40 protein-coding genes and 2 pseudogenes (1 of these 42 cut by a window edge) are annotated in these 46,351 nt (G+C 37.8%); 21 read left to right on the forward strand and 21 right to left on the reverse strand.

Annotated elements, in window-relative coordinates:
* The 4 genes in view from era to panB are tightly spaced (at most 25 nt apart) and all read left to right on the forward strand, a layout consistent with a single transcriptional unit that may run on beyond the window.
* On the forward strand, positions 1-274 hold the final stretch of the coding sequence (gene era / locus ACFIMA_RS01855) for a GTPase Era (protein WP_012754937.1). 632 nt of this gene lie to the left of the window's left edge; the window shows 274 of its 906 coding nt (coding positions 633-906); its start codon lies beyond the left edge, outside the window; it ends in the stop codon at positions 272-274.
* A gap of 25 nt (positions 275-299) precedes the next feature.
* Complete coding sequence (gene recO, locus ACFIMA_RS01860; protein ID WP_375612947.1) at positions 300-1,046, forward strand: DNA repair protein RecO; 747 nt, start codon at positions 300-302, stop codon at positions 1,044-1,046.
* A gap of 23 nt (positions 1,047-1,069) precedes the next feature.
* Positions 1,070-1,930 (forward strand): pantoate--beta-alanine ligase, encoded by an 861-nt coding sequence (gene panC / locus ACFIMA_RS01865; RefSeq protein WP_375612946.1) that lies wholly within the window; start codon positions 1,070-1,072, stop codon positions 1,928-1,930.
* A complete protein-coding gene (gene panB, locus ACFIMA_RS01870) occupies positions 1,927-2,742 on the forward strand; it encodes a 3-methyl-2-oxobutanoate hydroxymethyltransferase (RefSeq protein ID WP_375612945.1) in 816 nt (271 codons plus the stop codon). Before panC ends, panB begins: the two co-directional genes overlap by 4 nt.
* A gap of 98 nt (positions 2,743-2,840) precedes the next feature.
* Here the strand turns inward: panB and ACFIMA_RS01875 are convergent.
* From ACFIMA_RS01875 to ACFIMA_RS01885, 3 genes and pseudogenes are all read right to left on the reverse strand, one after another.
* A pseudogene (locus tag ACFIMA_RS01875) lies at positions 2,841-2,982 on the reverse strand (integrase); the annotation flags it as partial.
* A gap of 351 nt (positions 2,983-3,333) precedes the next feature.
* Positions 3,334-3,951, reverse strand: coding sequence for a YfbR-like 5'-deoxynucleotidase (locus tag ACFIMA_RS01880; protein ID WP_375693040.1), 618 nt, complete (start codon positions 3,949-3,951; stop codon positions 3,334-3,336).
* A complete protein-coding gene (locus tag ACFIMA_RS01885; RefSeq protein ID WP_375693041.1) occupies positions 3,944-4,816 on the reverse strand; it encodes a YgfZ/GcvT domain-containing protein in 873 nt (290 codons plus the stop codon). The genes ACFIMA_RS01880 and ACFIMA_RS01885 overlap by 8 nt, the downstream gene beginning before the upstream one ends.
* 64 nt (positions 4,817-4,880) lie before the next feature.
* Here ACFIMA_RS01885 and ACFIMA_RS01890 point away from each other — a divergent pair, with 64 nt between their 5' ends.
* Complete coding sequence (locus ACFIMA_RS01890) at positions 4,881-6,209, forward strand: dihydroorotase (protein WP_375693042.1); 1,329 nt, start codon at positions 4,881-4,883, stop codon at positions 6,207-6,209.
* A 417-nt stretch (positions 6,210-6,626) separates the two neighbouring features.
* Here ACFIMA_RS01890 and ACFIMA_RS01895 read toward each other — a convergent pair whose 3' ends face one another.
* Entirely contained in the window at positions 6,627-6,995 is a 369-nt protein-coding gene (locus tag ACFIMA_RS01895) for a TIGR02301 family protein (RefSeq protein WP_375612942.1), read from the reverse strand.
* Between the two features lie 499 nt (positions 6,996-7,494).
* Between ACFIMA_RS01895 and cysS the strand changes: the two genes are divergently transcribed.
* The 5 genes from cysS (at position 7,495) to pssA (ending at position 13,388) form a co-directional block, all read left to right on the forward strand.
* Positions 7,495-9,003: a cysteine--tRNA ligase gene (gene cysS, locus ACFIMA_RS01900; protein WP_375693043.1), complete on the forward strand. Its 1,509-nt coding sequence runs from the start codon at positions 7,495-7,497 to the stop codon at positions 9,001-9,003.
* Between the two features lie 50 nt (positions 9,004-9,053).
* Positions 9,054-9,725, forward strand: coding sequence for a DUF421 domain-containing protein (locus ACFIMA_RS01905; protein WP_375631812.1), 672 nt, complete (start codon positions 9,054-9,056; stop codon positions 9,723-9,725).
* 115 nt (positions 9,726-9,840) lie between these two features.
* Entirely contained in the window at positions 9,841-11,724 is a 1,884-nt protein-coding gene (locus ACFIMA_RS01910) for an ABCB family ABC transporter ATP-binding protein/permease (RefSeq protein WP_375612940.1), read from the forward strand.
* A gap of 117 nt (positions 11,725-11,841) precedes the next feature.
* On the forward strand, positions 11,842-12,540 hold the full coding sequence (locus tag ACFIMA_RS01915) for a phosphatidylserine decarboxylase (RefSeq protein ID WP_375612939.1): 699 nt from the start codon (positions 11,842-11,844) through the stop codon (positions 12,538-12,540).
* A gap of 8 nt (positions 12,541-12,548) precedes the next feature.
* On the forward strand, positions 12,549-13,388 hold the full coding sequence (gene pssA / locus ACFIMA_RS01920) for a CDP-diacylglycerol--serine O-phosphatidyltransferase (RefSeq protein WP_375661827.1): 840 nt from the start codon (positions 12,549-12,551) through the stop codon (positions 13,386-13,388).
* Positions 13,389-13,458: 70 nt separating this feature from the next.
* Here the strand turns inward: pssA and ACFIMA_RS01925 are convergent, their stop codons facing one another.
* From ACFIMA_RS01925 to rpsF, 10 genes and pseudogenes are all read right to left on the reverse strand, one after another.
* The gene (locus ACFIMA_RS01925) at positions 13,459-14,208 is read right to left on the reverse strand and encodes an SDR family NAD(P)-dependent oxidoreductase (protein WP_375620812.1); all 750 of its coding nucleotides are present in this window, start codon (positions 14,206-14,208) and stop codon (positions 13,459-13,461) included.
* Positions 14,209-14,210: 2 nt separating this feature from the next.
* A complete protein-coding gene (gene purF, locus ACFIMA_RS01930; RefSeq protein ID WP_375631714.1) occupies positions 14,211-15,704 on the reverse strand; it encodes an amidophosphoribosyltransferase in 1,494 nt (497 codons plus the stop codon).
* Positions 15,705-15,786: 82 nt separating this feature from the next.
* Positions 15,787-16,362 (reverse strand): CvpA family protein, encoded by a 576-nt coding sequence (locus ACFIMA_RS01935; protein ID WP_375629260.1) that lies wholly within the window; start codon positions 16,360-16,362, stop codon positions 15,787-15,789.
* 142 nt (positions 16,363-16,504) lie between these two features.
* Positions 16,505-17,881: a DNA repair protein RadA gene (radA, locus tag ACFIMA_RS01940; RefSeq protein WP_375612937.1), complete on the reverse strand. Its 1,377-nt coding sequence runs from the start codon at positions 17,879-17,881 to the stop codon at positions 16,505-16,507.
* Positions 17,882-17,887: 6 nt separating this feature from the next.
* A pseudogene (locus tag ACFIMA_RS01945) lies at positions 17,888-18,823 on the reverse strand (DnaB-like helicase C-terminal domain-containing protein); the annotation flags it as partial.
* 611 nt (positions 18,824-19,434) lie between these two features.
* Entirely contained in the window at positions 19,435-20,925 is a 1,491-nt protein-coding gene (locus tag ACFIMA_RS01950) for a replicative DNA helicase (protein ID WP_375610161.1), read from the reverse strand.
* 595 nt (positions 20,926-21,520) lie between these two features.
* Positions 21,521-22,117, reverse strand: coding sequence for a 50S ribosomal protein L9 (rplI, locus tag ACFIMA_RS01955; RefSeq protein WP_273791080.1), 597 nt, complete (start codon positions 22,115-22,117; stop codon positions 21,521-21,523).
* 25 nt (positions 22,118-22,142) lie between these two features.
* Positions 22,143-23,123 (reverse strand): hypothetical protein, encoded by a 981-nt coding sequence (locus ACFIMA_RS01960; RefSeq protein ID WP_375629257.1) that lies wholly within the window; start codon positions 23,121-23,123, stop codon positions 22,143-22,145.
* A gap of 149 nt (positions 23,124-23,272) precedes the next feature.
* Positions 23,273-23,521 (reverse strand): 30S ribosomal protein S18, encoded by a 249-nt coding sequence (rpsR, locus tag ACFIMA_RS01965; RefSeq protein WP_012754957.1) that lies wholly within the window; start codon positions 23,519-23,521, stop codon positions 23,273-23,275.
* Positions 23,521-23,928 carry a 30S ribosomal protein S6 gene (gene rpsF, locus ACFIMA_RS01970; RefSeq protein ID WP_375612935.1) on the reverse strand — a complete coding sequence of 136 codons (408 nt, stop codon included), beginning with the start codon at positions 23,926-23,928 and terminating at the stop codon, positions 23,521-23,523. Before rpsF ends, rpsR begins: the two co-directional genes overlap by 1 nt.
* A gap of 335 nt (positions 23,929-24,263) precedes the next feature.
* Between rpsF and ACFIMA_RS01975 the strand changes: the two genes are divergently transcribed.
* The 7 genes from ACFIMA_RS01975 to gmk all read left to right on the forward strand — a co-directional run bounded on the left by ACFIMA_RS01975 (position 24,264) and on the right by gmk (position 30,673).
* On the forward strand, positions 24,264-24,851 hold the full coding sequence (locus tag ACFIMA_RS01975) for an undecaprenyl-diphosphatase (RefSeq protein WP_375612934.1): 588 nt from the start codon (positions 24,264-24,266) through the stop codon (positions 24,849-24,851).
* Positions 24,852-24,928: 77 nt separating this feature from the next.
* Positions 24,929-25,873: an ACP S-malonyltransferase gene (fabD, locus tag ACFIMA_RS01980; protein WP_375612933.1), complete on the forward strand. Its 945-nt coding sequence runs from the start codon at positions 24,929-24,931 to the stop codon at positions 25,871-25,873.
* Positions 25,874-25,891: 18 nt separating this feature from the next.
* Positions 25,892-26,629 carry a 3-oxoacyl-[acyl-carrier-protein] reductase gene (gene fabG, locus ACFIMA_RS01985; protein ID WP_273791075.1) on the forward strand — a complete coding sequence of 246 codons (738 nt, stop codon included), beginning with the start codon at positions 25,892-25,894 and terminating at the stop codon, positions 26,627-26,629.
* A gap of 260 nt (positions 26,630-26,889) precedes the next feature.
* Positions 26,890-27,126 carry an acyl carrier protein gene (locus ACFIMA_RS01990; protein ID WP_004860281.1) on the forward strand — a complete coding sequence of 79 codons (237 nt, stop codon included), beginning with the start codon at positions 26,890-26,892 and terminating at the stop codon, positions 27,124-27,126.
* A 101-nt stretch (positions 27,127-27,227) separates the two neighbouring features.
* Positions 27,228-28,490: a beta-ketoacyl-ACP synthase II gene (gene fabF, locus ACFIMA_RS01995; protein ID WP_375652282.1), complete on the forward strand. Its 1,263-nt coding sequence runs from the start codon at positions 27,228-27,230 to the stop codon at positions 28,488-28,490.
* Between the two features lie 96 nt (positions 28,491-28,586).
* Positions 28,587-29,696 (forward strand): endolytic transglycosylase MltG, encoded by a 1,110-nt coding sequence (gene mltG, locus ACFIMA_RS02000; protein WP_375652281.1) that lies wholly within the window; start codon positions 28,587-28,589, stop codon positions 29,694-29,696.
* 299 nt (positions 29,697-29,995) lie between these two features.
* Complete coding sequence (gene gmk, locus ACFIMA_RS02005) at positions 29,996-30,673, forward strand: guanylate kinase (RefSeq protein ID WP_375652280.1); 678 nt, start codon at positions 29,996-29,998, stop codon at positions 30,671-30,673.
* Positions 30,674-30,702: 29 nt separating this feature from the next.
* Here the strand turns inward: gmk and rsmA are convergent, their stop codons facing one another.
* From rsmA to lptF, 6 genes are all read right to left on the reverse strand, one after another.
* Entirely contained in the window at positions 30,703-31,533 is an 831-nt protein-coding gene (rsmA, locus tag ACFIMA_RS02010) for a 16S rRNA (adenine(1518)-N(6)/adenine(1519)-N(6))-dimethyltransferase RsmA (protein WP_375611238.1), read from the reverse strand.
* A complete protein-coding gene (pdxA, locus tag ACFIMA_RS02015; protein ID WP_375681181.1) occupies positions 31,524-32,537 on the reverse strand; it encodes a 4-hydroxythreonine-4-phosphate dehydrogenase PdxA in 1,014 nt (337 codons plus the stop codon). The genes rsmA and pdxA overlap by 10 nt, the downstream gene beginning before the upstream one ends.
* Positions 32,537-33,493, reverse strand: a complete 957-nt coding sequence (locus ACFIMA_RS02020; RefSeq protein ID WP_375620739.1) for a SurA N-terminal domain-containing protein — start codon at positions 33,491-33,493, stop codon at positions 32,537-32,539. The genes pdxA and ACFIMA_RS02020 overlap by 1 nt, the downstream gene beginning before the upstream one ends.
* Positions 33,494-33,602: 109 nt before the next feature.
* Entirely contained in the window at positions 33,603-35,963 is a 2,361-nt protein-coding gene (locus ACFIMA_RS02025) for an LPS-assembly protein LptD (protein WP_375692191.1), read from the reverse strand.
* Entirely contained in the window at positions 35,964-37,055 is a 1,092-nt protein-coding gene (lptG, locus tag ACFIMA_RS02030) for an LPS export ABC transporter permease LptG (RefSeq protein ID WP_375631734.1), read from the reverse strand. It abuts the gene before it with no gap.
* Positions 37,052-38,242: an LPS export ABC transporter permease LptF gene (gene lptF, locus ACFIMA_RS02035; protein WP_375631736.1), complete on the reverse strand. Its 1,191-nt coding sequence runs from the start codon at positions 38,240-38,242 to the stop codon at positions 37,052-37,054. The genes lptG and lptF overlap by 4 nt, the downstream gene beginning before the upstream one ends.
* 407 nt (positions 38,243-38,649) lie before the next feature.
* Between lptF and ACFIMA_RS02040 the strand changes: the two genes are divergently transcribed.
* Genes ACFIMA_RS02040 through ACFIMA_RS02050 form a run of 3 tightly spaced genes read left to right on the forward strand, consistent with a single transcriptional unit; the run spans position 38,650 to position 39,528 of the window.
* On the forward strand, positions 38,650-39,096 hold the full coding sequence (locus ACFIMA_RS02040; protein ID WP_375652278.1) for a DNA polymerase III subunit chi: 447 nt from the start codon (positions 38,650-38,652) through the stop codon (positions 39,094-39,096).
* On the forward strand, positions 39,096-39,275 hold the full coding sequence (locus tag ACFIMA_RS02045; RefSeq protein WP_375629223.1) for a hypothetical protein: 180 nt from the start codon (positions 39,096-39,098) through the stop codon (positions 39,273-39,275). The genes ACFIMA_RS02040 and ACFIMA_RS02045 overlap by 1 nt, the downstream gene beginning before the upstream one ends.
* Positions 39,265-39,528 (forward strand): hypothetical protein, encoded by a 264-nt coding sequence (locus ACFIMA_RS02050; protein ID WP_375629333.1) that lies wholly within the window; start codon positions 39,265-39,267, stop codon positions 39,526-39,528. The genes ACFIMA_RS02045 and ACFIMA_RS02050 overlap by 11 nt, the downstream gene beginning before the upstream one ends.
* Here ACFIMA_RS02050 and ACFIMA_RS02055 read toward each other — a convergent pair.
* Positions 39,525-40,814: an MFS transporter gene (locus ACFIMA_RS02055; protein ID WP_375611247.1), complete on the reverse strand. Its 1,290-nt coding sequence runs from the start codon at positions 40,812-40,814 to the stop codon at positions 39,525-39,527. The genes ACFIMA_RS02050 and ACFIMA_RS02055 overlap by 4 nt on opposite strands.
* A 570-nt stretch (positions 40,815-41,384) precedes the next feature.
* On the opposite strand from ACFIMA_RS02055, the gene ACFIMA_RS02060 reads away from it, so the two are divergent.
* Positions 41,385-46,351 (forward strand): pertactin-like passenger domain-containing protein (locus tag ACFIMA_RS02060; protein WP_375693044.1); only part of this gene is annotated, 4,967 nt, incomplete at its 3' end.

Below are 46,351 nucleotides of genomic sequence, written 5' to 3' on the forward strand. Positions count from 1 at the left end.
TTATTCCTCAACGGTTGAAACAGAAAACTGGGAAGAGCGTTCAGATGGTTCCGTTAAAATTAATCAAGTTATTTATGTCGAGCGTGAGAGTCAGAAAAAAATTGTCTTAGGAGCAAAAGGCGATACAATTAAAGCGATTGGTCAAGCAGCACGTAAAGAACTCATGGAAATTATGGATCAAAAGGTGCATCTTTTTCTCTTTGTGAAAGTGCGCGATAATTGGGATACCGATCCAGAACGTTATCGTGAAATGGGATTGGATTTTTTAAAATGAGATTTTTAAAAATAATTAAAGTAAAATGAAGTGGAAAGAACAAGCCGTTATACTTGGTACACGCCAATATGGTGAAACAAGTGTTATTCTTGAGATTATGACACGTGAACATGGTCGTTATATGGGAGTGGTAAAAGGGGGGCGCTCGCGTCGCATGGCAGCTCTTCTTCAACCTGGAAATTTTGTGGAGGCTGAATGGTGGGCTCGTTTAGACGAACATTTGGGACTTTTTCGGCTTGAAGCTCTTGATTTACATGCGGCACGATTAATCTGTCTACCAGAAGCACTTTATACTTTGCAATTGATAGCTTTTCATTTGCGGCTTCTTCCCGAACGTGATCCGCACCCCATTTTATATGATATTTTACACCTTTTTATGCAGAATTTTGATGAACCATTTGTAAATGCAGAATTGCTTGTACGTTTTGAAATGCGGCTTCTTGAAGAACTTGGTTTTGGTCTTGATTTATCTTGTTGTGCTGCAACAGGTCGTCAGGAAAGGCTTCATTACGTATCACCAAAATCTGGACGGGCTGTCTGTGAAGAAGCAGGGGAACCTTGGAAAAAAAAGCTTCTCATTCTACCACAGTTTCTTGTACAAAGAACGACTCGTCCTGCTGATTTTAGTGACATAATAAATGGTTTTATACTGACGGGTTTTTTTCTTATGCGTCATGTCTGGGAGCCACGAGATATAAAGCAGCCGTCAGTGCGCATGAATTTGATACAATTGTTTGAGCGTCAATTTGGTGTACAGGCATTAATTGGTTGATCTGATGATAATTGAATGGGAAAATGAGAATTTTAAAGACAATTGCTGAAGTCCGCCAATATACTTCAGAGGAACGACGTTTAGGTTTTTCGATTGGTTTTGTTCCAACAATGGGGGCATTGCATGATGGACATCTTGCATTAGTACAGTATGCAAGAGCAATGTGTGATCGCGTAGTGGTTTCTATTTTTGTCAATCCAAAGCAATTTGGACCTCATGAAGATTTTTCTCAATATCCAAGAGATTTGAAGGGCGATTGTGCTTTGTTAAAAGAAGCAGGTGTTGAATGTGTTTTTGCTCCTTCTGTCGATGAAATGTGGCCACTGGGGAATGATACAATTGTACAAGTGAAAAAATTATCACGTATTTTGATGGGAAAATTACGTCCGGGGCATTTTTGTGGTGTAACAAGCGTTGTTGCTAAACTTTTTAACATTGTCCAACCAGATAAGGCTTTTTTTGGGGAAAAAGATTTTCAACAAATTTTAATTATTCGGCGTATGGTTGAAGATTTGGCTTTTCCTATTGAAATCGTTGGAGTTCCTATTCTACGGGAGTCAGATGGTGTAGCGTGTTCTTCACGCAATCAGCTTTTAACATTAGAAGATCGTAAAGCTGCCAAAATTATTCCTGAAAGTGGAAAAGCTGCTGAAAAGCTTTATCATGAAGGTGAACGGTCGGTTGATAAATTATGCAAAACTGTTCGTGATATTTTACAACAAGAAACGCGTGCAATCATTGAAGCGATAGATTTACGGGATATGGAAACTTTATGCGTGGTTAAAGGAACATTGAATAAACCAGCAGTTTTACTTCTTACTGTCCGCTTTGGTGAGATAAGGCTGATTGATCAATATATATTGCAAGAGAAGGGTGGAAAATGAGTGTACATAAAACCGTAAAGCGTATAACATCTTCCGAAATACGTGCACGAAAGGGACAACAGCCAATTGTTTCTTTAACAGCTTATCAAGCTTATACTGCGCGGATTGCTGATCCATATTGCGATATCCTTTTGGTTGGTGATAGCGTTGGGATGGTTGTGTATGGGTTTGAGACAACGCTTCCTGTTAATTTAGATATGATGATTTCACACGGGAAAGCCGTGGTGCGTGGATCTCAAAAAGCTCTTGTTGTTATTGATATGCCTTTTGGTTCTTATGAGGAAAGTCCAGAGCAAGCTTTTTTAAATGCATCGCGCATTCTTGCACAAACGGGGTGTGGTGCAGTTAAGCTTGAAGGGGGCGTTTATATAGCCGAAACAGTAGATTTTTTGTGTAAACGTGGCATTCCAGTGATGGGGCACATTGGTCTTACACCCCAAGCAATGAATCGTTTTGGTGGTTTTAAAACACAAGGACGCAAGGAGAATGATTGGCAAAGAATTGAAGCAGATGGAGCAGCGATTGAAGAGGCAGGTGCTTTTGCTGTTGTTTTAGAAGCAATGGTTGAACCTTTAGCGGTGAAACTGACAGATAAGCTTTCTATCCCTACGATCGGTATAGGGGCGTCCAATCAATGTGATGGGCAAGTATTGGTTATGGAAGATATGTTGGGCTATGGTTCTCATGTGCCAAAATTTGTACGCCGTTATGGAGACCTTGAACAAGCGATGGAAACTGCAATAAAGAATTATGCAGAGGATGTCACATCTCGTGCTTTCCCAGCGGATAATGAAGTTTATAAACTAAAATAAACTTCAGTTTAAGATGAAAGGTTTGACAAGAGAACATTTGTTATTTTGATAATGAATGTGCATTTTTAATATATTTTGTATGCAATTTGAACTGTGATTTTTTCCATTTCTTTAATGAAGTCACGCCTCTCATGCAAAACAGAACGCCATTGGGTCGCTAATTCACGTGCTTTTTTAAAGAAAGCTTTCTTAAGGTACTCAACCTATTTCGCGACGGCGTTCGTGAATAGTATAGTGGTAAGTCCCTTATGAAGTGTATAAAATTTATAGAGTACTCCCGTCTTTACGCTTCATAAGAGAGCAAGCCGGCATCATCACACACTTTGCCAATTTTCAATGCTGCGACAGCGCTTAGCACTTGAGATGGTTCATAAGAAGCATTTTAACTCTTTCTTTAAAAAATTTTACCCACACGCCAGACCCGCTTGTGGTGTGCAAGAGAATGATTTTGATTGATTCAATATAAACAGATTTGAAATGAGTGAAGCTTACGATATTAGGAGCTCTCATTCAAAATGAAAAAACAATGAATTATTATTATAAGTCAGTGTGATGATTCTGTAATGACAAGGAATCAACAATGCGAAGGGGCTATAATCTTTGGACATCCAAGTCATTAAAGCGCGTTAAAAATGCGTTTTCAATGTGTTGGGTAGAATAGGGGGATAAATTAAGATCATCGGGTAGAATATTATTGGGAGAGCCAAAATAGCGAAAGGCTTCTTCTGTATTAAATCCAGCAAGCGTAATCGCTTCATAATAGGCAGCAATACGGTCGGCTTGTTTAATTTTTTTTAAAAGTTTTTGAGAAAGATCAACGGGAAGAGAAAAGCGCATGTGGATAGCATCTTGGATGCGCTTTTCAACGCGTTCATATTGTTTTCCTATGACAGCTTTAAAAGGGGAAATCATATCGCCGATGACATATTCTGGAGCATCATGAAGAAGGGCATAAAGACATTCGTTGCTTCCCGATTGTGGAAAAAGTTTTTGAAATATTTGTTCAACCAAAAGTGAATGTTGTGCAACAGAATAGGCATGCTCTCCTCGTGTTTGACCGTTCCAACGTGCTACGCGAGCAAGTCCATGGGCAATATCTTCAATTTCAACATCAAAAGGAGAAGGGTTGAGAAGATCAAGTCGCCTTCCAGAGAGCATTCTTTGCCAAGCGCGGGCTTCTCCATTTTTTAATAATTCAGCTTTAGCCATGAGTGTTTTCTATAGTATTTTCAGGAAAGGTAAAATTCATATTTTCAGCAATGCTTATAGTGACAGGAATGTTTTTTACAGTAAAGGGGATGTTATGATCCATAGCATCTTTGACATGGTCAATACGCATTAAAGCAAGAGCCTCATTTTCTACACATGTTCCCAAGTAGCCAAGCGCTTTTGTTCCTGCTTCAATGCTAGATTGAGGGGTTAATTTACACTGGCCTTTTACAATAAAAATACGGCGACGTGCTGCACGGCGGTGGTGCATTCGTGAAACAATTTCTTGTCCAATATAACATCCTTTATTGAATGCAAGTCCATTGATTTGATCGTAATTAATATCATGAGGAAAGACTTTGCCAATTTCATAGTCTTGATCACTTTCCGCAATTGCATAACGGATACGCAATTGATTCCATGTGTCATGATATTCTGAAGTTAAAAAAGGTTTTTTGCCATAGATTCGTATTATTTCTTCTTTTTGTGGGAAGCGTTTATCAACAAAACTTGAATCAAAATTTAAAGCATCTGATTCATTATTCAAAGAAACTGTAACAAGCTCTTGGAATGGTTGTGTAATTTCTACTTTTTTGCGCAGCTTATAGAGCAACAGACGCTTATGGAGCGTATCAGCTAAAGGCATCCTGATATCAATCAGGTAACCATCTTCTTTTTTTCCGATAAGAAAATCAGCAAGAACCTTTCCTTGTGGGGATAAAAGGGCTCCAGGGAAAAGTTCCTGTGGACTGATTTTTTTTACATCTGTCGTGATCAGGGATTGTAGAAAATCTGTTGCTTCTTCGCCTGTAATTTGAATAAGTCCGCGGTTTTTTAAGCAAATGGCATTTTGTTTTTCAATCATGGTTCTTGCCTTTCTGCTCAAAGTTACATAATCGATAAGTGAGCAATATGTAAGGAGCGTGGTTATGTTTAAAACATTTGATACAATTTTTAAAGGTGCAACACTTGTGAATCATGATGGAAGAAGCAAGCGTGATATTGGTATTACAAATGGTCGTATTGCTGAAATAGGCGACCTTACATGTGCATCGGCTAGTGAGGTCATTGATTGTACGGGGCTTCATATTTTACCAGGAATTATTGATAGCCAAGTGCATTTTCGTGAGCCAGGAAATGAATATAAGGAGGATTTGGAAAGTGGCTCGTATTCTGCTGTGTTAGGGGGTGTTACGGCAGTTTTTGAAATGCCTAATACCAATCCATTGACAACATCAGAAGAAACATTAAGCGATAAGGTTCAACGCGCATTTCATCGAATGCATTGTGATTTTGCATTTTGGGTTGGAGGAACGCGTGAAAATGCTCATGAACTATCTGAATTAGAAAGACTTCCTGGTGCGGCTGGAATTAAAGTCTTTATGGGGTCCTCTACCGGTGATCTTTTGGTTGATGATGATGAAAGTGTACGCCTTATTTTGAAGAATACACGCCGTCGTGCGGCTTTTCATTCTGAAGATGAGGCGAGGCTCAAAGAGCGTAAAATATTGCGTATTGAAGGGGATGCATCGTCACATCCGATTTGGCGTGATGAAGTTGCGGCATTAAAATGTACGCAGCGTTTGGTAAAAATTGCTCATGAGACGAAGGCTCGGATTCATGTGTTACATCTTTCGACAGAAGAAGAAATTGATTTTCTAAAAAAACATAAGGATGTTGCAACAATTGAAGTGACACAACATCATTTGACGCTCACGGCTGATGATTATAAGAAGTTTGGTACATTAATTCAGATGAATCCGCCTATTCGTGAGCCGCGCCACCGTGACGCTCTTTGGTACGGTGTTCAACAAGGAATTATTGATGTCTTAGGTTCAGATCATGCGCCTCATACTCTTGAAGAAAAACTTCAACCTTATCCCTCTTCACCTTCAGGTATGACAGGCGTGCAAACAACAGCAGCAATTATGTTGACATATGTGAATGCAGGAAAAATATCTCTTGAACGTTTTGTTGATCTCACTTCACATGGCCCTAGTCGTATTTTTGGTATAAGTTGTAAAGGGCGCATTGCTGTTGGGTTTGATGCTGATTTAACCATTGTTGATCTTAAGCGAGAAGAAATTATTACGAATAGCTTAATTGGTTCGCGTACCGGTTGGACACCTTATGATGGTCAAAAAGTTAAAGGTTGGCCTGTTGGGACTATTATCCGTGGTATGCGCGTTATGTGGGAAGGTGAAATTGTTACACCTTCACAAGGAGAGCCTGTTAAATTTATGGAAACTTTGGTGTAAACAAATTAAAATTATAAGTATGCCGTAAAATACCATCTTTTAGAGTGGTGATATAGGGTATGTCAGCCTCTTTGGTACATAAGTGTTTTTTTAATGCGAGGTGAATATTCTTAGGCTTGTTTGTAGAAACTATGCAGCAAATTACATGTGTTAGAAGCCAAGAGAAACCTTGTTCAACAAGAACCTAGATTATTTACAGAGCAAATTTAGTTAAAAATCTTTGTCCGTTAAAGTGTGGGGAGGAAGCCAAAGAACAGTTTTGTATGGGGAAAAAGGCGCATATGAATAAAAGCGTATCAAGACATTATTCTTTAAACGTCTCTCTATTTTCAGAGCTGGTTTATTGCTCCCCGCATTTGTGAAAGGAGTATCATTGATATCGCTAAGATTGAGAGAGCTACTTTTTGTATAGATTAATTATTTATAATGCATGAGGAGGTTTTCAGATAAAATTCTTCCTTCCTCAATGTATCTTTGGTTGGCTTCAATGGCTGCTTGTGTACAATGATGATAATTTTCTGAGAAAGCACGATACGCTTCATTAAACGCTTCATAAAAATAAGCACGTCTTTGTGGAATGGGGCGTTCTGCTTCAATCAGTGCATTCATATAGTCATACCATTGGTTTGTTGGAGGCTCGCAAAGATTTTGGAGAGAATGCAATGATCCCAAAATTTCTGCTAGTCGGAGTAATTTTTTTTCATAAGGTGGAGATTGTTGTGCAAAGGTTGGCATTGAAATGACAAGAAATATTAAAATAATGATGTTCATCAATCTATACCGCATTATTTTTATTGCTTTCTTTGAATAAAAATCTGTAAAGATAAAATAATTTTGTCATGAGAACGGTGTAAAAAAATAAAGTTAATTGCTACATTATTCTCAATTATTGATTATAAAATATAGGGCGTAAGAGGCAGTAAGGAACCCATTGTGGAATATTGAAAATACTGACGAAGCTTTGTGTGGTTAAAAATTTAAGATTTTCTGCCTGCAAGCTATCTATTTTTCACATAGATTTATATTGTATTGCCTATAGATTTTTTTCTAAGCTCATTTTCTTTAAGGAGAGAACGCATCTCTAATGATAGAACGCTTTTGTCCAATCAAATAAAATAGATTGTTTTTATGATAAACGATGAATACAGCCGTAAATACAATGGGAAAATGGTAAGAAGAATTTACTATAAGATACAAGTTTTTAGCTTAAACCGCGTAATACAATGATTTGAGATAAGATACATCTAAAAGGATCGGTGCATAATATCGTCCATGGAGTCAATAAATGAAAGAGTTGCGATTTTATAATACGCTAACACGTAAAAAAGAAAAATTTACACCAATAGATGCGACAAGAGTACGCCTTTATGTTTGTGGACCGACAATTTATGATTATGCGCATATAGGAAATGCACGTCCTGTTATTGTTTTTGATATTTTATTTCGCTTATTGCGTCATGTTTATGGCAATGAGCATGTTCTATATGCACGTAATATTACAGATGTCGATGATAAAATTAATGCACGAGCAGCTAGCGAATATCCAAACGTATCATTGAATGAGGCTATTCGTCACTTAACAGAACGTACATATTCTCAGTTTCAACAAGATACCATAGCACTTGGTTGTCTGTTGCCAACCAGTCAGCCACGCGCCACTGAGCATTTAGAGGAGATGCGCTCTTTAATTGAAAGGTTGCTTGAAAAGGGGCACGCTTATGAAGCCGAAAATCATATATTATTTTCTGTAAGTAGCATAAAAAATCCTCCCCATTATGGGGCATTTGCAAATCGTTCTTTAGATGAAATGAGGGCGGGGGCGCGTATCGATGTTGCTGCTTATAAAAGGGAAGAGATGGATTTTGTTTTGTGGAAGCCTTCTGTGGAAGGAGAACCAGGTTGGGAATCACCGGGCGGAATTCCTGTTTTAGGTCGTCCAGGTTGGCATATTGAATGTTCTGCAATGTCAATGGCAAAGTTATTAGCGCCCTATGGCGGTGGTTTAACCTGTGATGATCCGACCGCCAATGTTTTTGATATCCATGGTGGTGGAATTGATTTAATTTTTCCTCATCATGAAAATGAGATTGCACAAAGTTGTTCAGCTTTTGGGACGGAGCGAATGGCTAATTTTTGGATGCATAATGGTTTTTTACAAGTTGAAGGCAAAAAGATGTCGAAAAGCTTTGGCAATTTCATAACTATTCGTTCTGTTTTAGAGAATAATTTTGGGGAGTTTAATGGTATTTTAGCCGATGAAATGAAGCAAAATTGGGCTGGTTTGTCTGCGCGTTTTTCGATGTTGCAAACACATTATCGTGAACCATTAAATTGGACAGCTCAGCGTTTAATACAATCGAGCAGCGAACTGTATCGTTGGTATGAATGGCTTCGCAGCAAAAAGAGTGAGATGAAAAACAATGAAGCAATTGATGATACTTTGATAGATGCACTTAGTGATGATCTTAATACTCCAAAAGCACTGACTCTTTTGCGAAAATTTTATAAAGAAGGAAATGCTTTGGCTCTTCTGAATGGGATGAATTTATTAGGACTGTTAAGACAAGAATGGATTAAAGAAATAGATTGCCCATTATTTATGAGAAAAACTTTCCTTGATACAAAATTTATTGATCAGCGCATTGCCGAAAGACTAAGACTTATCCATAATAAAGAGTGGGAAGCTGCGGATACAATTCGTGATGAGCTTGCAGCCGAGGGGGTTCTTTTAAAAGACAGTAAGGATCCGCAGAGTGGTGAGCGCATAACTGTGTGGGAAATAAAGCGACACTAAAGCGACACTAATGTCTCTATTCCAGCAGCTCCATAAAAAAGGAGAATATGATGGAATTTTTATATCATTATGGGTATGTTGCACTAAAACTAGTTGTAGGACTTATCGCTTTCCTCTTGATTTTAAGAACCACAGGTCGTGGTAGTCTTAGTCAAATGACGCCAGTTGATTTGGTAAGTAATTTTGTCATGGGAAGTATTATTGGAGGCGTTATTTATAGTCCGGATGTTAGCAGTATTCAATTGTTGATTGTCTTATTTATTTGGCAGACTTTAGTCACATCTCTTAATTTTCTGATGCGCTATTCAGTTTTTTTTCGTCGTCTCATTGCAGGACGACATATTGCATTGGTTTTAGATGGAGTATTTCAAGTGGATAAGATTAAAAAATTAGGTATCAGTGTGAATGATCTGATTACAATGTTGCGCATTAAAGGCTGTAGTTTACATGAAGCTGCTTTCGTTCGTTTAGAAACCAATGGCGATTGTTCCGTTATTAAAAAGGAAGAAGGAAAGAAGTCTATCATTTTAATACAAAATGGTGAAATTCTTGATAAGGGGCTGAAAGAGATTGGTAAAACAAGAAAGTGGCTTCATGCAGAACTGAAAAAAAAGCGTGTAAAGTCTGAGAATTTATTTGCGGCAGAGTGGTATGAAAATACAGATCCAAATAATAAATTGTATAGTGGATTATTTCTTGTTCCTTTTTCAAAAACAGTCTAACTTCAAAAAACAGGTAGGTATAGCTTATTGGAAGCCGTAATGAAGAGATGAATCTATAAATAACCACAGAGGGTATTTTGCCTGTTTGTGCGGATGATAGAGAAGTAAGGACTTTATGAAACGCAATGAAATGACAAAAACTGTATCATCAGATACAGGGAAGACTCTGCACACACTTTACAATTTATGGCCCTATATGTGGCCGGTAGGTCGGCGTGATCTAAAAATGCGTGTGCTATGGGCAATATTTTATCTTGTTTTGGCTAAGCTCGTTCTCATATCTGTACCGTATTTATTTAAATATTCTACGAATGTGCTTGATTCAAGCTTTCAGCTACCTGAATGGTTCCCATCCAGTTGGATTATTCCCATCATGCTCGTTTTGGCATACAATGTCGCGCGTATTATGCAGGCTGGATTAAATCAATTACGCGATTCCCTGTTTGCCACTGTTGGTCAATATGCTGTTCGTCAATTAGCTTATAAAACCTTTGTACATATGCATGAGTTATCTTTGCGATTTCATTTGGAACGCCGAACAGGTGGGCTTTCTCGTGTGATTGAGCGTGGAACAAAAGGAATTGAAGCGATCGTAAGATTTTCAATTCTTAGTACAGTACCGACAGTTTTAGAATTTATATTAACGGCACTGGTATTTTACATAAGTTATGGGTGGCATTATCTTCTCATCGTTGTTGCAACGGTTGGATTATATATCTTGTTTACCATTAAGGCGAGTGATTGGCGTATTCGTATTCGGCAAAAAATGAATACAGCGGATACTGAGGCGAATACTCGCGCTGTTGATTCTCTTTTGAATTTTGAAACGGTCAAATATTTTGGTAATGAAACTCTAGAAGCCGATCGTTTTGATGCTTCTATGGTAGGTTATGAAAAAGCCGCAACAAAGATTTGGACATCTTTAAGCTGGCTTAATTTTGGTCAGACTCTTATCTTTGGTATTGGAATGACGATCATGATGCTGATGTCAGCTTATGAAGTTTTTTATAAGACACAAACTTTAGGAGATTTTGTTTTTATTAATGCGCTTTTAATGCAACTTTCCATTCCACTAAATTTTATTGGTTCAATGTATCGTGATATTCGACAAGGTTTAACGGATATTGAAGCAATGTTTGATCTTTTAGATGTTCAGAAAGAGATCGTTGATAAATCGGATGCTAAACCGTTAGAGATAAGCGATGGGACCATTTGTTTTCATCAGGTAAAGTTTTCCTATGATTCGAGACGTCAGATTCTCAGAGATATTGATTTTGAAGTTCCTGGAGGAAAAACAGTCGCTATTGTCGGTCCATCAGGTGCCGGTAAATCTACTATTTCTCGGTTGCTTTTTCGGTTTTATGATGTTGATGCAGGCTCTATCACAATTGATGGGCAGGATATTCGTGACGTAACACAAAAGAGTTTGCGTGAAGCGATTGGCATGGTCCCACAAGATACGGTGTTATTTAATGATACAATTGCCTATAATATTTGCTATGGGCGTCCAAGTGCTACAGATGAAGAGATGCGCAAAGCTGCTGAAATGGCACAAATATCAAAATTTATTGAAATTTTACCGGAAGGTTTTCAGTCTATGGTAGGAGAGCGAGGTCTCAAATTATCAGGTGGTGAAAAACAACGCGTGGCTATTGCTCGGACACTTTTAAAAGCTCCTCCACTTCTTATTCTAGATGAAGCAACGGCGGCTCTTGATACGGCGACGGAACAGGAAATTCAACAAGCATTGGATATTGTAAGCCGTGGACGTACAACATTGATTATTGCGCACCGTCTTTCTACTGTTATCAATGCGGATGAAATTTTAGTTCTTAAAAGTGGTCGTATTATTGAAAATGGGACGCATACAGAGCTTTTACGCAAGAAAGGTCTCTATGCTTCAATGTGGAATAAGCAGCTTGAAGCATCGCAAGCAGAAGAAAAATTACGTAAAATGCGTGAAGAAGATGAGACGAGTGTTGTTAATCGTAAAAAATAAATAGAGCAAAATGTAATCTATATCTTTATATGGAGTGATTGATTAAATACATAAAAAGACACAAGAGGAACAAAAAGCTTTGTTGCTTGTTTAAGTTTACGATGAATAGGAAATTATATGAGTATTCTGCAATCTTTCCATAATAGCTTTGTAACGGTTCATAAAGAAGGTTATCCTTTTATTGTAGCGTTTTTTGTTATTTCGCTCATTCTTGGTTGGATATGGAGTCCGTTGTTTTGGTTTGGTCTCGTTCTCACGGTGTGGTGTGTATACTTTTTCCGTGATCCAGATCGTGTGATCCCTTTGAATTCAAATTGGGTTATGTCGCCTGCAGATGGGCGTATTTCATTTGTGGAATCATGTGTTCCACCTGAAGAATTAGGATTAGGGAAAGATGAAATGATCCGTATTTCCATTTTTATGGATGTTTTTTCATGCCATATTAATCGTATTCCTATCAGTGGTACAGTAGAGTCTATCGTTTATCATCCAGGTCGATTTACCAATGCTGACTTTGATAAAGCTAGTCAGTTTAATGAGCGTAATGGGGTGGTAATTGATAGCAAACATGGTAAAATTGGTGTCGTACAAATAGCGGGAATGGTTGCGCGCCGGATTGTTTGCTGGTCAAAAGAAAACGATGCCGTTATGACTGGTGAGCGATTTGGATTGATTCGTTTTGGTTCTCGCCTTGATGTTTATATACCAACTGAAATGAAATTGCGTGTTGCAGTTGGACAGACAGCAATTGCTGGAGAAACAGTTTTGGGTTCTTTTGATGATAAGAGTGCCACAACGGACTTCAGATACGATTAGGACTCACAATGAAAAATTTTTCGCCATTTTCTTCATTCAATCCTGAGGGGCAGCATGATGAAGGTGCAAATCGGCGACGTTCACCTACATCAATGCGGTATGTCATTCCCAATATCATTACTATTTTAGCAATTTGTGCAGGGATGAGCAGTATTCGTTTGGCTTTTGAACATCGCTATGAAGCTGCTATTTTAATGGTGCTTTTGGCCGCAGTTTTAGATGGTGCTGATGGTCGCATTGCCCGTTTAATAGATGGTAGTTCATCTTTTGGGGCACAGATGGATTCTCTTGCTGATGTTATAAATTTTGGTGTTACCCCTGCACTCATTGTTTATTCTTTTATCTTGAATCAAGCGAATCATATTGGGTGGGTTGCTGCCCTTGTTTATTGTGTTGCTTGTTGTTTGCGATTAGCACGTTTTAATGTGATGTTAGATAACCCCAATATACCTAAGTGGCAGAGAAGTTATTTTGTTGGTGTTCCAGCACCAGCAGGAGCATTATTACTTTTATTGCCTACCTATTTAGGCACTCTTGGTTTGGTCCCCAATTGGGGGTGGGCATTATTTTTTAGTCTTTATACTGTAATTATTGCTTTTCTTTTGATTAGTCGTTTACCGGTATGGAATGCAAAAACAATTGATCAAAATTTAAGGCGCGATATCGTTATACCTTGCATGTTGGTCATTGTTATTTATGTCGGTTTTCTTGCGACTTACACATGGGAAACTTTATTGATTACAGCTGTTAGCTATATGATTTTTCTCCCTTGTAGTTTTATCGCTTATAATAAACGTGCTACTTTAGAAGAGAAAAAGGCTGATGCTAAAGCTATCCAAGAATTATAAAGTGCTTCATTCTTCTGTCGAAAAGCACAGGAAAAAGAGAGAGTCAAACGATTTACTTCTCATATGATGATCAATCAGGTACATGATAATCTACAAACCGATTTTTATGGACATTAAAGAGTTTTCCAGTTTCCTTTAAATCAGGTGATAACAAATGGACTATCTTTTTTGCAACCTCTTGTGGTGAAGGAAGAGTTTGTGGATCTTCACCGGGCATAGCTTCAGCGCGCATGGCAGTGCGTGTGGCACCCGGGTTGACACAATTAATCTTAATAGGGGTTTGTTTGAGTTCTTCTGCCCAACAGCGGGCAATCACCTCTAAAGCCGCTTTAGAGGCTGCATAAGCTCCCCAGAAAGGGCGCGCAGCATGCGCAACGCTTGAGGATAACAGGATGGCTCGTCCAGCATCAGATTCACGTAATAAAGGCTCAACGGCTTTCATTAAGCGCCATTGGCTGAAAAGATTTATTTGAAAAACATCTTCAAATACCGTGTTTTCTATATGCGCTATTGGTGAGAGTGTTCCAAGAATTCCTGCGTTTGCAACGATAATATCAAGTTTTTTCCAGCGTTTGGCAATTGAGATAGCAAGGGTATCGATGTTTTCCATATGATGCAAGTCAAGGGGAACAAGGGTTGCATGAGCTCCTTTTTCTCGGATTTGATTATCTAATTCAGTAAGTCCACTGACTGTTCGTGCAAGAGCAATAATATGAGCGCCGCGTGCAGCAAGCTCGAGTGCCAAATAATAGCCAATCCCTCTTGATGCGCCAGTAACAAGTGCAACACGCCCATGGAGACTAAAGTCACGTTTTGTCATCATTAATCTCTTGTTTTAAGAACAGATGATTGATGAATTTTGGAGAGATTTTCTTGATCAACCAGATGCGTAGGATAATATCCAGTAAAATAATGGTCAGTAAATTGTGGATCGGCGTTATTCCGTTTTTCCCCTGCTACAGCAAGATATAATCCATCCGTTGAAAGAAATTCTAATGAATCCGCTCCAATAAAATCACACATAGATTTTAAATCTGGATATTGATTTGCTAAAAGGTTTTCAGCTTTAGGTGTATCAATACCATAAAAGTCAGGATAAAAAATCATAGGGCTAGAAATGCGCATATGAACTTCTTTTGCTCCTGCATCGCGAAGCATTCGTACAATTTTAAGGGATGTTGTTCCACGCACAATAGAGTCATCAACCAGAATAACACGTTTTCCTTCAATCACAGGACGGTTTGCCGAATGTTTTAACTTGACGCCAAAAGCGCGAATTTGTTGTGTTGGTTCGATAAAAGTGCGGCCAACATAGTGATTACGAATAATACCAAGCTCGAAGGGAATTCCAATTTCTTGTGCATAGCCAATTGCGGCAGGTGTTCCTCCGTCAGGAACAGGAACTACAACATCACCCTTACAGGGGGCTTCTTGTGCTAAACGAATTCCCATATTTTTACGTGTTGTATAAACACTACGCCCTCCAACGATTGAGTCCGGGCGGGCAAAATAAACATATTCAAATAAACAAAGCTTTTCTGGTGTCTCATTTTCTGGTTTTATAATTTTTTTCGTAATTTCCCCATTTTTTTGTATTTCACATATGATGATTTCTCCATTTTTAACATCACGGACATATTTTGCTCCAATAATATCAAGAGCACAAGTTTCAGAACAAAAGATAGGCTTACCATCAAGTTCCCCCATCACGAGAGGTCTAATTCCTGTTGGATCGCGTGCCGCAATAAGCTTTGTACGTGTGAGCGCTAACATAGCATACCCACCTTCTACTTGCCGAATCGCATCAACAAAACGATCAGAGGACGATTCATAACGTGAGCGGGCGATAAGATGGAGAAAAACTTCTGAATCTGACGTTGATTGACAGATAGCACCAGAAGCGATGAGTTCACGGCGTAATGTGAGACCATTGGTAAGATTACCATTATGCGCAATAGCAATACCTCCAACTTTCAATTCAGCAAAAAGGGGTTGAACATTGCGTAATGCCACTTCTCCAGTTGTTGAATAACGGGTATGTCCAATAGCACGATTTCCTGGTAAGCGGGCAAGTGTTGCAGGGTTTGTATAGTGATCGCCAACAAGACCTAAATGCTTTTCTTGATGAAATATTTTATTATGGTAAGAAACAATCCCAGCTGCTTCTTGCCCACGATGCTGAAGTGCGTGGAGTCCAAGAGCTGTTAATGTTGCAGCATCTTCATGCCCAAGAATACCAAAAACTCCACATTCTTCATGAAGGGTATCATCATCTAATGAAAATTCTTGACAGAAAACATCGCTTTTTATCATCATATTCTTTCAGTTGTGATATGGAGGAATCATTAATATCACATTTTACATCATTTAGTTCTCTTTCCTCATGAAAAACTATTCTCTATTTTTTGAAAATTATCTTTTCATGAGAGTGTTGCTCATACGTATGTTTATTGCTGTCTTTAAACAAATTTTCCGTCTTTTCGAGAACAGATCCAATATCTTTGGGGAGTATTTCCCAAACTTTTTGTCCTAATGAATCTAAAATAGGCCTTGTTTTTGCATTTTTTAACCAATTCGCTTGAAGCTCGGGTTTAATCAGTGCATTAAGCAGTAACATACCGATGACCATGATAAGTAAACCACGAAGTGCTCCAAAAATAAAACCAATAGCACGGTCAAGGATACCAATTCGACTATCAATAATAAAATCAGAGATCTTCATTGTAATAATTGAAGTAATAATGAGAACAATAATAAAAATTGTGACCAATGTTGTGATCAATGCAATCATTTTATTAGAGAGATATTGTTCAAAGAAAGGTAAGACAGGTTTGAATAAAAACAGTGTCGTAACAGCTGCAACTGCCCAAGAAATCAACGATAACACTTCACGTGAAAATCCTCGAAGCATAGCAAGAAAAGCGGACAACAGGATGATTACTACGACAATTCCATCAAGGATTGTTATGATCATTTGTTTGTTCCTTATACATAAAGTTGTGTTCTTTTAAGTCTGTGTGCAAATATATTTTTTGTTATGCCATTTTTTGTTCTTATAGCAAGGATCTTTTGTATTTTATAGAGTTTTTTCTATATTATCATATCTGTGGTGCAGATCATTTTTTACTTACGGTAAGAGTAGCAACGAGTTCGGGAAGGTCGGAGAAAGTTTTTTGTTGAAAGTTGAGCGACTTCATCATTTCGGTTGTTGTTGTGGGGTGAAAGGCTCCTTGAAAGCCGAGTTTTTTTGCTTCATTGATGCGCTGTGCTGAATGTGCAACAGCGCGGGTAGCTCCTGAAAGACTGACTTCACCAAAATATACATAATCCGTTGGCAATGCGATATTGGCAAGAGAAGATACCAAAGCAGCGGCTACAGCTAAATCAGCAGCAGGTTCTGATATGCGATATCCACCTGCCACGTTCAGATAGACATCATGCTGTCCAAAACGAATGCCACAATGAGCTTCTAAAACGGCAAGAATCATAGAAAGGCGATTTCCATCCCATCCGACAACCGCACGTCTTGGTGTCCCAAGGGAAGAAGGAGCAACAAGCGCTTGAATTTCTACGAGTATCGGGCGTGTCCCTTCCATTCCTGCAAAAACAGCAGCGCCTGGTGCTTTTTCATTACGTTCCCCTAAAAATAATTCAGATGGATTTATCACTTCGCGTAATCCTTTATCAGACATTTCAAAGACACCAATTTCATCTGTTGGTCCGAAGCGATTTTTTACAGTTCTAAGAATGCGATAATGATGTCCTCCTTCACCCTCAAAATAGAGAACGCCATCAACCATATGTTCAACGACTCGAGGACCAGCAATTTGTCCATCTTTTGTAACATGCCCAACAAGAACAACGGCGGCTCCTGTTTTCTTGGCAAAGCGGATCATTGCCTGAGCACCGATACGTACTTGTGTGACAGTGCCAGGTGCTGAATCTGCTGTATCTGACCATAGGGTTTGAATCGAATCGATAATCACCATATCAAGGTTTTTATGTTCGCTTAAGGTTGCCAGAATATCTTCAACATTGGTTTCAGCAGCAAGTTTCACTTCTGTATTGTTAGCTTCAAGCCTTTGTGCGCGCAGACAAATTTGCGCAATAGCCTCTTCACCTGAAACATAGATGACATTATATCCTTTACGTGATAAAGCAGCGGCTGTTTGTGTCAGCAATGTTGATTTACCAATACCCGGATCACCTCCAACAAGGAGTGCTGATCCACGGACAAAGCCCCCACCGGTAACACGATCAAGTTCAGCAATACCAGAATGAATACGTGGAGCATCTTCGATATTTCCAGAAAGAGATGTGAGTGTGACAATGCGTCCTTTACGAGCATTTTGCTTAGGACCACTTCCTATGCCGCTATTTATAGTTTCTTCGATAAGGGAATTCCATTCCCCACAAGCGCTACATTTTCCTGCCCAACGGGAATGGATGGTTCCGCAATTTTGACAGATAAATTGAATACGATTACGCGCCATGTCGATTTAACCAATTTGCTCTGGAAGGTAATTGCTATCGGCCAGATCACTAAAGCGTGTGAAATCAGATTGAAAGGCAAGGGGCACGATTCCTGTCGGCCCATGGCGCTGTTTTGCAATAATAACGTCAGCTTTTCCACAAACTTTATCCATTATTTCTTGCCATTTCATATGTTCAAGGCTACCGAACTTTGGTTCTTCATTTTTGAGGTAATATTCTTCACGATAGACAAATAAAACGATATCGGCATCTTGCTCAATAGAACCAAATCCACCTAAATCTGAAAGTTTTGGGCGTTTATCTGTTCTGTTTTCAACTTGATGTGAAAGTTGTGAAAGAGCAATAATAGGGATATTTAATTCTTTCGCTAAGGCTTTTAATTCTGCAGTGATTTCTTGAATACGATATTCAGATGTGTATTTTAAATCACTTGTCATGAGTTGGATATAATCAATAATTAAGACATCCAAACCATGTTTTTGCTTGAGACGTCGAGCACGGGCAGCCAGTTGTGAAACTGATATTCCTCCAGTTTGATCAATATAAAGGGGTGCCTTTTGGAGATGATTTACCGTACGAATAATTTTTGAAAATTGTTCATCTGAAATATGACCACGTCGAATATCAGAAGAAGAGACTTCCGTTTGTTCAGAAATAATACGTGTTGCAAGCTGCTCTGAGGACATTTCAAGTGAGAAGAATCCCACAATGCCGCCTTCATTTTCTTGGATATTACCATTATAATTATAAGCATTGGCAATATTAAAGGCAATATTGGTAGCAAGTGAAGTTTTACCCATACCAGGACGTCCCGCAAGGATAATTAAGTCGGATGGTTGTAATCCTCCCATTTTTTCATCAAGTGTTTGAATATGAGTCGCTATCCCTGATATTTGCGAAGAGCGCTTTTTTGCAGCACTTGCTATATCAACAACTCTTTTGATAGCGTCATCAAGACTGTCAAATCTACTATCGCAGTCTTCTTTTTTTTCTAGCATAATTATACACTTTCCTTTTGTTAGATATCAGTTTTTATGCAATTTTATATCAAGAATATTTTGCATGTTGTAGAATTTTCTCTGTGCTGTATTATTTAAAACACTGCTTGTTTTTTATATTGCGGTAATTAGGGTAATTTTTCAGATAGATTAGAAAATATTTTTGTTAAAAGGTTAGAGGTTGTCCTATAAAGAGGAAAGTTTCTGATATTCTACATAATAGTCAGCCTTGCACAACAGCAGCAATTATTTTTGAATTTAAAAACAAGAAAATGAGTGTCTTGTGAGAAGGAGTTTTTTTAAAGAAGGAACAATATAGAAAGATTTAGATTAGCTATGGATTTTAATATATGTACCCCACTTACAACATTAAGAGATGTGTTATCATTTCATGCAAGAAGAATGTTATTAAATAGCAAATACGGCGGCTAGAATCATTGAAAAATGATTCTTTGTAAGAAATTTCATTCTTGATAAGAACTACATTTTTTAATGAGAAGAATGGTTTCACAATTTTGACAGATAAATTGAATACGATTACGCGTCATGTTGATTTAACCAATTTGCTCTGGAAGATAATTACTATCGGCCAGATCACTAAAGCGTGTGAAGTCAGATTGAAAGGCAAGGGGAACGATTCCTGTCGGCCCATGGCGCTGTTTTGCAATAATAACGTCAGCTTTTCCAAAAGCTTTATCCATTATTTCTTGCCATTTCGTATGTTCCAAGCTACCTAGTTTTGGTTCTTCATTTTTGAGATAATATTCTTCGCGATAGACAAACAGAACGATGTCGGCATCTTGCTCAATTGAACCAGATTCACGTAAATCTGAGAGCTGTGGACGTTTATCTGTTCTATTTTCTACTTGACGAGAAAGTTGAGAGAGAGCGATAATAGGAATATTCAATTCTTTTGCTAATGCTTTTAATCCTGTGGTAATTTCTGTGATCTCTTGAACACGATTTTCTGATGAACGCTTTGAACTGCTTGTCATGAGTTGGATATAGTCAATAAACAAGATATCTAAACCATGTTGCCGCTTGAGACGCCGCGCACGAGCAGCTAATTGCGTAATTGATATTCCCCCAGTTTGATCAATATAAAGTGGTGCCTTTTGTAGTTGGTTCACCGCACGAATAATTTTTGAAAATTGTTCATCTGAAATATTGCCACGCCGAATATCAGAAGAAGAGACTTCTGTTTGTTCAGAAATAATACGGGTTGCAAGCTGTTCGGATGACATCTCAAGTGAGAAGAATCCCACAATGCCGCCTTCATTTTCTTGGATATTGGCATTACGATTATAAGCATTAGCAATATTAAAGGCAATATTGGTAGCCAGTGAGGTTTTACCCATACCAGGGCGGCCCGCAAGGATAATTAAGTCAGATGCTTGTAATCCTCCCATTTTTTCATCAAGTGTTTTAATATGGGTGGCTATCCCTGATAATTGTGAAGAGCGCTTTTTCGCAGCACTTGCCATATCGATAGCTTTTTTAATAGCCTCATTAAAATTTTCAAATCCACCTCCATATTTCCCTTTTTCTGCTAGCTCAAATAACTGATTTTCAACAGTTTCAATTTGTTGGGTAGGCGTGAGTTCTACAGGAGCATCAAAGGCTGTATTGACAACTTGAGTTCCAAGGTTAATCAAAGACCGTCGGATAAAGAGATCGTAAATGACGCGTCCATAATCTTCAGCGTTAATAATAGTGACTGCCTCTGTGGCTAAGCGAACAACATATTGGTATACAGTAATATCTCCAATTTTTTCTTCCATTTGGATATAGGGCTTGATTGTAACTGGATCTACACGTTTTCCTATTTTAATAAGGTGAGATAAAACATGATAAATTTTTTGATGCAATGGTTCAAAAAAATGTTCTGGTTTTAGAAAATCTGAAACGCGGTCAAGAGAATCATTGTTGATAAAGATGGCACCAAGCAATGCCTGTTCAGCTTCAATATTATGCGGAAGTTGCCGAAAAGAAGGAGAATCCTCTTTCTTTGAAGAGCTGACATTAACAACGTTAGTTTCTTCCATAATATTTTTCCACTAAAATTCTAAGTCTAGCTACTTTAGGCGATAAATTGAAAATCGTATAATTAAAAGAATAGAGCTACAAATCTTCATTTTAAGTTAAAATTATATAATTTTTTAAAACTCTCTTTTCGTTCCTCATTTATCATTTATGTATTATTTATATAACGTCTATCTATTTTATTTTATAATATGTGATTTTAAAGTGGAAGTTTTACTACTCTAAATTTAAGTATTTTTAAGTTACTTAACCTTAAAATTCCAATATCTGTGTAAGTAGAATTATTTTTTTATAACTGAAATTATTTCAGATCATGTGAGGATATAATCAACTTAACGCTCATACAAACTTTAGCCTTAAGGGTAGAACTTTAAATTATTTTTGCTTTATATGCTGGAAAAAAAAAGACATTTCACTCTTAGTGATATTATCATTCTCGGCATGTAATGCCTTTAAATAATATATTTCTAATTCTTTCATAAAAATTAGGTTCTTTATGTACGATAGCCATAAAATACTCACTTTTAAAGTGTGAGTATTTTATGAGCGATATTTAAAATGGAATAAAAAATATAAAACAGAAAGCAAAAATAGCAATTAAGCTTCTTGATGAGAACTGTTTATATCGTTGTCATTAATTTCTTCTGCCAATAATTCTTCCTGACTTTCTTCTAATAATTCTTCTTGAATATTATATATTTCTTTAGCCGAAGTGAGGGTTTCACCTTCTGCTTGGCGTTGTGCTTCACTGGTAGAACGCGCAACATTAATAATCACAGAAATTTGAACCTCTGGATGTAAGCTAAGAGTGATAGTGTGAAGACCGATCATTTTTATTGGATGATTAAGTTCGATTTGATTTCTTCCAATAGAAAAGCCTTCATCTGTTATGATTTCAGCAATATCACGTGTTGACACAGAACCATAAAGTTGTCCTGTTTCACCAGCAGAACGAACAACAATGAATGATTGTCCATCAAGTTTTTCAGCAATTTTTTGCGCTTCGCTTTTGCGTTCAAGATTACGTGCTTCAAGTTGTGCACGTTGTACCTCAAAATGTTTTTTATTAGCTTCATTTGCGCGTAAAGCTTTACCTTGAGGCAAGAGAAAATTACGCGCATAACCATCTTTAACTGAGACAATATCACCCATCTGACCAAGACGAGGAATGCGCTCAAGTAAAATAATATCCATAGTTTTTCCTTTCGAACAAATAAATTTAGTGGAGTTTTTTGCGTGATTGAAAATTGTATTGAATAGCAGCCCAAATTCCCATCAAAAGCATCATGAAAACAATAGGTGGAGTAAAAACGACTGTAAAAATAGCAATATAAACAAGAGAAAGTATAATAATCCGACCGTTTACCCCTTTTGTAATATTGTGAAGATATGCTAGACCGCTAATTAATATGATGACAATGTATGCAGTACTAAAGACACGGGTACTCAAGTTAAGAGAAGCGCTCAACTCAATCATCGATGCTATGCAAACAATAATAAAAATAATAATTCCAGAAATTGGAAGGCGGAGAGTTTGGCTCCAATCATCACGGGGTCTTTTCAGCCATTTCATATGTTGTGCTGCTATCATGGAAAAGTAAAGGTTACCAATGAGAAAAACCAAACTATAAATAGTCAAAGAAAAAGCAGTAAAAGTTGCTGTATGCGTCATTAAAAGCTCATTAAAAGCGCGTATATCGGCTTCTTTTATTGACTGTGTTTGTTGCAGAGTTTGTGCTATGTTTTCGGTGATTTTTTTTGCAACGATGGGTGTGGAAGGACGTGTTTGAACATAGAGCCCAATGAAAGTTGCTATAAGAGCGATAAAATTAGTTAAATGAAAAATAACCGATGATAATGGATACCATATCAGTTCGTTTTCTTTTTGCGCTGGTCGTGCAAGCCCAAGAAGCCAAGAAGCATAGACAGCAGGAAGGAAAAATAAGAACATAAAGCCAAGAGCAATATAGGTATTAGTGGTTATGATAAGAACAACAGTAGCACTTATGAGGGCGATGAGACTGGCTAATGTTCCTTGACCGAACGCAACAATAAAAATTGGCAATGAAAGAAAGCAGCCAAGAAGAAGAGAAAAAAAGGGCGCGATATTTGCAACACTGATGATTGCCAGTCCTATCACAACAGCAAATAATCCTGCCAAAATACCGGTTAATATCTCATAAGTACGATTTTTTTTCATTTATTGCTGTCCTGCTTTCTGCAGTTAGAGGCGTGTCAATACCCCAACTTTGACATTTAATAGCTTAACATAGGATACAACAAGCTATTTTTTAACCATATAAGAAAAGCAACTGGAGAAACTCTCCAGTTGCATAGCGTATTGATTGCTTACTTTATAACGTACGGAAGTAAGCCTAAAAAGCGAGCACGTTTGATAGCATTAGCTAATTCACGCTGTTTTTTCTGACTAACAGCAGTAATCCGTGAAGGAACAATTTTCCCACGTTCGGAAATATAACGTTGTAACAACTTGATGTCTTTATAATCAATTTTGGGAGCATTGGTCCCTGAAAAAGGACATGTTTTACGACGACGATGAAAGGGGCGACGTGCAGAGTTTTGATTAGTATCAGTCATCATTCTACCCCTTCTATAGTATTTTCACGTTGACGACGTGGAAAACGAGGACGCTCTTCATCATGTCCAATGTGACTATTGCGATCAAGGTGTGAGAGCATAGCAGATTTTTCTTTTTCGTGTTTTTCTACGCGAATGGTCATATAACGCAAAATATCTTCATTGATGCGCATCTGACGCTCCACTTCAGCAATTGCTGAAGCTGGTGCATCAATATTGACTAAGACATAATAAGCTTTACGGTTTTTACGAATACGGTAAGCAAGAGGACGAAGTCCCCAATTTTCTATACGCCCAACTTTTCCACCATGCGCTTCAATGACACCTTTGTAGAGACTCAAAAGTTCATCAACTTGCTGCGGTGCAATGTCTTGTCGGGCAAGGAACATATGTTCATAAAGAGCCATTGTTTTGCCTTTCTTCAATTAAATTTCACCGGTTTTAGCGCAAAGCCTCTGCGACTTGTCTTTTTTGGAAATCCAAAGAAGAAAGGACGCGTTTACAATTCGAGACATCTCAGAGCGGAGATACGGGAGGCCGGAAACATTGTATTTCCTACTGATATTTTACAGCCCTCCGTTCAACCTCCAGCTAAAGTGCCGGCAACGAATATTTCATATCTACAGGTTATCTTTTAAAATAGCAAGTTTATGCACATAAAAAAATTGATTTGTTAAATCTTGATATATTTCCTTCTTCTACAAAAAGATAATACTGTAATATAAAGGCAAAGGAGGGAAAAATGGACTTTTTAAACCAGATTGATGTTACACTCTTTGAAATGTTTGTCGGCAATCATCAAGCTTGGTCGATTGTAGTTTTGTTTAGTATTTTTTGTGCAAAGTTTTTAATTTATATTATTCCTCTCCATCTTTGTGCGTTGTGGTTTTGTGGTGGGGAGAGGGAACGGTGTGTTGTGCTAAGCATTTGCATGAGTATTTGTGCATCTCTTTTCATAGGTTATCTCATTTCTCTTTTTTATTTTCATCCTCGCCCATTCGTGGTAGGGCTGACGACACCGCTTATTCAACATCGTGCAACAGCTTCTTTTCCTAGTAATCATGCCTTGACCATTGCATCTTATGCAGCTAACTTTTATTTTTACCGATACAAAGTTACTTTTAAATTTGCCACCGTATTTTTGTGTTTGATCTGTTGGGCGCGCATCTTTGTGGGTGTACATTATCCCTTTGATATTTTAGCAGGTGCACTTTTAGGAAGTCTCATAAGTTTGGGTGTTATTCAGTTTATAGCACCCTATTTTCCTAAGTTTTTATATCAAATTCCGCCCTTAAAATATAATTTTAGGTGTGGTATTCGTTTTAAATAAAGGGCTTTATATTGATTTGTGCGGATGAATAAGGTCAAAAGAAAATAATTTAATTGTACAGTTTTAGGAGTTGATAAATGGGTGCAGCTTTTATTTTTCCAGGGCAGGGGAGTCAACTTGTTGGTATGGGGAAAGCGCTTGCAGAGCAATTTATTGTCGCACGGATGGTTTTCGAGGAAGTTGATGATGCTTTGGGTGAGAAATTATCAAAGATCATTTTTGAAGGACCAGCAGATGTTTTAACGTTAACAGCAAATGCACAACCGGCATTAATGGCTGTATCTATGGCTGTCATTCGTGTGATGAAACAATTAGGGCTTCGTATAGAAGAAAAGGTAAGGTTTGTTGCTGGTCATTCTTTAGGCGAATATTCGGCTCTTTGTGCTGCTGGTACATTTACTCTCACAGATACGGCAAGACTTTTGCGTATTCGTGGCAATGCTATGCAGGCTGCTGTCGCGGTTGGTGAAGGTTCTATGGCTGCATTAATTGGTTTAGAAGAGCACATTGTGGAAGAAATTTGTGAAACTGTTTCTGGAGAAGGACTATGTCAGATTGCTAATGATAATGGTGGTGGGCAAATTGTTATTTCCGGTAAAGCAAAAGCAGTTGAGGCAGCGGTAGAGATTGCATCAACAAAAGGTGCAAAACGTGCACTTCTTCTTCCTGTTTCTGCACCTTTTCATTCATCTTTAATGCAACCTGCTGCTGATGCCATGAAGAAAGCACTTTTGACTGTTAACAAAATGTCCCCTATTGTTCCTTTGATTGCCAATGTTTCTGTTGCACCTGAGAGCAATCCAGAGCGTATTACTACTCTTCTTGTCCAACAAGTGACTGGGAGGGTGCGATGGCGTGAAACAATAGAATGGATCGCTGCTAATGGAGTTGATACGCTTTTTGAAGTTGGTTCTGGAAAAGTATTAACAGGTTTAACGCGTCGTATTAACAAAGATATAAAGGGGGTAACCATTGGAACAGTTGATGAAATAGAATCAGCGCTAGGTATGCTCGGCGTTTAATCTATAAGGAGTTAAAAAATGTTTAGATTAACAGGACGTAAAGCTCTTGTAACGGGGGCTTCGGGAGGAATTGGTGAGGCAATTGCACGCTGCTTTCATGCACAAGGAGCCATTGTTGGACTTCATGGAACACGCGAAGAAAAGCTTAGAGAAGTGGCGGCAGAATTAGGGCAGAATGTTTTTGTATTCCCCGCTAATCTTTCTGAACGCCAATCGATTAAACAATTGGCTGAAGTTGCAGAAAGAGAAATGGATGGCGTCGATATTTTGGTTAACAATGCGGGAATCACTAGGGATGGTCTTTTTGTGCGTATGCAAGATAAAGACTGGGATGATGTTTTAGAAGTTAACCTAACAGCTGCTTCTCTTTTGACGCGTGAATTAATACATTCTATGATGCGCCGCCGGTATGGAAGGATTATTAACATTACATCTGTTGTTGGTGTTGTGGGAAACCCTGGACAAACGAATTATTGTGCTGCAAAAGCAGGCTTGATAGGTTTTTCTAAAGCATTGGCACAAGAAATTGCTTCGCGAAACATCACTGTCAATTGTATTGCTCCAGGATTTATTAAATCCGCAATGACAGACAAGCTTAATGAAAAGCAAAAAGAAGCCATTATGGCTGCGATTCCGATGAAACGTATGGGAAGTGGGCAAGAAATAGCCGCTGCTGCTGTTTATTTAGCAAGCGATGAAGCAGCCTATACGACAGGTCAAACACTCCATATCAATGGTGGAATGGCAATGATTTGAGTATTTATTTTATTCCACATTGATTTATGAGTTGTATTATTTTAGATAGTAACGATTGAAATGGATAGATGCATCTATTTCTTTAATATGGTCGTTGATCAATTGATGTCGGAATGTCAGATTGGTTCATTTTGTAGGGGATATCCACAGGATGTTTTAAATCATTACTAAAATCTTTTAAAGTAATGCATCTATTGCTTGATTAGATGAACCGATATAGTTAACCAAATTATAGGAAATATAAATTCGAGGATTTCAACATGAGTGATACAGTAGAGCGCGTTAAGAAAATTATCGTGGAACATCTTGGGGTTAATGCTGATAAAGTTGTAGAAAATGCAAGCTTTATCGATGATCTAGGGGCTGATAGCCTTGATACGGTTGAACTCGTTATGGCTTTTGAAGAAGAGTTTGGGGTAGAAATTCCAGATGAAGCTGCTGAAACGATTTTCACAGTTGGCGATGCAGTCAAGTTCATTGATAAAGCTTCTGCGTGATTACTAAAGGGCAAAGGCATAAATTGCTTTTGCCTATATTCTTCGGAGCTCTTTTGAAAAGAGAGCTTTGAGAGGTGAAGTTTAGTTCAAGGTTAGAAGTTATGAGACGTGTTGTTGTTACTGGTTTAGGATTGGTATCTCCATTAGCTGGTAATATTGAATATAGTTGGAAGCGACTTCTTGAAGGAAGAAGTGGTGTCCGACGTATCACAGAGTTTGATGTGTCAGATTTGCCATGCCAGATTGCTGCGCGTATCCCCTTAGGGGATGGAACAGAGGGGACTTATAATGCTGATTTGTATATGGAACCTAAAGAGCAACGTAAAGTTGATGCATTTATTGTTTATGCAATGGCTGCTGCTAACCAAGCGCTTGCAGATGCCGAATGGTTTCCTAAGAGTGATGAAGATCAGATTTGTACAGGCGTGTTAATTGGTTCGGGAATTGGGGGAGTTGAGGGTATTGTTGAAGCTGGTTATACGCTTCGTGATAAGGGCCCACGTCGTGTTTCTCCTTTTTTTATTCCAGGTCGTTTGATTAATCTTGCTTCTGGTTATGTGTCTATTCAATATGGTTTACGGGGGCCTAATCATTCTGTTGTAACGGCTTGTTCAACAGGGGCGCATGCAATTGGTGATGCGGCACGTTTGATTATGTTTGGTGATGCAGATGTCATGGTGGCAGGGGGGACTGAATCTCCGATAAATCGGATATCTCTTGCAGGTTTTGCAGCTTGTAGAGCTCTTTCTACTTGTCGCAATGATGATCCTGAACGGGCGTCACGTCCTTATGATACTGATCGTGATGGTTTTGTGATGGGGGAAGGAGCAGCTGTTGTTGTTTTAGAAGAGCTGGAACATGCCAAAAAACGAGGAGCGCGTATTTATGCTGAGGTTATTGGCTATGGTTTATCTGGTGACGCTTACCACATTACAGCGCCTTCAGAAAGTGGTGAAGGGGCTCAGCGTAGTATGATAGCTGCTCTTAAGCGTGCACAAGTGAATATAAGTGAACTTGATTATATTAATGCTCATGGTACATCTACGATGGCTGATTCCATAGAGCTAGCGGCTGTTGAGCGTGTTTTAGGGAGTTATGCACCACAAGTTTCTATGTCATCAACGAAATCATCTATCGGGCATTTACTTGGTGCAGCCGGTGCTGCTGAGGCTATTTTTTCTATTTTAGCTATACGGGATAATATAGCCCCAGCGACACTTAATCTTGACAATCCATCGATTGAAACAAAAATCGATCTTGTACCACACAAACCGCGTGAACGAAAGATTGATACGATTCTTTCTAATTCTTTTGGATTTGGTGGGACAAATGCATCGTTGGTGATGCGACGTTTTAGGGGATAATAAGTATTTTTATTTAATTTTTGCTTTTGAGTTTTCTACTTTATTATAAGGTGAATAAGAAATTATAATATTATCCTTAATCGCTATTGAGGGGTTATGTCCGATGTGAAAAATGGAAAATCATTAAAGGACGTAAGTGATTCCTCTTCGAATCATTTAGCAGATAGTTATGACATGTTAATACATAAAAAACGAAAGAAATCATCTATCGTCCGTAATCCGTTGGTCATTCTCGGTCATTTTTTTCTTATGCTGATTGTGATTATTCTTTTTGCCATAAGTATTCCTCTTTATATTGGAAAAAGTATTTTTGAAGAAAAGGGAAAAATTGAGGAAGAACAAATTGTTCTTATCCATCCTGGTACCGGAATTCGTGAAATTGCTTCATTGCTAGAAAAACGCGGTTTCATTCGATCATCAGATATTTTTGTTTATGGGGTTGGTTATCACCAAAAAACAACGCATCTGAAGGCTGGTGAATATTTAATTCCAGCTCATGCTTCGATGCAGGATATTATGGATATTCTTGTGAAAGGAAAATCTATAGAGTATACATTTACAGTACCTGAAGGTTTAACGGTTCAGCAAGTTTTCGATCGATTAGCTGCGAATGAAATTTTGATTGGAGACCTTCCAAAAATTTTGCCTCCAGAAGGTTATTTAATGACGGATACTGTTCGTTTTATTCGGGGAACAACGCGTAAAGAGATTGTAAACAGGTTGCGTGAAGGACAGACAAAATTAATTCATGCTATATGGGATACGCGTTCACCTGATTTACCCATTAAATCAATTGATGAATTTGTTATATTAGCCTCAATTGTTGAGAAAGAAACGGGAATTGCAGCAGAAAGACCAATGGTTGCTGCGGTATTTTATAACCGCCTTACAAAGCATATGCGTCTTCAATCAGATCCAACAGTAATTTATGGTCTCTTCGGAGGAAAAGGAAAACCATCCGGTCGTGCAATTTATCGTTCAGATCTTGAGAAGGAAACACCATATAATACTTATAAAATTAATGGTTTGCCCCCAACGGCTATTGCAAATCCAGGTCGAGATTCTTTAAAAGCGGTGGCACATCCACCAAGCAGTGATGCACTTTATTTTGTTGCTGATGGTTCAGGAGGGCATGTTTTTTCTCGAACTTTAGAGGAACATAATATGAATGTTCGCAAGTGGCGAGAATTAAAGGCAAAACATTGAATTTATAGTGATAACACATCTTTTTGCATCGTAAATGAGAATCCCAAATATAGTAAAATTTTTCTATTTAAACTTTTTATGAGAATGATAAAAAATCATTTTCTTGTCTGTCACAAGTGGGGTTGGCGTATGGATAAAAATATTTAAGAAAGAAGTGAATATACTGCTAATACCTTATCTCAAAAAAGAGCAGAATAACATTGAGAATTGCTAAGAAAACACATTGATTAGGAGAGAGGTTGAGATAATGTATAATTCAAATTTTGGAGAAACATTTATGAACAAAGTAGAGTGATGTAATGACAGTCTTTGAAAGTAAATTGAGTACTATAAAAATGAATCAACGCCGCGGTTTTTTATTTATTCTCTCTTCGCCTTCAGGTGCTGGTAAATCAACAATTTCTCGATTACTTCTAAAAGAGGGACAATTAGAGCTTTCCGTAAGTATGACTACAAGGAAAAGGCGTCCTAGTGAAGTAGATGGGCTGCATTATTACTTTATTTCAAAAGAAGAGTTTGAATATAAGCGTGATAGGGATGAATTTATTGAGTGGGCAGAAGTTCACGGAAATTATTATGGCACTTTACGTGAAACTGTTGAAAGCGCATTGAATGCTGGCCAAGATATGTTATTTGATATTGATTATCAAGGTACCGAGCAGCTGCAAAAAAAGATGCTAGGAGACACTGTATCTGTTTTTATTCTTCCACCATCAATGAAAGAGCTTGTTTCGCGTTTACATCGTCGAGCAGAAGATAGTCAAGATACTGTCAATTTGCGATTGGAAAATGCACGAACGGAGTTAAAGCATTGGCTTTCTTATGATTATGTTGTGATTAACGAAGATTTAGATCAGTCTTTATCTTTTATTAAATCAATTTATTTAGCTGAAACCGTAAAACGTGAGCGTTGTTCTTATCTTGGCTCTTTTGTTGATGGGCTTATTGCTGAAAAAATCGATAAATGTTGTGATTAAAAAAGGTTTTATAACACAAAGTGCATTTTTTAGAGCACTAGATGCGCTAAAGTTACAAATTCAGAAATCGAGAGCGTTTCAGCACGGCGCGTTCCATCAATTCCAGCTTTTTCTAATAGCTCTTCACCTCCAAGTATTTTGAGATTTTGACGAAGCATTTTTCGTCTTTGCCCAAAGGCGGTTTTTGTGACGAGACTTAGTTTTTGTGCAGAGCAGGAAAGAGGTTGTATTCGCGGAATAATATGAACAACGGAAGACGTTACTTTAGGTATTGGTATGAAGGCTTGAGGGGGGACATCAAAAGCAATTTTAGCAGTGGTACGCCAGCCAGTTAAGACACTAAGACGTCCATAATGAGTAGATTGAGGTTTAGCTGTAATCCGTTTGGCAACTTCACGTTGAAACATCAATGTCATTGATTCATAAAAAGGAGGCCATGGTTCAGTCAAAAGCCAATTTAATAAGAGTTGTGTCCCAATATTATAGGGAAGATTTGCAATAATGCGCGGTTTTACAGGGCTTGTTTCAAAGAGTTTTGAGAAATCTTGCTTCAGTGCATCATTACAAATAACTTTTAATTTTTTAGGATAGTGTTTTTCTATTTCTAAGAGAGCCGGTATGCAGCGCTCATCGCGTTCTATTGCTGTTACAATGGCACCCTTTGCTAGCAAGGCACGTGTGAGACCTCCAGGACCAGGACCAATTTCAAGAACAGGTTTTCCTTCTATATTGCCTGCTTGATGAGCAATTTTAGATGTTAAATTAAGATCAAAAAGAAAATTCTGCCCCAAAGATTTATGCGCTTGTAATCCATATATATCAATGACCTCACGCAGAGGAGGGAGATTATCTATTGGCATGGGTTTAAACTATTTTTTGCAAGTTGATTTGCAAGTTTAAGAGCAGCAATAAAGCTTTCGGGAGAGGCTATCCCTTTATCAGCAATGTCAAAAGCAGTTCCGTGATCTGGAGACGTGCGAATAAAAGGTAGACCTAACGTGACATTAACAGTGCTATCAAAGTCTAATGTCTTAACAGGGATAAGGGCTTGATCATGATACATACAAATGGCAACGTCATATGCTTTTCTTGCGCATTCATGGAACATTGTGTCGGCAGGCAGCGGGCCTGCAATATTGAGTCCTTTCTTTTTAAGATATTCAATAACAGGAGTGATAACTTCAATATCTTCTTTTCCCATCGCACCTCCTTCTCCAGCATGAGGATTAAGACCAGCAACAGCTAGTCGGGGTGATGTTATTTTAAACCTTGTTTTTAAGTCATATTCAGTAATAAGTACCGTTTGAATAATTAAATCACGGGTAAGCTGTGAAGGAACATTTTTAAATGGAATATGAACAGTTATTGGTACTGTTTTTAATCGAGGTCCTGCTAACATCATAACTGGATGATAACATTTATGAAAAGCTTTATGGGCTAAATCGGCTAAAAATTCTGTATGACCTGGAAATTGAAAACCGGCATCATAAAGACTCTTTTTTGCAATAGGACAAGTGATAAGTGCACATGCATGGCCATTTTGAATCAATTGAACACAGCGTTTAATTGCTTCAATAATTCCAGCTGTATTTTTCGATGAAGGTATACCTAATTGATCACTTTGTTTGTTTTTTAACGGTATGATAGGAAGAGCGCTTTGAAAATTTTTTGCAGGATTATTGATTAAAACAGATTGCACCTCAACATCAATCTGTAAAAAACGAGCGCGCGAACGAATAACATCTGGATCAGCAAGAAGTACAAAAGGTGGAATTTGGCGCGTAACACGCAAATTCCACGCTTTTAGTACTATTTCAGGACCAATTCCGGCAGGATCACCACCGCTAACAATAAGAGCAGCCATTATGAATTTTGAATGCGTGCCACTCGGCGCAGTTCTCCTAAATATTTGTCGCTTAATTCTTCAAGTTTTTGCGGGCTTCTTTTTTTACTATCTTGAAGAGAAAATATCAGTCGAGCGACATAATCATCAGAAACTCTTTTTATTTTGCAGACAGCAATTGCTTCGATTCCATCAGATGTTTCTTGTAATTTTGTCATTTTTCCAGCAGGCGTTTCAAGAATAGCTTGTTCCCATGCATTAGGAAGTTGTGGCTCCAGAAACTTTCCTAAGTGGCGGATAGTAACGTCTAAAATACCTCTTGCTTGATTGTGAGCATTGGCACATCCACGGAAATGTGCGCGAAAATTACTTGCTTCTCTTTGACGTCTTTCAAAGATCTCTGAACGACGATGTGCAGGAATGACAAAAACAATTCGCTGTAATGTATATTCGTTGGTTGAAGGTTTTACACCACCATTTTTTAATATTCTGCGTACAGCTTCTTGTTCGCTAATCATACCTGTTTCAGCTTGATAGCGTGCGCTAACAAGACGCCCCCATCCTATTTGTCCACGGATGTAATCTTTAAAGTGTTGCACTGTGATCTCAGTTTGGATCAGAATCTGGTTGAGCTGATCAATCGTCATATTATTTTGTGTCGCAAAATTCTCAAAAGCTCTATCAACTTCATCATTGCTTACTTCAATATTACGACGTTTTATTTCAATATTTTTTAGCTTTTCATCAATAAGCTCTTTTTTAGCCTGTGCCACCAAATTGCCTTGCTTTTGTTGTAGCCTGAGAAAAGCAAGGCGTCTTTGTATATCATAATTTGTGATGGGGTTGCCATTAACTGTAACAACAATAGAAGTCTGCGCAAAGACTGTCGGAATCAAAAATCCATTTATTAGCAGGCTACTTACGCTCAAAGATGCAATATAAAATAAAGCAAGAAAACGCTTTTTCAATTTATTCATGTAAATAGGCTTTCGCATTGTTTATTAATTCTCATCAACAACTTAAAATACACGCTTTCTTTCATAAAAACAATGATAAGTTAAATGACTGATACATTCCCTTTATAAATTAATCTATCTTTTTTCCGATATCTGCAATCGTACGCAATGAAAGAGAGAAATTAAAGTTTTGCAAGGGTGCTTTCCTGCCTGGATTCGTTACCTGTTGATAACCGAATGTTAACCCGAAACATTCATCCATATAACTCAAGCTAATTCCTCGCTTTATAAATGTACCAGATACTAAATCATAACCGGCGTTGCTATTAATGGACCAATAATCTGCTAATTTAAGTCCTGTTTGAAAAGAAATTTCTTGGCGCTCTTGAGAATATTCATAGTCTGGTTGCTTTGCGATATAGGCATATTGTAGAGCCACCCAAAAATTTTGCCATTTTTGTGATGCTTCGATTTCACTACGGCGGATTTTTCCTGTTTTTTTGTCAAAGCGTCCACGCGTTTCTAAGGAAAAACCACTTTTATGGGTTGTACCAAACATTGCAACATAGTCTGAACGTTTTGCCTCTAAGCTAGAATGAGTACCGACATTGATAAAGTCCTTTTCTGCAAAAGAATTCTTTCCTGCTAGATGGAAGGATTGTCCAATGAGACCATAAAGAGACCAATTATCATTAAGGCTTCCAGAATATCTTATACCTATATTGGCTCTTGTACCACCTTCTACACGATCATAACCAGAAAATTTGTCTCGTTGAAAGAGAGTGGTTGCATCAAAGACAAAGCTTTGAGCATCTTCATTAGGAATTTGTCCAATATATTGTTCATTATTGCGTATAAAAATTTGTGCAGTTGGTTCTATAATATGTGTAGAATGATCAGCTGTAATGAGGAAGGGATAACGTAGTTCCAACCCTGCTGTTGCCATGCCACGAATTGCTGAACCATGAATTGCGGATAAGGCATTGTTTTCTATAGAATCTGTGTGATTTTCGCTTGCATTGGTTGTAATGATATCAGCTCGTAGAGAGAGAAGAGGGGTTAAGATGAGTCCGTTGTGCGTGTTGAAGCGCTTTTTCCACTGAAGCTCGTTTGTTAAACGCAAACTATTTCCAGCCATACCAGAAAGTTTTACTGTGTTGAGAGGGTTTCCGTTCTGGTCGGGTGAACTGAAGTCAGCATGGCGACGATAAACTGATTGCATATTACTATGGAAGGTAAGCTCTCCATTATAAATGGGTTCATCTGGTGTGAAAAAATAATCGATGCGTGGTAAGACCCACGCTTGTCGAGAGTGACGTTCATAATGAGGATCATTCAGTATTGAATCTTGAACTTTAAAATGATAAAAACGCATATCAAAATAATTTTTTCCTGCAAGACCATTCAGATAGATCTGAGAAAGTTGTGTAGGATTGTTATAGTTTTCAAGTTTATAGGCACGACTAAAATGCTGATCTGATTGTGCAAGAATATCCCATCCATAAGTCCAGTGTGAGTTAATACGAAAATCCCCCTTTGTCGCCAGCATATAACGGTTTTTATGTTGGGAATCAATCGTATCATTATCAAATCTATGCGGTTTCATTTGATATATATGAGCAAAGCGAATGTTATAACGGCCCGTTTTTAAACGCTGACGCCATTCCCCTTCGGTTAAAAGCCCTTGTTGGGTATAAACCGTAGAAGAAAGGGTAAAATCATAATGGGGGGCGAGATTCCAGAAATAAGAATTCTTTATCCCCATACCGAGATAATCAGTATAAAAAAAATGAGGAGTAAGCAGACCGCTAGCACGCCTGACAGTTGGATCATAGATCTCAAAATTTGGAAATTTTATAATCGGTACACCAAAAACTTCAAAACTGCTATTTTCAAACCGAATTTTTTTGACGCTATTATTCCATATGATCTTTCTTGCTTTAATTTTCCATAGGACATCTCGATCTGGTTTATAAGAGCAAGGTTCACAGGCTGTATAGGTTGCATTTTCAAAGACTGTTATGTGATTGTGTTTGCGTGTAGCATTTTGGGCTGAAAAGTGAACATTGTTGGCTGTATCAATACGTAGGGCGTTTACAAAACCCTCGCCAAGATCTTTGGTCATATCAATTTGGTTGGAATAAATTTTATTACCATCCTTTTGAGTAATTTCAACGTTCCCTTGTGCTATAAGCCGTCCTGTTTTTTGATTGTAAATAATTTTTTGAGCGACAACTTTATTGCCATCATATTCGATTTGGACATTACCGTGTGCAGAAACAGTGTTTTCATCACGATTGTAGATGAGTTCATCCGCAGAGAGCAAAAGAGGAGGTTCCAGATTTTGAATGCGACTTTGAGAAGGAGATTGAAGGCTTTGAGCGTGCGCACAATAAGACAAAGCACTTCCTAAAATAACCCCCACAACACTTTTAAAAGCGAGAGCACTTAATTTTGTTAAAATAGTTTTTTTAAGTGTTAATGCTTTCACTTAGCCATCCTCTTTATGAAGTAAAAAAGAGATTCCTAAGAATAACGCAATAACAACGGGTGTCCAAGCTGCAATAATTGGTGGAATATATCCAGCATTACCGAAAGCTTGAACAAGTACGGAAATAACATAAAGCATAAACCCAGCTATTACGCCACCAAGAATCAACATTCTAGATTGCCCAAAACGTGTAAAATTTAAAGATACAGTTGCTGCAATGAGGGTCATTGCCACAAGCAATGCCGGTAATGCAATCAAAGATTGGAAATACATATCAAAATTATGAGCAGAATAGCCAAATGAACGTGCAATCATAATTTTTTTTGGCAATTGGTAAAATGGAATAGTTGCGGGATTCACTAAACGTTCCGTTAAAAATTCAGGTTTTAGATTGGTTTTTATTTGCAACACGGTAAATTTTTCAGGAGGATGCCCTATTTTATAGATTGTTCCATTTGTTAATAGCCAAAATCCATTAGTCAAGGTTGCTTTTGGGGCGTTAATCCAATTTTTAACGGTTGCATTGTCATTGTATTGTACAAAGGTGGCATCGAGAAGAGAAAGTCCTTGATCGGTGATAGATTTAGCACCAATGGTTGTTCTGCCTAAATTTGTATGTTGTGTTAACCAGTGGATACTTGTATTGTGAAGAGGTGTTAGTACATTGTGATTGCGCCATTCAGTCATCTTTTTTTCTGCTTGAGAAAATCCCCATGCAGCAAGTGGATTAATGAGAAGAATTGAAAATAATCCCAAAAGAAAAGCTCCAAAACAAGCTGGCATAAGAAATTGCCATGCAGAAACACCGATTGAACGAGTCACTACAAGTTCAAGTTTTTTGTTGAGCGAGATAAGCGTTGCCATTGCAGAAAAGAGTGCAATGAAAGGGATAAGTTGTTGCATGATAAAAGGGATGCGTAAAGCAGAGAGGAAAAATGCATCTTTTGCTGTATAATGCGGAAGGGAAGATAGCCTACCGGAATTCTCTGTGAAATCGATTAAAAGAGCAAGAACAAAAATGCTTCCCCAGAAATAACAAGTTATTTTAAGATAACGTATAAAAAAATATCGTCCAAGTGTCCACCCAATCATGATATTTCATCCGAGGAATCTTGAGATTTTCGATGTTCAAATTTGTTCATTATTTTTTGAAAAGCGATTTGAAGTATCTCATTAACTTTTGTGGGAAGCCCAATTTTATGATTCGTTAAAAGCATAAAAAAGACAAATGCACTTGTTCCTATAGGTATAATATAAAGGAGAGGAACGTATGCAAGATCGCTTTTTGCTTTTTCTGCGAAAAAATATCCTATCCAATACACCAGAAAAGAGAGGGCAATTGCCGAGAGATTTGCGGAATGATGAGCTTGTCGATGGGAGCGTACATCCCCTGCCGCTGCTAATGCAATAAGTGAAAAAACAATAGGGTAGAGCCATTGTGTTAATCTGCGGTGAAATTCAGCTTTATATTGGAGTGGTTTTCGTTGATAGTAGGGATCTTTTGGGTCAGGGTTTTGTAAATAAGAAAGAGACCGATCTTTTGGATAAAGAGTAGGTGTTTTATCACTGGGGATAAACTCTCCTAGGCTAAAAGTATATGAGCTAAATTGCACGATTGAAACACTGTTATTTTGATGATTGACTCTTTCTATTTCACCGTTATTGAGAACCAGAAAACTGCCGTTTTTATTGCTCACAATGGATGCGTCTGTTGCATAATAAAAAAGATCAGTCTTAGGATCACGCTGGTCGGCAATGAAAAGGCGTTCAAGTGTTCCATTTGGATTTCGTTCGCCAATTTCTATGTAAAGGTTATTGGTGAGTTTTTGGAAGCTCCCTTCACTAATGAATAGATTAATAAGATCAAAATGAGCGCTTGCTAGCATTTGTCGCATATGAAGACGCGCTTGAGGAACAACAAAATTAGCTATAGAAAAGGAGGTACAGGATGCAACAATAGCAAGAAGAAGGATAGGTTTCCAAACAGTACTTTTAGGAAAACCAGAGGCATTGATGACAGCAAGTTCTGAGTCTTGATGCATTGCTGAGAGGATGGTTGTAATTGCGATCACTAATGCAAACGGAATGACAACAAAAATAACAGAAGGAACCAATGAGAGTGAAAATTGTAAGACTGTGAGGAGTGTTTGTTTACTTGTTGTGAGAAAGTTTATCCGTGCAAGAATTTGTATAGTCCAACTAACGCCCACTGCTGCAATCATGACAGAACTAAACAAAACAAGGACACGTTTCAGGATGTAGAACTCAATAATACGCATAAATTGGGGAAAATCCTCAGTTTTTAATTCGATAGCAAATATTCTTACTGCTTTCGGTTAAAATGTAATAAAGTTTGTAAAAATATCCTTTCATGAATTGGATATTTTTACCAAATAAATAATATAAAATTGCCTATGAGGTCCTCTTTAAATTTTCCATACATTATATTTTATTTTCAACTATAGTCTACAAAGAATCTAGAAGAATCTAGAAAATAACTTAAAAAACTTTTTTATTAACGTTGAAGATAAAAATTTTTGTCTTTTAAAGACACGTGCAAAAAGATAATGCATCTCAATCAAAAAAGAGGGTTTATATCTTGAACCGTTTCCTTTGTATTAGGGATATAGAAGTTTTTTTAAAAAGATGTTAGCTTTTTTATAAAGAATGATGAAAGCTTAAGAGATTGGATATTTTATTCTATCATTTGACGCAGTCAACGCTGAAGGATATTTTGCCGACGCTTGTGGAGCGTGCATTGGCTCGTTTTGGTAAAGTAACAATACAGTGTGTGAGTAAAGAACAACGCGATTCTATAGATATACATTTATGGGTTTATACTGATGAATCATTTATTGGACATGGAACGGAGTGTGATCAATATCCAAACTTTCAGCCTGTATTTCTTACGACAGGACAAGAAAATCCGAATGATTCAAAAATTCGTTTTCTCATAGAGGGAGCTGTTTGTTCGGATATTGATGCTTATCAACGGCTTGTCGTGATATTTGATGGTAGAAGTGAAGAGCAGTTGAATCTCGTTCGTGCACAGTGGAAAAAATATAAAATGGAAAATCATAATTTAACGTATTGGCAACAGACTGAAGATTATCGCTGGGAAAAACAGGTTTAATGCGTCTTGTATCTATTGTTCTGATTTTTATAGGATTACTGGGAATAGTAAATCCTGCACTTTTTATTACGGAAGGCTCAGGGGGAGGGCGTTGGGTTTTTATTGTGATTTTTCTTTTAGGCATGTTAAATATATGGACTATAATTAAAAAAACGAAACGCCATAATGATGATCATTGATCGAATTTTGCTTGTTTTATGGGCTGTGATGTTGGCCTTCTTTTGCGTTTCATGGTTGGGGACAACGCATATCTTATCAGAAATGTTTGCTGTTTCTTATATAAGCAATATTGCAGATTTTTTATTTTTCTTTTTGAGTGCCTTGTTTGCAGGAATATTGTGGTGGAAAATACCTCAACCCCTATCTTTAAAAACGAAACTGGCAGCATTTTTGCCGCCAGTCCTTATTTTATTCTTCGTTATTATATTTTAGTTGGATATTTCATCATCTGTAAATCCGACGAAGCAAATCAGTGAAATAAAAGAAGCAAGAAGCAAATAATAACCGATATAAGATGTATCGAAATGTTGCACCAGATATTCTGCAATATAAGGCGCGAGAGATGCTCCTACAATAGCAGATAAATTGAAAGTAATAGAAGAACCGGTATATCGAATTGCTGTTGGGTATGGTGAAGCCAAAACAGCACCAAGAGGACTGTATATCATTCCCATGAGAGACAAACCGATAACAGACATTGCAAGGACTCCTATAACTCCAGAATTTAAGAAATAAGGAATTGCGAAAGAATAAATACCGGTGATGATTGTAATCCAAATCATCAAAGTTCTACGTCTAATACGGTCAGCGAGTCTTCCCGTGATGACAGTAAAAATCCCACAAAAAATAGCACCGACAATTTCGATTTGAAGAGCTTGATGAAATGGCAATTGCAAATGGTTTGTTGAATAGCTTAACAAATATGTAGTAACCAAGTAAAACAAAACAAAAGTTGCCATACCAGAAAATATTCCAAGAAATAGGATTCGTGGACATTTTAAAAAGACATCTATGATAGGAACTTTGACATGTTTTTTACTTTCAAGAGTTTTTTTGAATTGAACAGTTTCATTGATTGAAAGACGGACCCATAATCCTATAATCATAAAAACAACTGAAGCAATAAAAGGAATACGCCATCCCCAGGCTAAAAGTTCTTCACGATCAAGGAAATGCAGCAGACCCAAATAAACAGCAATAGATAAAAACAAACCTATTGAAACGCCTAATTGGGGAAACATTGCATACCAGCCGCGCTTTTCTGGAGGGGCATTTTCTGTAGCGAGCAAAACAGCTCCTCCCCATTCTCCTCCTAATCCAATTCCCTGTCCAATACGGCACAAGGTTAAGAGGAAAGGGGCAAACCACCCAGCTATTTCATAAGTAGGAAGAAAACCAATAATGACTGTTGAAAGACCCATTGTGAGAAGAGAAGCGATAAGTGTTGCTTTTCTTCCAATCTTATCTCCAAAATGTCCAAAAACAACTGATCCAAAAGGGCGGGCAAAAAAGGCTGCTCCAAATATTAGGAAAGATTGTAAAATAGCAATTTGATCATTTTGTGTTGGAAAAAACACATGAGGAAATATAAGAGCTGCGGCAGTGCCAAAGACATAAAAATCAAAGAATTCAATTGTTGGGCCAATAAGGCTTGCAAATAAAATCCGACGAGGGGAGTTTCTGTTGCTTGTAGCTTTCATTTCTGAGTTTATAGACATGAATAGAATGTCCCTTTTAGTATATGACAAATCAAATGACGAGTTAACTGACTATAACTATAGAAATTTCAAATCGGTGTCGAGTCAATATTATGACACTTCGTTATATATTAGAACAATGATTATGGACTGATGGGTATGAATAAGTGCTCTATATATTATCCATATTGAATAAAATAAAGACACTGCTTTAAATGCTGTAGAAGATGGCAATAGGTGGCCATAAACGCAGCTCTCATTCACATTGCTGTTTCCTTTAAAGTTTAATGCCATTTTTATCTATTAAGGGATCAATCTTATTCGTAGATCAGTGTTTAGTGTCTCAAAATATTAAAAATATTTTTCATGGATGCAATTATAACACTTTTAAAGTGTATCTAAAAAATTAAATCTTTTAGTTGTGCATGCATTTTAAAACACATGGTGTATATTTGATCTGTCAGAGCTTAATCCATCGAATGCTTTGCTATCTTAAAAGACATGAGGTTGAGCAATTACGTTGTGTTGTTTTGATCTATGCACTTTTTTCTAAATGGGAGAATTTAAATTTAAAATTATGGAGTGTAAATAATGCAACGCAAATTGAAATTAAGTTTTTGTGCGGTAATGGCCAGTGGTTTTTTTGTCAAGATTGCGAGTGCATATGGAGTAGCTACACCAAGAGAAAAGTTATTAACACCAGTAAGTATCAGTGAACACCTAGAAGAGACAAGAAAGTTGTTATCAGAAGTGAGGGGACTAAAAGAAAAAAAGGGGGGATCAAAAAAGATAGAGAATAAACAGACAGTAGAAGGAAGTGATCTTTCAGAAGAGGAAAGGAAGAGATTAGAAAAGCTATTCTTTGAAGTACTCACAAATTCAATAATAAGCGATGGTGCTACGATCTATATTACTAACCGTGACTCTGAAGGTTCTGAAATAAATAGCTTTAACTATAAAGATGCAGCTTATTCCATTAATAATACGGTTAGAGAAGGGGGAAAACTCTACATTGATGCAGCAAGTGTTAGCAGGGATACGACAATTGAGCATGGTGGGATTGAGTTTGTCCAAAACTTGAGCAGTTCGGAATATGCCGCTGTTAAAAAAGGGGGGAAACAAATTGTTGAGAGTGGTGCAAATGCAGAAGGGGCTCAAATCCATGGCGGTGAGCAGATTATTTTTGGTAAGGGGTTTCTTGGGGATGGTTTGTCGCGTAAAGATAAGGAAAGTAGTGCTTATGGCACTGAAATTCATGCTGCAGATGGAATGCTAGGAATACAAAGTGTCTATAGTGGGGGGATGGCTGTTGACACAAAGGTTATGAAAGGAGGTGTCCAGAATCTTGATGGTAAAGAGAATTTTCATAACGGTTTCTCAGAAGATACTGATACAGCCGATATAGAAGATGAAGATTTTACAATTAATGAGGGGGCTTTTGCACTGAGTACCGAACTTTTTAAAAATGGTATACAGAATATCTTTGCAGGAGGGAATGCGAGTGAAGTCGCTTTATACGATAGAGCTATTCAGAATATATATGATTCTGGATACGTGGATAATCTAACCATTAATCATCAAGCAAGGTCATGGGCTTTTGCTGGTGCAATATTAGATAAGGATACAAATGTTCATGATTTTGGTAGTCTCTATCTTTATGCTGGGAATGGTGAAGCTGTTACGGAAGTAGAAAATCTTAATTTAAATGGAGAAGATAGCAAACTATACATTATTGCTCCTGAAGATAACAGCAAAAAACCTCACGTTAATATCCAGAATTTAACTGGAAGTGGCAGAGTTATTTTTACGTACTTAGGGACTAATAAGCATTACTCTAAGCTTAATATTGATGATCTTTCAGGTTCTTTACATTTTGATTTTAATGTCAACTTTGCCAAGCATCTTAGTGATTATCTTGTCATTAAAGAAAGTGGTTCAGGTTATCACACAATAAGTGTGGCTGATTCTGGGCGTGAAATTACAATCCCTTCCCACAAAAAGCTTAAATTAATTTCTGATCGCAGTGGAAATGCTCATTTTATTCTGGCAAACACTTTTGGTGAAAAAATCAAAGCTATTGATGCCGGAACCTATCGGTATAGTTTGAAACATAGAAACAATAAGGGGGCTGGTAAAATTTGGTATTTAGATGCGAATTATGCTCTTGATGAGACAAATACCTCTTTATTTTCTGATTTTAGCTTGCAACCATTTGCTATAGCTTCATTATCGAAGGATCTCACAGAACGCACAATTGAAAAGGGGATGATTGTTACGATTGCTGATCCTAGCTTTGATAGTAACGTTGAGAAAGTTGAAAGCACTGGAGAAACTTCGATTAGTAATACAGTTAAAGACGGTGGAAAGATCTCCGTTTATCACGGTGGTTTTAGCTTGTATACAACAATTCAAAGAGGCGGCACTGAGCTTGTTAGAACACAGGGTCTTTCACAGGATAGTACAGTTAAGAGAGAGGGAAAACAAAAGGTTAAAGATGGGGGAAAAGTTGAAGGGGCTAAAATTTACGGTGGTGAGCAGTTTGTTTCAGGAAAGTCTGATATCAAAGGGGAGATGGTAAGGAGTAGCGCTCATGACACTATCGTTTCTGGTGAGAATGGAGTGCGAGGATATCAGAATGTGTATGATGATGGAGAGGTTTTTAGCTCAAAGATCATGGAAGGAGGGGTACAAAATCTTTATGTGGAAGAAGATTTAGACCATTATAGCAGTTTTGCCTTTGATACGAAGGTCTTTTCTGGTGGACAGCAACATGTTTTAGCGGGAGGAATCGCGATTGGCGTTCTTTTAGAAGGGACTGCTTTTCAGGCAATAGATTTAGGAGGTTATGTAAAAGATTTAACCGTTAAGGATCAAGCACAATCGTGGTTACATGGTGGCGCAACATTGGAAGGAAAGACAACGGTTAATGATTCTGGACGGATTTATCTTTATGCTGGTGCAGAGCAATCTCGTACTGAAGTAGAAAAAATTGTCTTAAATGGCAGAGATACAAAATTGTACGCGATTACCTCTAATATAGATGGTGAAAGTTCTTTGATTGAGAATCTGAGTGGGAATGGTCGTGTTATTTTTACTTCTACCGTGTTTAATCCACATTACTCTAAACTTGAGATCAATGATCTTTCAGGGAGTTTACATTTTAGGTTGCATACTAATTTTGCAGAACAGCGCGGTGATTATCTTCTGATCAAAAAAGGATCAGGTAATCACACCATAAGCGTTATCGATTCTGGTGTTGAAATTACCAATTCTCCTCTACAAGATCAGAATTTAGTTTTGGAGCTTGATTTAATTCATGTTCAAAGCGGAAATGCGCATTTTACTCTGACAGATTTTTCTGGTGAAGAGACGAGTACGATTGATGGTGGAGCCTACATGTATGGCTTAAAGACAAAAGATGATAATGGGGGAAAGACTTGGTCTTTGGCTACATCACAAATAACTTCTGCTCCTGTAATTCCTTCACCTCATGTGGAGTCGCCTATAGATAAGCTTCCTGAAAAAGAAGAAAATATGACATCGGCAAAAGATTTTAGTATCTCTGATGTAATTCATTACAGCATTGGGGAAGGAGGAGGAATTCTACAAAGCTCTTTGCTCGGTGATGATAACGTAGTTTATGTCTCTGATGATGGAGAGCAAGGTGTTCTTAAGAAGTCTATTAATAATACAATTCAGGGATCAGGAAGACTTTATGTTGAAGCTGGTGGTTTCAGTAAAAATACAACCATTGAAAATGGTGGTACTGAGATTGTAGGGGAACAGGGGGTCTCAGAATCTACGATTATTTACGAGGGTGGAAAACAAAAAGTGGAGGGGGGAGGCTCTGCATTGAGAGCTGAAATTTATGGTGGGGAGCAGCTTGTTTTCGGAAATGGTTATGTAAATGGTGGAATTGTGGGGAGCAGTGCTTATAACACGACACTTTATGGTCAAGGTGATACGCCGGGACAGCAGAATGTATATGATGATGGGATGGCTGTGGGAACAAAAGTGATGAGTGGAGGAGTACAAACTCTTGCTAAGTGGTTTCCTAATGATGATAACTTTGCAGAAAAAGCCGGCAGTTTAGCTGTAAATGCTGAAATCTTTTCAGAGGGTGTGCAGCGTGTTTTAGCAGGAGGTGAAGCAAATACAGTCATTTTACGCACTGGTGGTGTTCAAGAAGTCTATGCAGGTGGAATTGTAAAGAATCTAACGATTGAAGGTAATGCTAATTCATGGATTTCTCCTGGTGCAATATTAGGAGGAGAAATAAAAGTTCAGGATTTTGGTGGGCTCCATCTTGATGCTGGAGACGATGGTCAACAAACTATAGTAGAAAACATTGAATTAAATGGAGAAGATGCTCAATTATACTCCGTTGCTCGTGGGTTTGACGACAAAAGTACACGCATTCAGCAGTTAAGCGGTGTAGGAAAAGTCATTTTTACCTCTTTTGAAGATGATTTATATTACTCTCAGCTTTACATTGATAATCTAGCAGGGAGTCTACATTTTAACTTTAATGTTAGCCTTGCAGAAGAAAAAGGTGATTACCTCTTTATTGAGAATGGGAGTGGTTTTCATACAATAAGTGTCGTAGATTCTGGTATTGAAATTGTTGATCCTTCTTCAGCAGGACTTGATTTAATTTTTGATCAAAGTGGTGACGCACATTTTACTCTACAAAGTTTTTCTGGCGCAAAAACTGTAATGGTTGATGGAGGAACTTATACTTATGGCTTAAAACACAAAAATATTGAAAATGAAGAGGGAAAAATTTGGTATTTGACTGCAGTTTACATGGATAGTGCGTCACACAGAAGCAGATCTATGCGGCATTTAAATCAAAATCAATCAGTTTTTTCTCTTTCAACTATTGCAGCACCACAAGCGCATGTTATTAAATTGCCACGTCGAAGAAAAAACCGCCAAAACTTAAGGCAAAAATCTCAGGTTTCTGTATCTCCAACTGTTTCCTCTCTTGGAAGTCATGTTATTGAAGTCTTAGGTTCAGGAAGTTCTCATCCTCTTTCTGATGAAAAACAACAAACTGCTGTTTCAACCTCTTCTCAATCTTTAGCCGATCAAATGATTGTGCGTCCAGTTCATAAAGAACAACCTTTTCCACAATTGAGTGAGAAACTTTCAGTTTCTCACTTTTTGACCACTCCCTCTACAGATGCGGTATTGTCTATGTCTGTGGCTCTAGCGATGGTTTTTCACAATGAAATGCAAACCGTACGTGCGGGAAGAGGAATTCTAGATAAAAGTAAAAAGAATACGGCTTTATGGACCTATGCGATTAAATCTAAAGAGAGTATTGCGACAGAGCATATAGATTTTAAACTGGATCAGACCGGTATCGTTTTGGGGATCAATGGTTTAAGCGAGTGGGAAAATGGAGAATTTTATATAGGTGGTTTTGGCAGTTATGATCGTGCCCGTGTTGCGCATGCACGGGGGGGTAACAGTGGAATCAATACTTATGGTATTGGTGCTTATGTCACTTATTTTGATCATAGTGGATGGTATCTCGATGGTATTTTAAAATA

Origin of the sequence: Bartonella sp. AP88HLJMH (assembly GCF_042195605.1) — a bacterium.
In the GTDB taxonomy this organism is placed as follows: Bacteria; Pseudomonadota; Alphaproteobacteria; order Rhizobiales; family Rhizobiaceae; genus Bartonella.

What these genes read in the sequence shown, in the direction of transcription:
- recO (WP_375612947.1), top strand. Translation starts at nt 300, where the DNA reads ATGAAGTGGAAAGAACAAGCCGTTATACTTGGTACACGCCAATATGGT.
- panC (WP_375612946.1), top strand. Translation starts at nt 1,070, where the DNA reads ATGAGAATTTTAAAGACAATTGCTGAAGTCCGCCAATATACTTCAGAG.
- panB (WP_375612945.1), top strand. Translation starts at nt 1,927, where the DNA reads ATGAGTGTACATAAAACCGTAAAGCGTATAACATCTTCCGAAATACGT.
- ACFIMA_RS01880 (WP_375693040.1), bottom strand. Translation starts at nt 3,951, where the DNA reads ATGGCTAAAGCTGAATTATTAAAAAATGGAGAAGCCCGCGCTTGGCAA.
- ACFIMA_RS01885 (WP_375693041.1), bottom strand. Translation starts at nt 4,816, where the DNA reads ATGATTGAAAAACAAAATGCCATTTGCTTAAAAAACCGCGGACTTATT.
- ACFIMA_RS01890 (WP_375693042.1), top strand. Translation starts at nt 4,881, where the DNA reads ATGTTTAAAACATTTGATACAATTTTTAAAGGTGCAACACTTGTGAAT.
- ACFIMA_RS01895 (WP_375612942.1), bottom strand. Translation starts at nt 6,995, where the DNA reads ATGCGGTATAGATTGATGAACATCATTATTTTAATATTTCTTGTCATT.
- cysS (WP_375693043.1), top strand. Translation starts at nt 7,495, where the DNA reads ATGAAAGAGTTGCGATTTTATAATACGCTAACACGTAAAAAAGAAAAA.
- ACFIMA_RS01905 (WP_375631812.1), top strand. Translation starts at nt 9,054, where the DNA reads ATGGAATTTTTATATCATTATGGGTATGTTGCACTAAAACTAGTTGTA.
- ACFIMA_RS01910 (WP_375612940.1), top strand. Translation starts at nt 9,841, where the DNA reads ATGAAACGCAATGAAATGACAAAAACTGTATCATCAGATACAGGGAAG.
- ACFIMA_RS01915 (WP_375612939.1), top strand. Translation starts at nt 11,842, where the DNA reads ATGAGTATTCTGCAATCTTTCCATAATAGCTTTGTAACGGTTCATAAA.
- pssA (WP_375661827.1), top strand. Translation starts at nt 12,549, where the DNA reads ATGAAAAATTTTTCGCCATTTTCTTCATTCAATCCTGAGGGGCAGCAT.
- ACFIMA_RS01925 (WP_375620812.1), bottom strand. Translation starts at nt 14,208, where the DNA reads ATGACAAAACGTGACTTTAGTCTCCATGGGCGTGTTGCACTTGTTACT.
- purF (WP_375631714.1), bottom strand. Translation starts at nt 15,704, where the DNA reads ATGATGATAAAAAGCGATGTTTTCTGTCAAGAATTTTCATTAGATGAT.
- ACFIMA_RS01935 (WP_375629260.1), bottom strand. Translation starts at nt 16,362, where the DNA reads ATGATCATAACAATCCTTGATGGAATTGTCGTAGTAATCATCCTGTTG.
- radA (WP_375612937.1), bottom strand. Translation starts at nt 17,881, where the DNA reads ATGGCGCGTAATCGTATTCAATTTATCTGTCAAAATTGCGGAACCATC.
- ACFIMA_RS01950 (WP_375610161.1), bottom strand. Translation starts at nt 20,925, where the DNA reads ATGGAAGAAACTAACGTTGTTAATGTCAGCTCTTCAAAGAAAGAGGAT.
- rplI (WP_273791080.1), bottom strand. Translation starts at nt 22,117, where the DNA reads ATGGATATTATTTTACTTGAGCGCATTCCTCGTCTTGGTCAGATGGGT.
- ACFIMA_RS01960 (WP_375629257.1), bottom strand. Translation starts at nt 23,123, where the DNA reads ATGAAAAAAAATCGTACTTATGAGATATTAACCGGTATTTTGGCAGGA.
- rpsR (WP_012754957.1), bottom strand. Translation starts at nt 23,521, where the DNA reads ATGACTGATACTAATCAAAACTCTGCACGTCGCCCCTTTCATCGTCGT.
- rpsF (WP_375612935.1), bottom strand. Translation starts at nt 23,928, where the DNA reads ATGGCTCTTTATGAACATATGTTCCTTGCCCGACAAGACATTGCACCG.
- ACFIMA_RS01975 (WP_375612934.1), top strand. Translation starts at nt 24,264, where the DNA reads ATGGACTTTTTAAACCAGATTGATGTTACACTCTTTGAAATGTTTGTC.
- fabD (WP_375612933.1), top strand. Translation starts at nt 24,929, where the DNA reads ATGGGTGCAGCTTTTATTTTTCCAGGGCAGGGGAGTCAACTTGTTGGT.
- fabG (WP_273791075.1), top strand. Translation starts at nt 25,892, where the DNA reads ATGTTTAGATTAACAGGACGTAAAGCTCTTGTAACGGGGGCTTCGGGA.
- ACFIMA_RS01990 (WP_004860281.1), top strand. Translation starts at nt 26,890, where the DNA reads ATGAGTGATACAGTAGAGCGCGTTAAGAAAATTATCGTGGAACATCTT.
- fabF (WP_375652282.1), top strand. Translation starts at nt 27,228, where the DNA reads ATGAGACGTGTTGTTGTTACTGGTTTAGGATTGGTATCTCCATTAGCT.
- mltG (WP_375652281.1), top strand. Translation starts at nt 28,587, where the DNA reads ATGTCCGATGTGAAAAATGGAAAATCATTAAAGGACGTAAGTGATTCC.
- gmk (WP_375652280.1), top strand. Translation starts at nt 29,996, where the DNA reads ATGACAGTCTTTGAAAGTAAATTGAGTACTATAAAAATGAATCAACGC.
- rsmA (WP_375611238.1), bottom strand. Translation starts at nt 31,533, where the DNA reads ATGCCAATAGATAATCTCCCTCCTCTGCGTGAGGTCATTGATATATAT.
- pdxA (WP_375681181.1), bottom strand. Translation starts at nt 32,537, where the DNA reads ATGGCTGCTCTTATTGTTAGCGGTGGTGATCCTGCCGGAATTGGTCCT.
- ACFIMA_RS02020 (WP_375620739.1), bottom strand. Translation starts at nt 33,493, where the DNA reads ATGAATAAATTGAAAAAGCGTTTTCTTGCTTTATTTTATATTGCATCT.
- lptG (WP_375631734.1), bottom strand. Translation starts at nt 37,055, where the DNA reads ATGATTGGGTGGACACTTGGACGATATTTTTTTATACGTTATCTTAAA.
- lptF (WP_375631736.1), bottom strand. Translation starts at nt 38,242, where the DNA reads ATGCGTATTATTGAGTTCTACATCCTGAAACGTGTCCTTGTTTTGTTT.
- ACFIMA_RS02045 (WP_375629223.1), top strand. Translation starts at nt 39,096, where the DNA reads ATGCGTCTTGTATCTATTGTTCTGATTTTTATAGGATTACTGGGAATA.
- ACFIMA_RS02050 (WP_375629333.1), top strand. Translation starts at nt 39,265, where the DNA reads ATGATCATTGATCGAATTTTGCTTGTTTTATGGGCTGTGATGTTGGCC.
- ACFIMA_RS02055 (WP_375611247.1), bottom strand. Translation starts at nt 40,814, where the DNA reads ATGTCTATAAACTCAGAAATGAAAGCTACAAGCAACAGAAACTCCCCT.